Here is a 57,671-nt window from a genome sequence, read left to right on the forward strand (position 1 = left end):
ATGCCGCGCTGTGCGCGCACGCCACTCCCGCGCAACAGCTGCTGCAGCGCCTGCATCTGGCTGTACTCGCCTTTCACCGCACTGGAGCGGCGGCCCTCCACCAGGTCACTGCGGAACACCACCTGCACATCAGCCTGGCGGCCAAAGGCACGCACAGCGTCGGCCAGGGGCTGTTCCGGAATCGTGTACTGGCGCAACGGCGCGACGACCGCCGGTTGCGCCTGCACGCCCGGCGCCCAGGCCAGCGGCAGCAATGCAGTGGAGATGGCCAGGGCCAGGGCGGTGACGCGACGATGACAGGCGGATGCCGTGGACGTCATGGACAGGAACTCCTCAAGCGTGGCGGAACCACGGGCACATCCGGTGCCGGTGGCATGTCTGGCTTGAGGAGAAACGGTGTTTCGCTCTGGCTATACCTCTATAGACAGCGCGATGTGGCGATTGCCCACGGTTTTTTCATGTTTTTTTTATGCGACCGGTTCATCCGGGCATTGCGCGAGCCTCACCACACCACCAGCGCGCCGCCGGGCAAGCGCTGCACACGCAGTCCTGCCTGCGCGGCCACCGCATTGATGGCGGTCTCCGATTGCTGCAGGTGGAACAGGCCACTGACCCGTAAGTCCGCGCCCTGCCCGCCCAGTACCCAGACCGGTGCACGACGGTAGCGCGCCAGGTCGGCGATGGCCTGCGCGGCCGGCTGATCGTCGATCACTACCTCGCCACGCCGCCACGGCGCCATCGTCTCGAGATCTTCCAGCTGCACCGGCCGCAGCCAGCGACCGTCACGGAACACCCGTGCCTGCCCGGCATGCAGGCGCTGCACGCTGCCATCGCCTGGGCGAACATCGACCACGCCCTCGCTGACCTGGGTCACGACCGTGGTGTCCCGCATCGACAGGCTGAAGGCGGTGCCGATGTCACGGATCTGGCCACCGCCGGCCTCGACCTGGAACGGTCGCTGTTCATGCACCACCTGGAACCAGGCCTGGCCGCGCAGCAGGCGCAGGTGCCGCCGCTGACCATCGAACTCAACCGCCAATGCGGTGCCCGCATCGAGTGCGGCGGTGCTGCCGTCCTCCAGCTGCACCACGCGCGGTGCATCGCTGCTGCGCAGGTCACTGCGCGCCAGCAGCAACGCCTGCGGTGCGGCCGCGACCACCAGTACCACGGCGGCGGCACTGGCCAACAGCCACGGCAGGCGGCGGCGCGGTGCGATCGGGCGCAACCCTTCGCGATCAGCCGTCAGCACAGGCAGCGCGGCCAGCACCTCCGGCCCGGCGGCATCCAAGCCTTGCCAGAAGGCCTGCTGCTGGCGCCAGGCCAGCGCATGGCAAGGGTCGGCCTGCAGCCAGCGCTGCAGGGTTCGTTGCTGGCGTTCCGGCAGCGGGCCTGCACTGCACCGGATCACCCAGCGCAACGCCTGCCTGGCCTGACGCGGCGAGGGTTCGGACGTGTTCATGGTTGTGGCCTGCCGCACCACGAACGGGTGCGCCTTCCTGTTGTGACAACGGCGGGCGCGATCTGCCCACGGCAATCGCAGCTCATCACTGCACTCCCTGCTGATGCTGCTGGATCAACAGCGCCGCGCGCAGCACATTCTTGCCGACCAGGCTCTTGGAAATACCCAGCCTGGCGGCGATCTCGCGCTCGCTCAGGCCCAGGTAGCGGTTGAGCACGAAGCACTCACGCACCTGGGCCGGCAGCGCGAGGATGGTCTGGGTGATCTCGCGCAGCTGCGCCTGGTCCAGCGCCTGCGCCTCGCCATCGCGGCTGGCCTCGGCCATGTCGAGGGCGTACTCGGCCATCGCACGCCGCTCGCGGGCGTCGGACTGGCTGCGGTTGAGCGCGTGGTGGTAGGCCATCCGGTACAGATAGCCGCGCGGCTCGAGGATGGGCGGATCGCCGGGCACGCTGCTGGCCTTCAGGTACAGGTTCTGCAGGGTGTCCTCGGTACTGGCCGGGTCGAGATAGCGCGCGATGAAGCGAGACAACGCACGGCGCTCGCGGATCAGCAACTCGACCAGCGCCAGGGCATTGGGAGACATAGGTGCCAAGGCCGGACCGGGGAATGATGGGCGTGATGGCGACGGTCCGGACGTGGATTGTGGGCTGCGCGGCCGCAGGCGGCAAGCCGCCGCCGCCCACATCATCCATGCAGGGCAGATCCGAGCATGGCTCGACGCCACAGTGGGATTGGCCGAACATGACTCGGCCCTACAGACAACAGGAGATCCCGATGGCCTACGCACGCATTGTTTCGACCGCCGACAACTACCTGCACCACATCAGCAATGGCAGCTTCGATGTGGATGCGGACGAGCCCGCCTCGCTGGGCGGCCAGGGCAGGGGTTTCGCACCGTTCGACCTGTACCTGGCCTCGCTGGCGGCATGCACCGCCATCACCCTGCGCATGTACGCGCAGCGCAAGGGCTGGGAGCTGGGCGAATTCCATGCCGAGCTGCGCTCGGAACGTGACGCGGATGGACGCTTCCACGTGCACCGCGTGCTGCATGCCAGCGCCGAGCTGAGCGATGCGCAGTGGCAGCGGTTGCTGGAGGTGGTGGAAAAGACCCCGGTGACCCTGGTGATGCGCGAAGGTGCACGCATCTCCAGTGAGCGTGGGGCTGCAGCGTAACCCCATCCACGCATGGCGTGGATCTCCTGTAGAGCCGAGCCCATGCTCGGCTCCGCAGCATGCAGCCGAGCGTGGGCTCGGCTCTACATTCCGCTCAGCGCCGTGAATGCAGCACGGTGCGCTGGCGCATCGCGTTGAATTCCTGCTCCACCTGCTGGATATCCTCGGCCTGGAACCCGGCCGCGTCCAACAGCTGGTCGGCGGCGGCCGCCGCCAGCGGATCGTCGTCACGCTGGCGCCAGCAGCGCGCCGGCAGGAAGTAACCCACTTCGCTGCGCCCGCGCATGATCACCACCGGCCGGCCTGCATACAGCAGGAACTCCGCCAAGTGCTGGCGTAGCCCCTCCACCGAGACATAGGCCGGGCCGATGCCCAGCGATCGACTGGACGGTTCGGAACTTTCAAACAGCTTGCGACGGCTCATCCACTCCTCCTTATGTGCAACGCGTGGTCTCCTTTCCCTAGACGGGCGCATCACTGCGCCCCCGCCACGCACTACGTGATCCACATCACGCCGTCACTCAGAACCCGGAATTGAACTCCAGCTGGAACACGTCGATAGACAGTGGAGCACCGGACACTTCCTTGGCCGCCATCCACTTGCCGCTGATCCAGCTGCGCGCATCCAGCGCGTAGGCGCCGCCCACGTAGTAGCCACGGGCGTTGGTGCCGCCGAGGTGGAAGTTCGGGTCGTTGTACGCGTCCGGCAGCGCATCGGCCTCGATATGCTTGTAGCCCAGCAGCGCCTGCCACTGGCCCTTCTCCTTCAGGTCAGTGGCGCCGAAGGTGGCCTGCACCATCCAGGCGGTGTCGCCACTGCGGAAGGTATCGATGCTGGCGGCGCCACCGGCACCGTAGTTGTTGACGATGCCGTTGTTGGCGCGGCTGAACATGGCCTGCTTGTCGTAGGCCAGGTTGCGGATGTAGTCGCCATCCAGGCGCAGGCCGATGCCCTGGGCCAGCTGCGTATCCCAGCGCAGGTTGAGCGTGGCCAGGCGGAATGCCGAGGCCAGGCCGACATACTGCGGGGTCGGCGTGTTGGCCGGGTCCAGCGGATTGCGCGCGATGTCGCGGATCAGCATCAGGGTATTGCCCTTCTGCATGAACGCTGGGCGCGACCAGTCGGTATCGCAGCCCACCGCGCCCGCATATAGCGCGCACGGCGAGGACAGGCGGCCGCTGATGTTCTTGAAATCGTAGTAGCCCAGTGCGGCACGCAGCGCATTGTCGTCGTTGAAGCGCCAGTTCATGCCGACCTGTGCACCGGACAGCCACTTGTTCTCGTTCGGGGTCTTGACCCGGCTCTGGCTGGGCGAGCTGTCGGAGGTGTACTCCAGCGGTACCACCGCAAGGTTGCCGAACAGCTCGAGATCTCCCCCGTTGAAGTCGTGTTTCAGGTTGGCGGCCAGGCCGTCGAAGTTCAGGTCGTTGGAGAACAGCGTATCGCTGGTCCAGAACGGATTGCCGAAGCGGCCGCCGCGCACCGTCACCCAATCGGCCGGGCTGTAGGCCAGCCAGGCCTGGTCCAGCCACACGTCCTTCTTGCTCAGGCCACCACCCAGCTGTTCGGTGGTTGACACCGGGCCATTGCTGCTGCCGCTGGCCAGGCGCACGCCGGCCGTGGTGTGCTGGCCGATGGTCGCCTCGATGCCCAGGCGAGCGCGGATGCGCCACAGGTTGCGGCGGTCCTGGCGGGTGTTCAGCAGCGGCGGCAGCTGCAGGTTGGTGTTGGTGTTGGTGTCGAAGCCGTTGCCGGAATTGATCGACGACCAGTTGCTCACGATGTCGCTGTTGCGTTCGGAGAAGAAGCGCGACTCGCTGCGCACGCGCATGTCACCGGTGACCTTGATGCGCTTGGTCCACTCAGCCACTTCGTTCGGTGCCGCCCAGCCCTCGGACCTGGCCTGCGCCATCACGTCCTGGCGTACTTCGTCACGAATGCCGTCGCGCACGCTCTGCGGCACGTAGGGCACGCGCACGTCGCCGGCCTCCAGGGCCACGCCACCGCTGGCGGCCGAAGGTGCGGTGGTCGTAGTGCGCGACGCGGCCGCTGCTTCAGCCTCGGCCTGCACCAGCAATGCCTGGCCGTCTTCGGGCTTCAGCGCGCCACTGGCGATCAGGCCCTTGATCAGCTTGACCATGGTGGTTTCTGCGGCCATCGCACCGGCCGGGGCGGCCAGGCTGAGCAGCACCGCGCAGCACAGCAGCGCCCGTCTGGCCGGGCGCGAGCAGCGGGAGTCGGTTCGTGCGCGGACGTGGTCGTTCATCACGGTTCTCATCGAAAGAAGGGAAATCACGGAGGTCGGGAATCAGGCCCCGGGCCGGCGGCCCTGGATCAGCACGCGGGCGGGGAAATCGAGCGACGGCGGCGGTGCCTGGTCGACCTTGCCGATGCGTCGCAGCGCATCGAGCACGGCCGCGTCGGCCTCCTCGTTGCCACTGCCGCGCACCAGCTCGACCTTTTCCAGGCGGCCATCGTTGGACAGCCACACATTCACCTGCAGCTGGAACGCCAGGCGCTTGACCTTGTCGTCGCGCGAGATCGCCTGCTGCATCAGGTATCCGAGGTAGCGCCCGTAGGTGGCATTGCCGGCACCACCGCGGCCGACGCCGGACGAGCCGCCGCCACTGCCGGACTGGATACCGAAGTTGTCACCGCCGGCCTGCGCATCAGCATTCATCGTCACCGGGTCGGCGTTGTCCGGCGTTGGCGTTGGCTCTTCAGCCGGCGTTGGTGGATCCAGAGGTTCCGGCTCTGGCATCGCTTCTTCCGGCGGCGTCTCCGGCTCCGGTGGCTTTTCCGGCGGCGGTGGCGGCGGCGGAGGGGGGGGCGGCAATGCCAGCATCGGCGGCTGCACCACCGGCCGGCGGGTGCTGGCGGTGTCCTTGAACAGCATCCACCACACGGCGATGCCGAGCACCAGCAAGGCGGCCAGTACCAGTGCAATGGTCACCAGCAACTGGCGACCGCGCATGCCGGGCTCCGGCCGAGGGGATTGATGGGCCGTCATGCCTCAGCCCTGCGCCTTGCCGGTGACCAGCCCGACCTGGGCCAGCTCCAGCCGCCGCAGCAGGTCCAGCACCTCGACCACACGGGCGTACTGCACCTGCGCATCACCGCGCACGATCACCGGGAAATCCGGCGTGGTCGCGCGCTCGGTGCGCAGGCGGTCTTCCAGCTCGGCCATCGTCACCGGGTATGCATCCAGGAACACCTGGCCACTGGGGTCAATGGTGATCGCCTTGGTCTTCGCCTTTTCCAGCGCCACGCTGTTGCTGGCCTTCGGCAGGTTCACCTCGATGCCGGGGATGGAGGCGTTGCTGGTCAGGATGAAGATCACCAGCACCACCAGCAGCACGTCGACGAAGGGCGTTACGTTGATGCCCTTCTCGCGCTTCTTGATGCCGAACTTCGCCTTCTGGCCCATGGCGCGCCCCTCAGCCCTGGACCGCGGCCGGGCCGCGCCCGTCCTGCTCTTCGGCCAGGCGCGCGGCGAACTCGTCGATGAACACCGCCATGTCGGCGCCGATCGCCTCGGCACGTGCACCCAGGTAGTTGTAGCCGAACAGCGCCGGAATCGCGACGCCGAGGCCGGCTGCGGTACACAGCAGCGCCGCGGCCATGCCCGGTGCCACCGAATTGATGTCCACCGCGCCGGCCATCGCCGCCACCACGAACACCAGCATGATGCCGATCACGGTACCGAACAGGCCCACGTACGGCGCGCCTTCGATGGTGGTCGACAGCCAGTTCATGCGCCGTGCCATCGCTTCCTGCTCGCGCACCATCACCGCATCCATCGAGGCGCGGATCGCGGCGATGGTGGCGCCACTGAGGTAACCGCTGTTGCCATCGCGCTGGTGGCGCTGCTGCATTTCATCGATGGCCACCTGGTAGATGCGCCACAGCGAACCGTCGTGCATCGCGGTGGGTGCCTTGCCCTGGCGGTCCATGTCGGACAGGGTGCGCAGCGGCACACCGGACAGCTTGCCGAAGCTCTCGGTGAACACTGCATTGGCCTTGCTGGTACGGCCGAAGTGCCGCCCCTTGGCAATCATGATCGCCCACGACAGCAGCATCATCAGGCCGAGGATAGCGACCACCACCCAGGCGTCGAACGGCATCGCCTTGAGGATGAAGGCGAAGTGGCTCTGCCCGGCGGACTGCTCGTCGGCACCGTAGCTGATCAGGCGCGAGTCGGCGCCCTGTGCGGTGGCATCGGCCAGCAGCAGTGCCGCCGGTCGTGCCACGCGCGAGATACGCAGCTCATCCAGTGCGCCCTCGAAATTGGCAAGCGGCTGCACCGCGCCCGGCGCATCAGCGCCCACCACCGGCGCGGTGGTCAGCGCCGGCAGCTCGCCGCTCAGCTGGGCGACCACGCGACCATTGAGGTACAACTGCAGTGCGCCCTTCTCCGCAGTCAGCGCCACATGCGCCCACTGCCCTTCCGGAATCGGCTGCGCCGGCGTGCTGCGCTGGCCATTGAGCTGCACGAACGGCACCCGGTTTTCGATGCCCAGCACCAGTTCGGAAGCACCGTCGCGACGGGCGTAGATCGCCTGTGCAGCGTTGTTGCTGCCTGGCTTGATCCAGGCCGAAACAGTGAGCGGCGCGCCCGCCTCCTGCGCAAGCGATGCGCTGGCCGGCAGCGGCAGCGGGGCTGCACCCAACTGAACGCCGCGGCCGATCACCGAGCCTTCCGATGGCGGCACCACGGCACCGGCATTGTTGCCATAAGCGGTGGTGTCGCGTGCCGGCGCATTGGCCTCGGCGAAGTGGTAGACCAGCGTGTAGTCCGGGTCGAACACCTGCTGGCCATTGCCGCTGGCCGGGGCCTTCTCGTTGCCGTAGTACATCCAGATCGTCTGCGGTGCTGCGGCGCTGACCGCCGGTACGTCCACCCAGACCAGGGCCAGGCCCAGCTTGGGATCGAACTGTTCGATCTGGTGGGCCAGCACGGTGCGGCCATCACCCGAGACGAAGCGCAGGTCGTTGCCCGCGTCCTGGGTGCCGTCGAAACCGAAGTTGCCGGTATGCAGGCGCAGCAGCAGCGGCGTGCGACCCGGGTCACCGGCCAGGCCCGCGCCCTGCGGGCCGGCGTCGACGGTGATCGGCTTGCGGTATTTCCATTCGGCCTGCCACCAATTGGCATCGGCCGCAGCGACCGGCAGCGCAACCAGCGCGGCCAGCAGCAACAACACTCGGGAAAGCAAACGGTCCATGCGAAGGGTCTCCGGAGAACGCATGTTCAAGGGAAGGGTCAGTAACTGGTGCTGATGTTGAAATGCAGGCGCGGGTCGTCCTTGCGCGTGACCGGGCCATCGGCATAAGGCCAGGCGTAGTCCAGGCGCAGTTGCAGGTGTTCGCCGAGGCGCATCTGCGCGCCCAGGCCGACCGAGGCCAGGTTGTACTTGTCGCGCTGTTCGGGCAGCGGCTGGCGCAGGCGCAGGTAGGCCGCATCTGCAAAGCTGTAGACGCGCAGATCAGTGCCGCTCCACAGCGACCACGCCGGGGTGCGCCATTCCAGGCTGGCCAGGCCGCCGTAGTCGCCGATCGCCTCGGCCGACAGATAGCCGCGCACGGTGTACATGCCACCGGCGGCAAACTGCTCGGCCGACACCAGCGGCGCGTCGGTTACCTGCAGCGAGCCACGTGCGTACCATTGCCAGTCATTGCCGAAGGTGTGGGTGTTGGCCACGTCGGCCTTGAAGGCCACGAAGCTCGGGTCGGCCCAATAGCGCTTCTGGCCGAAGGCGGTGGCGTCGCTGCCGTAGCCGAACAGGCGGCGGGTGCCGGCAACCAGCTGTGTGTTGATGCTCAGCTGATCCTGCTCGCCCTGGCGCACGCCCACGAAGGCCAGCGTGATAGGCGCGTACTTCAGCGGCGTCTTCAGGCTGTCCTTGCCCATCTGGGTATCTTCCTCGGTGTCCTTGAAATCCACACCAAGGCTGAGCTGGCGCCACCACTGACTGCTGCCCGCCAGGCGGTAATTCAGCTTGACACCGATTGAATGGCCATTGCCGATCACATTGGTACCGCTGCCGGCGCCGCCCTGCCCACCTGCGTTCAGCACACGGCTGTCGGACTTGTAGCCAGACGCTTCCAGGCTCCATGGGGTACCTTCAAACGGCATCGTGTACGAGGCCGAGAACACCTTGGCCTGTTTGGTGTCTTCCGGTGCCAGATACACGCCGATGTTGGCGCTGTGCCCGCGCTTCCACAGGTTGTCGTAGGCCAGCGATGCACTCAGGCGCAGCTTCTCGGTGTCGGCGCTGTGGTCATTGTTGAGTGACGCGCTGGCACGCCACGGCGACTTTTCTTCGACCTGCAGGTCCACATCCATCGTGCCCGGCACCTGGCCTTCGCGCACCAGCGGCATCACCTGGCGACGCCCGCCCTCATTCAGCGCGGTCAGTTCTTTCTGGGCCTGGTCGAAGTCCGGCACCTTGCCTTCCGCCAGCGCTGGTACGCGTTCGCGGATGCGCTCGGGCGATTCGTGCTTCGTTCCCACGACCCGCAGCTGGCCGATCGGTGTCTGCTGTACCTTCAGCAGCACTACGCCACCACTGACCTGCTGCTCGGGAAGCTCCACGTAGACCGACTGGTAGCCCGCCTGCTGGTACAGCGCATTGACTGCATCGCGTGCCTTCTCGACATCGGCCAGGGTCTTTCCCGGGCCGAGGAAGGGCTCGACCGCGCGCTCGATCTGGCGCGGATCGAGCACGGTATTGCCGCGCACGATGTATTCATTGATGTTCACGCTGGGCGCAGGCGCTGCCTCCTGCGCGAACAACGGCAGCGGCATCGCGGCCAGGGCCAGCACCAGGGGATGCAGGCGCAAGGGAAGGCGGACGGCTCGGCACGGAACAGGAGTCATCGAAGGCATCGCGTCGTATCGAAGGTAATGGCCATGGAGCGGCGCGTGGGTCTACCAACAGGACGTGCACGTCGCGTCAAAACCGCCAACAGTTTTATGACAGCACTGTCATCTTTTGACAGCGCCGCAACGCACGCAGGCGGACCCTGCCTTCGCCACACGTCTTCATTGCAGAACGTCGATTGCTGCGGGAGATTCGAGATGCGTGAATCATTGATGGTGGAACTGCGTGCCGCCCTCACCCTTGCGTTGCTGCTGGTGTTGGCCCCGCTTCGCGCCGACGAGGCGAAGAAGCAGGAAGGCGCCGCGCCCTGTATCGAAGTACAGGTCAATGGCGAGCGTATTCCGGCCTGGGACTGCCTGCAGCGCAAACTTGCGCCGGCATCGAAAACGGCGAAATCACCGGCGCTGCCGGAGGCCGAACGCCTGATGCGGCAGCCCGGCAACCAACTGATGCAGTACAACCTGGAAGGCACACGACAGCGCATGGGCGATGCCTTTGGTCGTTCGGTGGTACCGCAGCGTCCGGCTCGCTGAGCCAGCGCCTTTGTAGAGCCGAGCCCATGCTCGGCTGTCTTTGCATTCATCGGCGATGCCGCGCAGGAGCTGCCGAGCGTAGGCTCGGCTCTACAGTGCGGCCGGCACGATGCCATCGGTCGGCACCGGCGGCAGCTCAGGCACCGGCAGGCTGCGCGATTGCCCGGCCTGGTTCAGTTCCACCGCGCTGGCACTGATGCTGGCCAGCACCGTGCAAGGTCCGAGCCGTTGGCCGGGCGCATACGCTTCCGCCGGGCGTCCATCCACCGAGAGCAGGGCCAATGGCGCATGGTCACCGGCCATCACGCCCAGCACCACCACCTCGGTCTGCACTGCACCGGGGGACAGCAGCCGCACCAGCGGCAGGCTAGCCACTGCATCGAACATCGGCCGTACCGGCGCCACGGCCTTCGCCTCGCTGGCCGCGGCCGCTGGCGCCACGGCAGACAGGGTGACACCCCAATAGGCCACCACGGCCAGCAGCAGCGTCGCCGCCAGCAGGGTCAGTATGCGATTGCGATCCCAGCGCCTGCCATCCATGTTCCGCACCACCGCCACGTTCGTGTCCGCCCACGCTAGCAGCTGTGGCTGACGCTTTTGTTTCATCATGCCGGCCTACGCTGGCAGGTATCGACCCGGACAGGAGGCAACGTCGATGCAGCGCGTGCCGCGTGGTTTCACCCTGCTGGAACTGATGGTGGTGCTGGTGATCATCGGCATCTGCACGGCCGGAATCGGGCTGGGCCTGGGCAGCCTGCTCGACCCGGGCCGGCAGCTGCGGCAGGAAGCCGAGCGGTTGGCGCAGCGCCTGCAGGTGGCGCGCGATGAGGCGCGCATCGATGGCCGCCCCCTGCGTTGGGAGGCCGACGCCAACGGCTATCGTTTCAGCCGCCGCGAAGGCAGCGGTTGGGTGACCGTTGAACACGATGATCTGCTGCGTCCGCAGAAGTGGCAGGCAACGGGCATTGCGGTGCAGCCCGCCAACCCCATTGAGCTGAGCCCGGAGTGGATCGGTATCGCCTGGGAGCTTGGATTGTCGCTGGAGGGTCGCAAACTGCGCCTTCGTGATGATGGCAGCGGACAGTTGCAGGTCGTGCAATGAAGCAGGCGGCGCGCGGATTCACCCTGATCGAAGTGCTGATCGCATTGGCGATCGTATCGATTGCACTGGCGGCGGTGATGCGCTCGGTGGCAGTGGCGACCGACGATCAGTCACGGCTGCGTGATCGTCGCCTGGCACTGTTGTGTGCGCAGGATCGCTGGCAGGAACTGCGCCTGAGCGGACAGGCACCGCAGGATGCCCGGCAACGCTGTGTGCAGGGGCGCAGCAGCTTCCTGGTGCTTCAGCATCTGGGCACGGGCAACGATGGCCAGCCGCAGCTGGAACTGAGTGTGGTTGCCGAGGACGCTCCTCGGCAGTCGCTGGCGCGGATGCAGTTGCCATGGACGGCGGCGCAATGAGGCGCGCCGTCCGCGGCTTCACCCTGATCGAGGTGATGATTGCGATCACCATCATGGGCGTACTGGCACTGATCTGCTGGCGGGCGCTCGACAGCGTGGCCAACAGCGACCAGCGCCTGCGCCAGGCCGATGCCGAGACCACGACGACGCTGCGCGTGCTGCAGCAGTTCCAGCGTGATATCGAAATGCGCGCAGACGATGCGTTGATGAATGGTGCCGTGCGGCCGGCCGATCAACCGCAGCGGCTGCTGCCGCCTTCGCTGGTGAGCGAGCGGCATCCGGATGGGAGCTTCGCGCTGGAGATCACCCGCAGTGTCGGCAGCGATGGGCTGCGCTGGCAGCGGGTGCGCTGGTGGCGGCAGGGAAGTACGCTTTGGCGGGCCAGCGGCGCAGCGACGGATCGGTATCCCCTGCCGGCGCCGGATCTGTCGAAGGGCATTGCCGTGGCGCGCGAGGTACAGCGGTTCGAGGTGCGGGCCTGGCAGCCAGGAACGGGATGGGCCGTGTTGCCGAGCGAAGGCGAGGTAATGCCGGCCACCGGACTTGAACTGCGGTTGGGCCTGCGCGATGGGCGTGGGCCGCTGAGTTACCGGCGGGTGCTGGAGCTTTAGGATTCTTCCCAGGCAAGGCATCCACGCACGGCGTGGATCTACGGTGGGTGCCGACCGTGCCTTGGTGGGTGCCGACCGTTGGTCGGCATTGTTGTTGGCTCCGGAATCCGCGCATTGCATGGATCCCCCCGCCTGCCGCCGGGCACTCTCCTGCACCCGGCGGCGTTGTGTCGGTGGTCCTCACCGCTGATGGCCGCTCCCTGCCCTCCGTGCCGTCCTGGCTGGGGCCGCCACCGCTCCGTGGCGGCTGGCCCGATGCTGTCCGTTCTTCCGGCCCGATCGCATCCACGCAAGGCGTGGATCTACCTTGGTGCCGACCGTTGGTCGGCACGCTTGCAAGAGGCCTACCGGCGCTGCGTTCCCTCGTCGCGACTTGCCTGCGGGAACTGGAAGGCACTGTTGGCGTCATAGCCAGCGTTGGCAGTATTGCCACGCGCCGGCGGGTTGATGCTGCTGGTGCCGCTGCCGAAGCCGAGGATCTGCACACTGATCACCGAAGGCTGGTTGCGCCGCGCATCATCCTGGCTCTTGCGCATCACATCCTGTGCCGCTTGGCTGGCGCTGTTGGCTGCTGCACTGGCCGAGGCCAGCGCGTTGACGTTCACCGTGGCCAGCACGGGCAGGCCCTTGCTTTCACCCTGTACCTGGATGTTGGCGGCATTGAGCACCTGCAGCGCGGCCAGGTTGATGTTGCCCGAGACGCGGATGCCAGCCTCGCCCGCATCGATGGTGCCCAGCGGCGCGATCAGGTCGACGTCGCCCGGTCGTACTTCGGCAATGGGGTTCAACGTTGCGATACCTGCACCACTGGCCGGGGCCTGCGGCGACAGGATCACGTTGCCCCAGCCGTCATAGACGCGACGCGGTGGCGTGTACAACAACGTGGTCTGCGAACCACGACCGGCGTTGATGTCACCCTGCTCCGACCAGGCCAGGATGTCTCCGCCGAACGTTGTCATCACCCGAGACAGCCCCAGCAGAACGCTGTCCTGGCTGAACAGACGGATGTCACCCTGCCCCTGGGTCACCAGCCCGGCACTGGCCGGCGGCACCACGCCCTGCACACCCACCACGATCTGTCCGCCCGGCGCCATCAGCTCGATGTTGCCGCCGGCTTCGGTACGCACGCCGGAGCCCCCGTACATCAGGATGTCGCCGGTGCGCTGGATAGTCGCCCCCGTCGCATCCTTGTCCGGCATCAGCGTGGCGATGGCCTCGCGGCCGCGCAGGTAAGAACCGAAACGCGGACCTTCGGCATCGGTGTACTCGCGGCCACCTTCACGCAGTTCGGCGTAGTAGACCTGGCGCAGGAAGATGCGCTGCTGTTCCTTCGGCAGCCGGTCGAATGCTGCCAGGGCCTCGGCGCCATCAACCGCCAGACCGAAGCGCTGCTGCAGCCACTCCCTCAACTCCTTGTCGTAGATCTTCACCGCCTTGCCCGGCTGCGCAGCCAACGACTGCGAGGAATCGGCGAGGTTGGCCGGATCCAGGTAGTGCGTGCGCAGTGCATCGAAATCAATGCCCTGGTTGCCGGCAGTCACTGCGATGCTGGCGCCGGGACGGGCATCGCCTTGCACGACGCCGCCCAGGCTCACGATGCTTCCGGCCTCTTCCTGGCGCAGCTGCCGGCCCGCACTCACTTCGACGTTGCCGGGGCCGGCAACCGTCAGGTTGCTGCGGATGATGTCCCGGCCCGCTTCGATCCCGCTGATATCGGTACCGCTGGTGTTGAGCGCGGTGACATCCGCGCCGATCACATCGCGACCGGCGCGCAGCTGTACCGCCGAGCCCGCTTCGTACCAGTCGAATACGGTACGCGCGCCGTTCTCGGCATTGCGCGACAGTTGCCGCCTGTCGCCGCTTCCCAGCCCGATGATATCGCCGGCCACTGCATAGAACCGGCTGGCCACGGTCGGTGTGGTTGGCAACAGCACGCCGAGCGCGGTATTGGGACCGAAGGCAAAGTACGGCAGCGTAGTGCCAGGACTGGCGCCGTTCCCGTCCGCGGGTACATTGCTGCGCACGGTTCCCGCGTTTCCGGGGCCTTGCGCGATGAAGCCGGGATTGAATGGCCCGGGGACACGGGCATCACTGCTTGAGCGCACAATCTGAGTGGCCCGGTCGGTAGCCAGGATCGATCCTCCCGCCAATACCTCCAGCCGACCCGACGCCGAGGGCGCCAGCACGATGACGTCCTGGGCATCGGGCACGCTGCCACTGCGCAGACTGGCGAGATTGATGTTCCCGGAGGCCGCGATGGCCGTGAACCGGGAGGGATACAACCAGTAGTTGAGATAGGCATCGCCATTGCTGGGGTTGATCCTGATCACCTCCCTACCCTGGTTGCTGCCGGTCGTGTGCTGCGTGCCAACCAGGCCCGGCGAGAGATTTCCGCCTGCGGAGAACAGGTCGAGCGCGGTGCGCGGCGTCCACAGCGAGAACCAGCTTGTGCCCGACGCGTGACCGCCCCCTTCCAGCAGGATATCGTTGAAATTGGCCACGGGAACCCGGCCGGGATCGGCGGCACTACCCAGTACCACATCGCCGCGCGCCTGCACCTGGGCGGTGGAATCGCCCAGCGCCAGCACCGGCCCGGCCATCGCAACGGGTGCGTCGGCCACGAACGGATTGTGCAGGCCCAACGTGCCGTAGCTGCTTTGTATCGCGCTGAGACCGCCGATGCGCGCCGCCTGCAGCAGCGTGCTGCCGCGTAGATTGGTCACGGTGCCGTTGAGATCCAGATCCTGCTGGAAACCTTCGGGCTGCTGCGCGCTTGCGCGCAGGCCGGGGTTGACCGCTCCGCCGCTTCGCAGCGTCAGGTCTCCGCCCCCCGTCAGATGCAATTCACCGTTGCTGACCCGTCCGGTCGACCCGACCGCCGCGACGATCGCGCTGGAATGGGGCGCCGTCAACAATCCCAGAGCATTGCCCATCGGCGCGATCACGCCCGAGTGGCGGCCTGCTTCCAAGGACAGATTACCGCCGCCCAGCGTGCCGAAACCGGTAAAGCCGACCAGGCGAGGCGTCGCATCCAGCTCAGGGCCCACCGTGCTGTAGGTACCGAAATTGATCCACCAGCTGGTTGCGCTCTGCACTACACCAGCAGTCGTGCCCGATCCCTGGCGCCACAACCAGTTGCCCACCGCGGCGCTGGAATGCCCGGCCTGGTCGCGCTGCGGCGTGCCCGCCTCTGCGCGCGCGCTCCAGGTATCACCGGTGATATCGCGGCCCGCTTGCACGTGCAGATTGCCACCCTGGTCGGGATACCACGCCTGGTAAGTGGCGATGGCGGCATCGTAGCGGCCGGACGCCTGGACCGGGCCCAGCAGCGCGGTGTTCCTGGGCACTGGGGCCCGCCCCGGGGTGAACTGCGTGTCACGGCCATCACCCAGCGCCGTCGGCGCACCTGCGGTGTACACACCGAAACCGGACTTCATGCGCACATCCTGCACGGCCAGCAGCGCCAGGTCACCCTTGCCGGTGCGCAGGACGCTCCAGGCCGGTGCACCCAGGCGCTTGCCATAGGTCGTGACTTCAGTCAACGTGCCGCCGCCATAGCAGTAGCCCATCGCCGCGCAGATTTCTTCCTCCGACATGCCCATCTCGGCCCCGAGCTCCGTAGCCGGGCGGCCGACCCACGATTCATCGCCCCACCATGCCAGCGAGCCTTCCTTGTCGACCAGGCGCGGGGCCGGACCGCAGTAGGGTCCGGAATCACAGACATCGCTCTCGGTCATGCCAAGCTCCCGAGCGAGATCCGCTACGGGTTTTCCGACCCACGACTCATCGCCCCATAGATCCAGCGAGCCATCCACGGTGATCACGCGGTCGCCCTTCCATTCCGTCGTCGTGGTCACCGTACCGATGGTGCTGTAGTGGCTGTCGGCCAGCACGATGCTGCCGTCACTCCCCCAGCGCCGGGTACGCGGATCGGCGGCGGTCGTATCAGCACCGGCCACCGCGGTCAGGTCCCACGAGGTGGTGCCTTCGGGCAGCATGGCCGCCAGCGCCCAGTTGCGGCCCTGGCGTCCGCTGGCATCGGCCGCCCGCAGCTTCACCGGTGCATCGCCTGGCAGCTCCACCTTGGTCATCGACGGGATGATCGCACCGGCATGCAGGTTCAGCGCGCCTGAAAGCTTCATCGCCATGGGCAGGGCGACGCCGGCCGGCCACACCTGTGCGGCCAACGGCGCCGGCGTGCGCAGGCGGAAACCGGCACCCAGTCGGGCACCGGACTGCAACGCCAGCGCCTGTGCCAGCACGGTGCCGGCCACCATCACCTGTCCGCTGTCTGTGGTCACTACCGCGCCCAGCACGGTACCGGCCGGCAGCAGCAGCGGCCCGGACAACACCATCTCCCCCGGTAGCACGGTTCCGGCCGGCAGGGTTACCGCCTCGAAGGGCAGCGCATAATTCAGCGTGGCACCGGCGCGGAACTCGGTGCCGCCCTGGAGCTGGACACCCTCGCCCGGCACGATCAGGTCACCGCCAAACGCGGTGTTCGGTGAACCCGTACTGCGTCCTTCCAGCAACACCCAGCCGTCTTCATCGGGATTGGCAGGCGGTGGCGCGAACCCATCGTTGATGCTGCCGTAGACATTGACGTCGCCCTCGGCACGCAGTACCAGCGCGGCCGACTCACCGAAGCCACGGCGCGCAGGATCGGCCCGGTTCGACTGCGGTCCGTAGCGGTAGCCGGACAGATCGATATCACCGGCCACGACCAGATCACCGCGCGGGTTGTCACTGCTGGTTCGCGCCATGATCTGCACACCGGGGCGCAGGCGATAGCTGCCCAGTGCGGAGATGCGCTGCTGCAATCCGGTATTGGCCAGCGCGGCGTTCATCCATTGGCTGTTGTCCGGATCCACCACCGTATCCAACCATTGCTGGTTGATCACCTGCGGACGATGGCCATGCACGTCCGGAGCGCTGGCCAAAGGCGCCGAATCATAGCTGCGGAAGGCGTTGACCTGCACATCGCCGGCACCGGCGATGCGGATGCCGCTGGCCACCTCGATCGCTGCATCGTTGCTGCCCACGCGGGGCACGTTGAGCTTGACGCTGCCGCGTGCGCGGCCGTCGTTCTGGCCCGGCCCGCTACCGGTGGCCACCGACGTGCCGGCGCGCAGGTCCATCGAGGCAGCCGCACCCAGCTGCAGGCTGCCGTTGGCCGAGGTCAGTTCGATCATGGCCCGGTTCGGGCTGTCGATGATCTTGCCGTAGCTGTCCACGCGCAAGGCGCTGCCATGCGCGTCCAACGTGCCATCGATACGCAGCACGTCGCGGGCGGACAGGCGGATGCTGCCGACCTGTTCGCCACTGGCATCAATGCGGCCATTGACCTGCAGGCTGCCGCCATCGACGCTGATATCAACGTTGCGGGCCTTCACCTCATCGCCGATCACCAGGTCGCCTTCGCTCAACTGGAAGGTCCGGCCACCGGTAATACCATCGGCGGTAAGCCGTGTATTGAGCCCGGAGAAGTCCTGCAACTGGCGTGCGCGCACCACCACTTCGCCACCGTCATAGGGCACTTCGGTGCCACCGGCGTCGTAGCGGCCGCTGGCACCGCCAAGCAACGAACCTGCCAGATCGACACGGCCGTCCTGCGGGCCCAGCGCAGCAACGGTCAAGCGGCCGCCGCGGTTGTTGCGGGCGGAAAGATCGATCCGCGACGCCGCGTCGGCAACGATGTCACCTTCGCGGCTCGACAGCGCCACGTCACCGCCCCAGCTGTACTTGTCCACGTCGAACAGGCTGACCTTGCGCCCTGCCATGTCCAGCACTGCATTGCTGCCAAGCACCACGCCCTGGCGTGCGTTGGCCTCGAACCTGCCGGACGCCAACGCCACCCTGCTGTCGATCACAACGCGTTCGGCCGTGATGGACAACTCGGCACCCAACGCATCGCTGCCCGCGGTCGCCGCGGCGCCGCGCAGCTGCACCGTACCGCCATTGCGGATTGCCAGCTGCGCACCGGCATCACCGGTCAGCAGCGGAGTGACGATGTCCAGCGCGCCGCCACTGAACTGCCAGCCGCTGCCTGGCAGATAGTCGCCCTGCTGCTGGAACACATCGAGGCTGCCCTTGCCCGAGAACAGCATGCGGTCCGACGCTGCCAGGGTAACGCCGGCAAAGCCGAGCACCTGGCGACCGGCCGCCACAGACGAGTTGGGGCGGGTGAACGGCGCACGCCCCAGTTCCAGCACCCGTGTATTGATCTCCAGCTGCCCTTGGCCGAGCCGGCCCACCATCGCCTCGCCGGGCGGTTGTGCCAGCTCGCCGCCGGGCAGGTCGGTGCCGGTCAGTGTCCCATCCCAGGCCAGCGTGTCGGCGAAGATGCGCGCGCGGTCGGTGGCGGCAGCATAGCCGTGGATGGCCGGCGCACCCAGCACCAGATTGCGCAGGCTGCTGCGACCGGTCGCGCCATCGCGCGTATCCAGGTCGACACTGCCGAACACGTTGATGGCATCACGCGCGGTCAGGCTGAGCGCCTCCAGTGCGGGAGCGCCGATGGCGGTGTTTCCGCGCAGCAACCGCTGCAGCACCTCCTGGTTCATGGTCATGCCCGTGGGCAGGCCGCCGGCCGCCGACGCCATCGCAATGGCCTCGGTGCTGCCCAGGTTGAGTGCGGACATGCCCAGGCCGAGCTGGCGCGTGCCATAGCTCAGCGAGTCACCCATGTTCAAGGCGCCGTCGGTGACCACGTTGATGCTGCCCGCCGACAGCAATCGGGTCTGCCCACTGCAGTCCGCCTCGCAACCGCCGATGTCGATCGCTACCGGCCCGCCGGCACTTCCGCCCTGTGCACTGAGCGCCGTCAGGCGCTGGTTGGACACGGCAAGCAGGCCGCCCGCGACCAGGTAGGGCGCCGTGGGCTGCGCCACGCTCGACGGGCCCGACTGGGACAGGGTGTCGATCGAAACGCCCTGCTCGACAAGGATACCCCTGCCTCCGAACGCGGCCGACAGCAGCACTTCCTGCGCCGTCAGGTTGACGCCGTTGCGCACCACGATGTGCTGTGCGCCGCCCTCCAGCGCATAGGTGGTTGCATCGCGCCGCAGCGTGCCGCCGATCAGCATCGTTACCGGACGGAATGCATTGAGCGTGGTATCGGAGACGGTAGCGCCGCGCCCGCTGGCGGCATCGGCGCCCTCGCTGGCGATCTCCAGCGTTGCACCATTGGAGACACGCAGATTGACCGAGAGCGTGCCGCCGAGCCCGTCACTGCTGCCGGCGCCAAAGCGGGACAGGCCGAGGAAGGTTGCCGCCGGGGTACCCGACCGTCCTGCGCCTTCACCGAACACCAGGTTGAGGCTCCCGGCATCCACCGTCCGCCAGCGCAGCGCTTCGCCACGCCGCTCGGCCACGCCGTGCACGAACGCGTTGTAGGATGTTTCGTTGTAGCCGGCGTGGCGGCGAACCGCCTCCGCTGGTGTCAGCACCAGGTCGGTGAGCAACGGCGACACCGCCCCGCCCAGGCCCTGCGCGCGGTGCCCGCTGATGCGCCAGGAGCCGGTGCCGGTCGCCACCGGCGAGACGTTGCCCAGCGCGCTCTCGGCACCGATCTCGACGCGGAATGCGCCCTTCTGCAATGCGTAGTTCGCCGGCAGCAACGTGTAGGTTCCCGCCGGGAGTCCAGGCACGCCGTCCGGAATGACGATCTCCTGGCCGACACGGGGATCGACGCTGCCGTCACCGGTCGCCAGCGGTGCCTGCACGTCCGCTCGGCCCGGCACGATTGCGTAGACCGCATTGCCCGCGCGACTGAAGCCATAGCGTGGATTGGCATCCGCCAACGAATGCCGCAGGACATCGACCGAGCCACCGCGCCCGGCGACGAACGCAGCGCCGGTCAACTCACCTCCGCCGGAGACATCCACGATGCTGCCTGCGGCACCGTTGAAGGCGTTGGCGACGATGTCCACACCGATCGGGGCATCGATCGATCCAGGAACCAGCACATCGAACTCGGCGCCGTTCCGGCGCCATGTCACACCGTCCACGGTACCGCCAAACGGAAGCGCCAGGCCGGCGCCACTGATCGAGGTCACGCTGCCACCCAGCAGGTCGACGCGGCTGGCGCGATTGGTGTTTCTTTCACCGCCACCCAGTTGGACGCGGCCCCACGGCGCCTGCACGTTGCCGCCCTGCACCACCGTCGCCGCGACCAGTTCCAGGCGGCCGAATGCCGAATCCGGTGCCGGTTGCGTGGCACTGCCAACGCCGTGGATGCGCAATACAGCTTCCGGGTTCTGCCAGGCAGGCTGTCCCGACGGACCGATGTCCGCAACGCCAGCGACGATGCGCCCGCGCGCCCGGGCCGCCGGGTACAGACGGGCTGCACTGATATCGATCGAACCCGGGGACGACAACGAAGTTTCCTGGGCGCTGCTGGCTCCCGGTGCCAGCAGGCGGATGTCGCCACGGCTGTCCAGGTTGACATGGTCGAAGCCCGCCAGCCAGCTAACGTCGCGCAGGTCGATCAGGTTCGCCTTCACATCGAAACGATGTTGCTTCCCTTCGTCGAACCGCGCCTCGACCGGCCGCAGCGTGCCCTCCCCCGCCGGCTGCCACCAGCGTCCCTGCGCAAGGCGCACGTAGGGCGCGCTCAGCAACAGGCGGCTGCCCTCGCTGTTGCCTTCCGCAAACCCCAGGGCGCGCTCATTCATGCCATGGATGCGCAGGGTCTGGTCCATGCGCAGATTGACATCTCCCTGGGCGCGGAAGTCGCCGAACAGGGCCAGATGATCGAAACCACCGGCCTCGATCTGCTCCACCGACAGTGCCGCATGGCCGTACTCAAGGCGTGCAGGCAGGTCCGCCGTCTGCGCGGCGTGCTGGGTCAGCGAGATCACCCGCGGCGCCAGCACGTCCTTGCCCACTGCCGTTCTGCCGTAGGTGCCGCCCCCAAAGGCAACACCGAGGGTGCCGCCGCGCGCGCCGTCGCCGCCCGCTGCTGCGTCCAGTTCGCCCTGCAGGTACAGCGCATTGCCCGCGCGCAGCACGATGCTGCCGCCATCGCTGTCCACCCGGGTGCGCCCGCTGCCATCAATGTCCAGCAGCGCCGAAGCACCGGACGCGTCCAGCCGCGCACCGCGCTCCACCACCACGAAGGTATCGGGCGGCAGGTGGCGTACGTTGTCCTGGTCTTCCCAGTCCAGCGCCCCCCCGATCTCGATCGTTCCACCCTTGCGCACCTGTCCGCGCAATGTCCGGCGCGCGTCGGGCAGGGAAACGCTATCGCCACTCACGTCAAGCAGTGCGCCTTCGGCGATTGTCCACTGGCGCTCGCGGCGTGCATCGCCGCGTACGCCCGACGGATCGAATGCCTCATCCAGGCGGATGCGGCCGCCGGCCGCCTTCAGGTTGCCGGCCACCTTCAAGTTGCCGGCGCTGAACAGTTCGATCGACTGGCCCGGGTCGACCTCGATCCTGGCGCCCTTGCCAACGCGCAGATCGGCCGTGGACAGCAGATGCCCGGCGCGCAGTGTCAGGCGCGCACCGCCGCGCTGCGACACACGCCCGCTGCTCGGATCGGCCTCATACAGCGACGGCGTCCAGGCCTGCACGCCCAGCTCGCGGGTCAGTGCCTGCTGTGCGCCTTCGGCCAGCCGCAGCGCCGGTCGTTCCACCTGCAGCTGGGTACCTTCTTCAACCGTCAATCCGTTGTGACCGGCGATGTCATAGCCGGCAAACCCACTCCTGAACAGTGCTGGCTGCAGTCGCAGCGACGCCGCCGATGCATCCGTGCCAGGCGCGCCGATGGACACCACACCGCCGGTTGCCAACGTGAAGTTGCCGCTGCCATTGCCGAGCGCGCTGAAGCGTGCGTCCTCGCCGATACGGATCCGTCCGCTGCCGTCAGTGCCAACCTCGGTGCTGGCCGCGAGCAGGCTGACACTGCCACCCTTGCCTACGCGCCCCTTGCCACTGGCATCGATCGCGCCGCCGCCATCGACCAGAATCGCGGCCCGCTCGCCCACATGGATATCGTGGCTGCTGTTGAAGCGCACCTGTCCGCCGTCGATCCACGCCTGTGCGGGACCGCCATCCGGCGCAGCAAGCGCGTTGCCCCAACCGCCGCCAAGATCGATCCGTGCGCCAGCCGCAACATCCACCGCACCACGTCCGGACGTCAGCAATGCCGTGGGCCCGCCAAGCGCCGCAAGCAGATTTCCGGCTTCCACCTGCCCGCCGGCAATCTGCACCGTTCCACCAAAGTTGACGCGGCTTGCGGTGAGTCCAAGCCGGCCGCCCTCCTGCAACCTGAGCGTGCCATCGAGGTCGATATGACCGGCCGATGCGAGGTCCACCTGCCCCCATCGCTGGGCGCTCAGCACCTCACTGTCCAACCACACGGTATTGCGCTGTGCTTCCCCGACTGGCGCCTGCAGCGTCCACGGCCGGGTGTCGGCCTGGAGCGCTCCAATGCGGACATTCGAGTCGAACACCGCGCTGCGCCCGCTGTTGTCGAAACGCCCGAGCCAGAGCTGGGCGTTGCGGGCCGCCGCCGTCTGTGCCTGCGCGTAGCCCTCCTGCTCCTGATCGGGCCGGCGCGTCTGCTGTGCGCCCTGGAAGGCCACCGTATCCACCTGGCCCTGCAGAACGGCCGTGGGCGCCGAGATCAACAGGCGGCCAGCATCGCGTCCCACGGTATAGCCATTGTCGAAACGCTGGGTGGGTGCCACCAGCGGATTGCGGAACGATTCGGTCACCCCCCACCGCTCCTGCTTCACTTCATAGCCCTGGTACAGACCGTCGTACAGCATCTCGGCCGGTGCATCATCAAGCCGGTACAACTGCCCGTCGCGGCCACGCAGCCAGCTCTGCTGCACCACGCCGGACTGCACATCCAGGCTGCCACCGGCCAGATTGATGCGCGAACCGGCGTGGCTGACCACTTCCTTGCCTGCCAGCTGGACGGTGCCGCCCTGCGCCGCCCATTCGCTGATCGAATGCCCCTGATTGTCCAGGTAGCCACCCACTTCCAGCAGGCCGCCGCCGGCATACCAGCGCGTGCCTTCATAACCGCCGGTACCGGCGGCAACTTCGGTCAACTGGCGGCGGTCGATCCACACCTCGCTGCTGATCAGCTTGCCGCTGTCACGGTTGTCCGGCGAATCGCGCAACTCATTGCCCTGCACCTTCACCTTGACGTTGTTGCTTTCCATCGCCACCTGCACACCCACCGCACCGGAGACGTCCACGCGCGCGCCATCATCCAGATAGCTGCGCCGGCTGGCGTCGGCGATCACCTGGCCGCCGGTGGCCACCGCCAGCGAACCGGCCTGGAAGTTCACATCGCCGCCGGAGACGACTTCGATGCGGGATTGCTCACGGCGGTCCTGCAGGCGCGAGAGATTGTCGAAGGTGCCACTGTTGCTGGAACCGCGCAGCTTGTCCTGCTCGGCCGATTCCTTGATGAGCACGTTGCGCTGGCTGTCCAGCGCCGTGCTCTTGCCATCGTCTTCCAGCAGTACTGCCGTGGTCGAGCCGGCGGCCAGGGTCACGCTGCCGGCCGCATCGGACGCCGAGTTCAACAGGTGCACCGTACCGCGCTGGTTCAACGTGGTGGTCGCAACCGCAACGCCGGCCTGCTCGACGGTGCGGCCGGCCAGCGTGACATCGCCTTCGCGCGCCTGGATCAGACCACTGTTGCGAACACTGCCCGCCGTGCTGTCAGCGACGAAGCGCGGGGCAATCTCATTGCCGCGGGTGGTGGACGCGGTGTTCTGGGCGGTTCCCACGCCGCGACGGATCACGAAACTGTCACCGGCGGCCAGCTGGGTCTGTCCCTTGCGGGTTTCAATCTGGCCCGCGTTTTCCACGCTGTGGCCAGCCAGCAGCACATAACCGCCGCCCCGTGTAGCCGTGGTCGGTTCGTACGTGGTGATGCGCGCACCGCGTTCGACCATGACCTTGCCCACGGCGTCGGTCAGCGCCGAGGTGTTCGCGTCGGCACTGTACAGGCCCTGCTCGCGGAACTGCGCATCGCTGATGCGTGCGGCCGCTGCCACCAGATTGCGGACATTGACCTGGCTGTTGTTGCCGAACACCACACCGTTGCGGTTGGCCACGAACACCGTGCCATTGGCCTTCAGCTGGCCAAGGATCTGGCTGGGCCTTGCGGCGGGATCATTGACCCGGTTCAACACGGCCCAGTCGGGGTTCTGCAGGAAATTCAGTGTGGTGTTGCCACCAATGTTGAAGGTTTCCCAGTTCAGGATCGCCTGGTCGGCGGTCTGCTCGATGTTGACCAGCACCCGCCCGTCGGCCGCCTGCGACTGGATCGCGTCGCGCGCATTGATCCAGCCACGCGTCAACGGATTCTCGTCAACCTTCAGGCCATCCTTGCCCAGGCCATCGGCCACTACGAATCCCGCCTCGCGGCGCGCCTGCCGTGCCTGTTCCTGCAGGCGCTGCTGCAGGGCGATGGCCTGCGCGGCCGTACCAAGGTTGTCGATCGACTGCTGCAGCTTCTGCCGTGCCGCATCCTGCTGCTGCGCGGGTAGCTGGAACTGGATCGGCACACCATTGGGCATGCGCCCGCTCTGTGCGGCCGCGCCCTGCGCCGCACCGCGCTCGGCGAACCAGCCGGGGCTGAACGCCTGTTGGGCCTGAGTGGCCGGAGCCACCACGCTGCCGAGGGCCACTGCGACGGCCCAGGCCATCGGGTGGCTGCGCCACAGGGCAGCAGGGAAACGGGCGGTGGGCGAATGCGGGTGCGACATCGGGGACCTCGTCAACCTGATGGGCCGCGCTGGCGGCGGCGTGTACGGATGGGCCTGCGCCAGGCACGCCCTGCACCTCATAGACGGTGGCGGCGGCGTGAAGGCGACAGGCGCATCACTGTCATGCAGCGGACATACGCAGAAGGCGCCGGCATTGCTGCCGGCGCCCTTGTACGTTTCCTGCAACTACCAAAGCAATCGCAGTTACAGCGGACGGCCGATGCCCGAGCAGGTGCTGGGGTTGTTCACGGCCCCGGCGTTGGTGGCGGTCGCAAAGCGGGTGCGGATCGCATCACGCCAGGCCTTGGTCAGCGGGATGAACTTGTGCGCGCGGATGGCGGCGTCGTTCGGGCCCTGCTCCACGCCGTTGATCACCGTGCTGCCGTAGTGGCGGGTCAGGAAGCCGCGGATGTTGGCGCCCACGGTGCCGTTCTTGTAGCACTGGCCGAACACGAAGTTGGTGTAGCCCGCGATCGGGTAGCCCGCGTTCGGGTTGCCGAACACCGGCACCCAGTTGGCCGGGTTCTCAGCGGCGGCATCGGTCGGCGGAGCGACGGTTTCCAAGGTCGCCTGCACGCTCACTTCGTCCGGCGAGAAACCCTTGACCTTGGCGACCTTGGTGGCGTCGGTCAGGCTCGGGATCACGTCCGGGCCGACGTAGCCGATGCGGCCATCGGCAGCGTACACGGCGTTGTACACCGAGGTGCCGCCGGTGGCCGGGGCAGCGACGAAGTTCGACGGAACCGTGGTGAACAGGTTGGCGAAGGTCGACTGCACCGAGAAAGCCGGCACGCCATTGGTCAGCTTCAGCGCGGTACCGGAGACGTCGGCCGGCTTGCAGGCGCTGGTCAGGAAGCGGGCCAGCAGCTCGGTGGTACCGCTGCTCTCGCCACGGTAGACCACCTGGATGGCACCGCTGCGGGCGCTGTCGATGCTCGACCAGCTGGTGATCTTGCCGGAGAAGATGCCGCAGATCTGGGTCACCGACAGGTCAACGGCCGAACCGGCCTTGTTGAACGGAATCGTGACCGAGGTGGCTACCGACGGGATCTGCACCAGGGCGCCGTAGCGGTTGGCATCGCCGGACACGTTGTAGGTGCTGTTGTAGGTGTTCAGCTCGGTGCTGCTCAGCACCGAATCGCTACCGGCGAAGTGCACGGTACCGGTGGTGGAGAACAGCGCCGAGTTGTTTTCCAGGAAGGCCTTCTTGCCGGTACCCGAGCCGGTCACGGCGTAGCTGAAGTTGGCCGGCAGGATGCTGTCAGCCGAACCCTTGTAGAGGTCGGCCGGCAGCGAGGCGCCGCCGCCGGTGACGGCGGTCTGGGCCGAAGCGGCACCGGCAGTGGCCAGCAGCGCGGTAGCAACCAGCGCGGCCAGGGTCTTGTACTTGTTCATGATCTTCTCCTGAAGGGTTTACTGCGAAGGGAAACACCAAGGGAGGAACGGTCACTACACGCCTGCTGCCGCCGAGGGCCTCCCAGCCCACTCTGCGGCGACGTGTCCATGCTGGTCCGCGCCGATGACAGGCCGCTTAAGAAACCTGTGGAAGATCGGAAAAAGGTGTGGAGGATTGTGTGGAGAATCGAAGGCACGCCGTGCTGCGCGCTCGCCGGGCATGGCCCGGCGCTACCCGTGTTGCGCTTTGCGCATCACTGCACCAGCTGGTTCATTTCCATGATCGGCATCAGCACCGCCAGCACGATCGTCAGCACCACGCCGCCCATCACCAGGATCATGGTCGGTTCCAGCAGGGCGGTCAGCGCCATCGCGCGACGCTCGATCTCGCGTGAGATGGTCTGCGCGGCGCGATCCAGCAGCGGCGCCAGCGAACCGGTCTTCTCGCCACTGGCCACCAGATGCACCAGGATCGGCGGATATACCTTCTGCACCTTCAGCGCAGAGCCAAGCGCGGCACCTTCGCGCACGCGCGCGGACACATCATCGGCACAGCGCGCCAGCAACGCGTTGCCGAGGGTCTGCCGCGCAGCTTCCAACGCGCGCAGCAGCGGCACACCGGCATCCAGCAGGATCGCCAGCGTCGAAGCAAAGCGCGCACTATTCACCCCCAGCACGAAGCGCCCGACCATCGGCACCCGCATGAGCATCGCGTCCCAGCGCAGGCGCAGCTCGGGCCGGCGCAGCGCCAGCCGCCACGCCACCACCAGCGCAGCGATGCCCAGCCCTACCCACACGCCCCAGCTGCGCACGAAGGCGCTGGCCGCCAGCATCACCTGGGTCAGCATCGGCAGCGTCTGCCGCGCCTGCACGAACGCGGTCACCACCTGCGGCACCACGTAGCTGAGCAGGAAAATCACGATCGCCACCGATACCAGGCTGATCGCCGCCGGGTAGATGAAGGCGGTCAGCACCTTGGCCTGCAGCGCGTTGCGCTCTTCGATGTAGTCGGCCAGGCGCTCCATCACTCGCGCCAGGTCGCCGGAGTCTTCGCCTGCCCCCACCAGTGCCCGATAAATCGGTGGGAAATCGCGCGGCCGCGCGGTCAATGCCACGGTCAGGCGCTGTCCGGCACGCACGTCGGCGCGTACCGCGGTGAGTGCCTGGGCCACGTGCGGGCGCTCGGCCTGCTCGATCACCGCACTCAATGCGCCTTCCAACGGCAGGCTGGCGGCCAGCAGACTGGCCAGCTGGCGCGTGGCCCAGGCCAGCTCGCTGGCGGACAGCCGCCGAGCGCCCCAGCCACTGCCGGCACTGCGCGCCGCGCTGACCTGCACAGGCGTCAGCCCACGCCCGCGCAACAGCTGGCGCGCACCGCGCGGGCTGTCGGCATCCAGCTGACCCTTCTCGATGCGGCCCTGCGCGTTGGCAGCCTGGTAGTCGAACAGTGCCATGCAGACCTCAGTCGTCGCCGGTGACGCGCAGGATTTCTTCCAGCGTGGTCACCCCGCTGTCGACCCAGCGCTGGCCGTCCTGTCGCAGGGTCCGCATGCCGGCACGCCGTGCCGCCTCTCGTAGCGCAGGCTCGCCCTGCCCTTCATGGATCAACGCGCGCGCGCGGTCGTCCACCACGAACAACTCATGGATGCCGGTGCGTCCGCGATAGCCGCTGTTGGCGCAGGCCGCGCAGCCCACCGCGCGCCATACGGTGCGACCCTCGCCGTCCACCTCGGCACGACGGCACTGCGTGCACAGCCGCCGCACCAGCCGCTGCGCCAGTACGCCGCGCAACGACGAAGCCAGCAGGAACGGCTCCACGCCCATGTCGGCCAGGCGGGTCACCGCCGAGATCGCATCGTTGGTGTGCAGCGAGGCCAGCACGCCATGCCCGGTCAGCGACGACTGCACCGCAATCTGTGCGGTTTCCAGGTCGCGGATCTCACCAATCATGATCGTGTCCGGATCCTGACGAAGAATCGCGCGCAGCGCGGTGCCAAAGCTCATGCCGATGCGCGCGTTGACCTGGATCTGGCCGATGCCGGCGAAGTCGTACTCCACCGGGTCTTCCACGGTGAGGATGTTGCTGGTGCTGCTGTCGAGCTGGCCCAGTGCGGCGTACAGCGACGTGGTCTTGCCGCTGCCGGTCGGCCCGGTGACCAGCACGATGCCGTGCGGCTGCCGGATCAACCCGGTAAACGTGGCCAGGGTGTCATCGGCCATGCCGAGTCGCTGCAGCTGCAGCCGGCCGGCATCCTTCTCCAGCAGGCGCAGCACAGCACGCTCACCATGCCCCGTCGGCACCGTGGAGACACGGATATCCAGTGGCCGGCCGCCCACACGGATCGCGATGCGCCCGTCCTGCGGCAGGCGCTTCTCGGCGATGTCCAGGTGGGCCATGATCTTGATGCGCGACACCAGCGCCGCATGCAGTGCGCGCCGGGGCTGCACCATGTCGCGCAGCGTGCCGTCCACGCGGTAGCGCACCACCGAATGGGTCTCGAACGGCTCGATGTGCAGATCGCTGGCGCCATCGCGTGCAGCCTGTGCCAGCAGCGCATTGATCATGCGGATCACCGGCGCATCGTCCTGCGCATCCAGCAGATCGGTGACCTCCGGCATGTCCTGCATCAGCCGGTCCAGGTCGACTTCGCTTTCGGCGGCACCGACCACGGCAGCGGCATCACCGCCGTCACGGTACTGCTCACCCAGCCGCTGCTGCCAGGTCGCGGCATCCAGTGTCTGGAACGGCAGCGGTCCATGCCGGCGGCGCAGCTCGGCCACGGCCCACGCCGCGGTGTCGGCGGTGCCAAGCAGCACCGGCTCGCCGCCGGCCTCGGACAGCATCACGCCATGGCTGCGCACCCAGGCGTACGGCAGCGGCGCGGCGGCGCTCACGGCCCAATCACCAGTTCCGGCGTGTAGCCCAGCCCACGCAGCTGCTGCAGTGCCGGGTCCAGCGTTGCCGGATCGCGCGGCAATCGCACGCGCAGGCGCTGCCCGCTCTCGCCCGGCGTCGCTTCGGCATAGGCCTGCAAGCCCAGTGCCCGCACCTGCGCCACGCCCTGGCTGGCACGCGCCGGGTCCAGCCCCTGTGCGAACTGCACCAGCTGAGCATCGCCGTCACCGGCCGGATACAGCGCTGCCAGGCTGGTGTTCTGCAACGGCTGGCCCTGGCCATCGCGCGCATTGCCCTGGCCGAGCACAGACAGGTCCTGCGGCGGCAACTGCGGTGCCGACAGCGCCGGCAACGCCCAGCTCTGCACGGGTTGCGCACCGGCCTGCGCATTGCGCATGTAGTCGTAGCGGTCGCGGGTCAAACGCTGGCCGGCGGCGGGGTCACGCACCACGTGCGGGCGCAGGAACACCATCAGGTTGGTCTTGGAGCGCTTGCGCGTATCACTGCGGAACAGCGCCCCCAGCACCGGGATCCTACCCAGGCCCGGCACCGCATCACGGCCATGGCTGACGTTGTCCTCCAGCAGGCCACCGAGCACCATGATCTGGCCATCATCCAGCAGCACACTGGTATCCAGCGCACGCTTGTTGGTGATGATGCCGGCGGCACTGTTGGCACTCTGCGCGTCGATGCTGCTGACTTCCTGGTAGATGTCCAGCTTCACCGTGCCGCCCTCGGAAATCTGCGGGCGCACCCGCAGCTTCAGGCCCACGTCCTCGCGCACGATGGTCTGGAACGGGTTGTTGCTGCCACCACCGCCGTCGGTGACGTAGCGGCCGCTGACGAACGGCACGGTCTGGCCGACCATGATGCTGGCTGCCTCGTTGTCCAGCGTCATCAGGTTCGGCGTGGACAGGATGTTGGCGCCGCCCTTGCTCTGCAGCGCGTTGGCCAGCGCTTTCATGTTGAGGATCTGGCCGACACCGGGCAGGTTGATGGTGCCGTCGATCACGCCGATCTTCAGGCCATCCTTGGGCAGCACGTCCAGCGTGGTACGCGCGCCGGTATTGAGCCCGCTGCCGCCGGTGGCACCACCGAAGTGGGTGCCACCAAAGGTGCGTCCATTGCCCAGCATCCACTGCACGCCCAGCTCAGCCGCGTCGGTCTGGTTGACCTCCACGATCAGGCTTTCCACCAGCACCTGTGCACGGCGCTGGTCGAGCTGGTCGATCACACGCCGCAGGTTGCGGTACACCGGCTCCGGTGCCGAGATCAGCAGGGTATTGGTGGCCACGTCCGCCTGCACCGAGATGCCGTTCTGGCTGAAGCCGGTGCTTCCCGCATCGATCGGGTCACGGCGGCTCGGGTCCAGGCGCTGCGATTCCAGCGCATTGCCTCCGGTCTTGGCCTGCTGCGGCTGCGACGGCTGCGTTGGCGGGGAACGATTGGCGTCACCCGGCAGTGGCGTGATGCCTTCATTGCTGCCCATCGCTGGTGCATCGCTCTGCCCGGCCACCACGCCACGCAGCACACCGGCCAGCTGGTTGGCCTGGGCATTGCGCAGGTAGACCACATGCAGGTTGCCGGACTCGTCCTGCGCGCGGTCCAGCTTCTCCACCAGCTGACGCGCCAGGCGGGTGCGCCCGGGGCTGCTGGAACGCAGCAGCACGCTGTTGCTGCGCGGGTCAGCCATCACCACCACCTTCTGGGTGGGCTCGGCGCCCTGCGCATCCAGCAGCGGCGCGACCATCGCCGCGACGTCAACGGCAATCCCCTGCTGCAGCTTCACCACATCGGTATCCATGCCGGCCGGTGTATCGACGCTTGCGATCACCCGTGCGATGCGCTCCAGGTTGTCGGCGTAGTCAGTGATCACCAGGGTGTTGTTGCCCGGATTGGCGGTGATCGGATTGTCCGGACTGATCATCGGCCGCAGCACCGCCACCAGCGCGGCTGCGTTCTCGTAGCGCAGCGCGAAGGTGCGGGTGGTCACCTCACCGCCGGCACCACCAGTGCCGACGCGTCCTCCCAACAGCTTGGCATCGGCCTGCGGCACCACCCGGCTGACGCCGCCGTTCTCTACCACGGCGAAGCCACGCATGCGCAGTGCGCCCAGCAGCAACTGGTAGGCCTGGGTACGGCTGACCGGGCCATCGGAAACCACTGTCATCTTGCCGGTCACCCGTGGGTCGACCAGGAACTGGCGGCCGGTGAAGCGTGCGGCCATGCGCAACACGCCACCGATATCGGTGTCGACCAGGTTCAACTGCACCGGCTCATCGCGGGCGTCCTGCGCCAGCACCGACGCCGGTGCGTGGGCCATGCACACGATCAAGGCCAGTGCGGTACTGCAGGCAAGGCTGCGCATCGCCCTCATGGATGGGCACCCACGTTGAGCGCCATCACGATGTTTCCGGAAATCCGTGCCGCCGGCATGTTCGCATCCCCTGTGCGTGTCAGTTGCAGCTGCTGCAGTTCGATGGCCGGATCGGCCAGCACGGGCAGCAGCCAGTTCCACAGCGCGTCAGCGGGCACCGCGTGCACCTGCAGGTGCCAACGCCCGTCGCGCGCTTCGATATGCAGTCCGTCGGCGAGGCCGGCTGACTTGATTCCATCACGCAACCCGGCCATCGTCGGGCGCTGCCCCTGCGTCTGCTGCTGGCGCTCGCGTGCCTGCAGCAGTGGTGCCAGTACACGCGCCTGTGCCTGCAGCCGCGGCAGCTCGGCCTGCCAGTGCGTGCGCTGCTTCAGCAGCGGCTCCAGCCACAACATCCACAGACCCGCCGCGAGCAGCGCCACCACCATCACCCACAGCATCAGCCGGTCGCGCGGTGGCAGGCGTTGCCAGCGCTGCTGCAGGCCTGCCAGTCCCTCGCCCAGTCGCAAGGTTCGGGTGGTCACTGTCCAGCCCCGTTCACCCGCAGGCGTCCACCGGCTTCGCGCGCCAGCTGCAGGCCCTGCGCCTGCACCGCCTGCTGCCAGCGTTCAAGTCGCTGTGGATCATCGGCCAATGCCTGGGCATCGGCATCCAGCTCCATGTCCAGCTGGCCCGGTTGGTAATGCAGGCTGCGCACCTGCCCCGCCAGCTCCGGGACCGCCTGCAGCGTGCTGGCAACCTGGCGCTGCAGCGGCGGCAATGGCGGCGCCGGCGGTGGCACCGCAAGTGCTCGCCTCGCCTGCAACACCGGGTCCACCACATCGGTGACCTCCGGGAAGCGTGCGCTGAACTGGCGTGCCATGTCCTGTTGCAGGGCCTCGCCCTCACTTCGCCACCGCGAGACCTGCAGCTGCAGACCGAGCGCGGCCAGCAACATCGCCGCCAATGCCAGCCCGATCGCAAGCCGCGGCGCTTTCTGGCTCGCCCCGGGCAGCGGCAATGACCAGCCTGGCAAGGGGCCAGAGGCCTGCCGTTCATGGGGGATGGCGGTGGCCGGCAGGCTGTCCGGCCACGTGGGCGGCACACCATCGATCCACTGCACGGCCTGCATGCCGGCCTGTTGCAGGCGCACTGCCAACGCCTGCATCACCGCACAGGCATCACGTCCGCCATACCATTGAACGAAACCCCGGTCGCGCCCGCTGCGTACCAGCAGGTGCTCGCCGCTGACCTGCAGCGTGGCATGACCGTCCTGCCAGGGCAGCAGCAGCGGCGTCGGATACAGCGCCTGCAACCGCAGTGCACACGAAGCCAGCAGCTGCTGCGCCTGCAGGAGCGCCTGCTGGCCCAGCCAGGCCACAGGAACCGTGCCGTCCGTCGCCTGCACACCGTGGGCCAGCGCTACCTCCTGCAGGTCATCCAGCAGCATCGCCTCCACCTCACCCTGCAGCGCCGACTGCAGACGGCGCCCGGACAACGGTGGCAACTGCAGTTCCAGCAGGATCAGGTCGTTCGGATCGAGGCAGGCATGCACCGCAGCCTGCGGATGGCGCAGGCCCAGCGCCGCCAGCGTGTCGCGGCCGTGAGCCAGCACCTCGCCCTTGTGCAGCTGCGCCCAGTCCACCGCGCTGTCGGCGCGCAGACGCTCAAGCGCCGGCAAGCGCACCCGAAGCTGCACGGTCATGCGCCGATCCTCGTCCACACGCGTTGCACACGCACGCCATCGTCGCGGTACTCGCGCCAGAGCAGCGCGCGAAAATCAACCGCGCTGCCGTCAGCCTGCACCTGGCCGACTGCCAGGAACCACTCGCTATGGATACCCAGGGGAAGCACGGCCATCTGTTCGTTGCTCAGTTGAAGTCGATTGGCGATGTCGCCGCGGTTGAGCAGCCAATGACCGCCGTCGCGCTCACCGAGCAGCGCCTGCAGCCGTGCGGGCTCGACCGCAGGCGTCACCGCCTGCAGAACGCTCAGGTCGCTGGTATTGGCGTTGACCAGGGTCTGCGCCGGCAGCACCACGGTGCGTCGCGCCAGCGCCTGCAGTGCCACCGGATCGGCACCGGCCAGTGCCTGCGCGATCAGTGATTCGCGCGGCAGTGGGGCCTGTGCCTGGATGTCACCGTCGCGCAGGCGCGCCTGGATGTGGTCCGCCGCGGATGCGCAGGCACCCTGGCCCAGCCCCTGTGCAGCACACAACGCGATGAACGCGCGCCGCGCCTCGGGGTCCGGCCTGCCATGTGCCAGCAGGTTGCGCAGGTTGAACATCGACTGCGCATCGACCAGTTGCAGCTGCACCGGCAACGGCGCCTGCAGTTCCAACGGGCGCGCCCAGCGCCCGCTGCGCACCGTGGTCAGCTGTTCCTTTACATCCTCACGCAGCTGCTGCGCCGCACGCTCCAGCGTTGCGTCCACCGCCATGCGCACCTGCGCGCGTAGCTGGTCACCACGCAGCGCACGCAACTGGGCCGACTGCCGGGTCAGCAGTGCCGTGGCAATCACCGCCACCAGTGCCACCACAAGCAGGGCGACGATCACCGCCATGCCACGCTGGCGGGTGCACGAGACCGAACGCGTCCGGGCTGTCATCAGCACGCCTCACAGCTGCCAGGAGCCGATATCCGCGTTTCCGGCGTCGCCACCGGGCTTGCTGTCCGCCCCCAGCGAGAACACATCGACGTCGCCATGGGTTCCGGGAATCTGGTACTGGTACGGATGGCCCCACGGGTCATTGGGCAGGCGATCCAGGTACGGCGTCACCGGCAACCCACCGCTGCCCTGCGGCGGCTTCACCAGCGCCTGCAGGCCCTGCTCGGCACTGGGATAGCGACCGTTGTCCAGCTTGAACAGCTTCAAGGCCTGCATCAATGCGGCGATGTCCTGGCGCGCCGCCACCACGCGTGCCTGGTCGGGACGGTCCATCAACCGCGGCACGATCAGCGCGGCGAGGATGCCGATGATCACCACCACCACCATGATCTCGATCAGGCTGAAACCCTTCTGCCGAGCTTTGCGACCACGAACCTGCCTTGCCATTGTTCCGCCCTCGTCATCCTGGAAGAGACCGCTGCGCCATGGTCAGCGGTGCATGTGTCAGTACGATAAACATCCGCCGGCAATTCGCTGCGCGTGTGCCCGTGCGGGCGAACCACGCGCAGCCGGTGCACATGCAGACTCGAACAGATGCCGGGGTACGCTGGCCAGCGCATCGTCGATGCAGCCGCGCAGCAACGGATGCGCGCAGGCCTGCAGCAGCCGCACGCACTGCATCGGAGACCACGCTGTTCCATGATCGAGGCCGATGAACATCCGATAGGCCTGGTGATAGCGCAGGTCGTCGTACACGCGCTGGGCACTATTCAGATCGCGCATGACCACCAGCAGGGCCGCGCGTTGCAGCAGCCGCGCATCGCCTGCATCAAGCGGCAGCGGGCTCATGGCCGCTTCGGGCCAGGGCCGCAGCTGCAGATCGATGGCTTTTCGCAGCGCCACCAGTGGGTGCGCACTACCATCCAGTGCCGCCCAGCGCGCCGCATCTGCCCAGGCATCACTGGACAGCACCCAGACCCAGGAGTGCCCATAGCGCTGCACGTTCAATGGCGTATGCCGCGCCTGCTCCAGTGACTGGCTCAGGTGACGATCCAGCTCCAGCATGCTGATCCTGCGACTGTCTGCCATCGGCGCCGCCCGTGCTCCGCGACGCGTGGTGCGCCGTACTCTGGAGAAGACGTCAGCAAGGCAGGTGAAGCGACAGCGCACATGCAGCTCTGTGCGCTGCGTGGCGCTTCATCGCCAACGTCATCGCAGCGTCATCTGCCTGCAGGCTTCGCGCTCCAGTCGCGGTGCGTCGCCCCCGCAACGGCGCGCCAGTATCGCCACATCGCTGCGCGCGGCGAACGCGGCCAGCGCATCGGTCATCTCCGCGTCATCGCACCATGACCCCATCGCAACGCGCAGCGCCGGCAATTGCCAGCTGTCCATCACACCGTGGGTACCGGCCACGAACCAGTGCCACAGCCGATGGTGCAGCACCTGCTCATGCAGCTGCGCCAGATCCCCGATGCCATGCATGTCCATCAGCAACAGCGCACGAGCAAGCGCTGCAGGCGGCAACGCACCGGTTTCAGCCAGTGGCAACACCTGCTGCTGCAGGCGCAACAGCATCGCCAGCGGGTGCGACTGCGGATCGAAGTCCAGCAGCACCGCCTGTCGCTGCCACTGCGCATCGGACACCACGCACACCCATGGCGAGCCATAGCGATGCACCATCAACGGCCGTCGCTGCGTGGTTTCCAGCAACGCCGACAGATTGCGACGCAGATCTAGCACGCCGATGGTCTCGTTGCGCATCCTTGGCTTCTCCTTGCTTGCAACAGCCCTGCGCGGTGCGCACGGCCAGCGTCTTCATCTATCCAAGGACGGCAATGCCACCCGGAAAGCGACGCAGATCCAGCGACATCGTCAGTCGCAGCTGCTCCAGCGCCGCATCCGGATCATCGATGCGGAAGCGGCCGCTGACCGGGGCACGCGCCAATGCCGATTCGCCCAGCAGTACCTTGCCGCGGCGGTAACGGTTGATCTCCTCCACCACCTCACGCAGCGGTGCGCGGCGGAACACCAGCATGCCCTCCGTCCAGGCACTCACTTCCGACGCCACGGCCTCGGCCACCACACCACCGAGGCGCTCGTCGTACCGGGTCTGCTGGCCCGCCTGCAGCCGCAGCCGGCCCTGCGGATGCTCGATGCGGGCACTGCCCTGCAGGCAGGTCACCCGCACCTGGCCCTGGGTGTTGCGTACGTCCAGGCGCACCGCGCCCTCATCGGCAATCACGCAGCCCGGGCCCGCGAACAACGCCAGGCGCAGACCGGCCTGGGTCTCGATCGCGGCCTGGCCCTGCACCAGCTCGAAGCCTTCGCCCTGCGTGTGCGCGCGGCGGCGCAGGCTGCTCTGCGTATCCAGTTCGATCTTCAGTTGCGGCGAGGGCGCGATCTGCAGTCGCTCACCGGTGCCGGTATGGAAATCGGCTGCCATGGCTGTCACCGAGGGCCACAGGCCCATCGGCGGGCGGATGGCCGCCACCACCACCAGACTGGCCGGGGCGGCAATCGCGGCGCCCAAGAAGGCGCGTCGGCTCCAGCGCTGGGCCGGCGTCGGCGCGACCGGTTGACGCGCGGCGGCGGGCAGCTGCTCGCCGGCCAGCCGCACCTGCTCCCACTGCCGGCGCGCACGTCCGAACGCTTCACGATGACGCGGGTCGGACTCGCACCACGCGCGGAACCGGCGCCCGTCGGCGGCGGTCGCCTCGCCCGAGGTCAGCCGCACCACCCACGCGTGCGCCTGACGCTCGACGGCATCCAGCGGGCGTTGCGGGCGATCGTCAGGATCCATGGGGGCTCATGCCGGACCCGCACGCTGCGGGGTTCTGCTCGGCGTCAAAGTGTAGACGGATGCCGCCGTTCAGAACCGCACCTGGCGCCCCGTTCCGCTGCGCTCGGCCAGATAGTCCTGGGCGGCCTTCAGCTCACGCTGCACCAGCCGCAGCGACACACCGAGGTGATCGGCGACATCGCGCTGCTGCAGGCCGTCGACACGGATCGCCAGCAGGATGCGGCGACGGCGCTCGGGCATGCGCTGCAGCAGGCCGACCATGTCTTCCAGCGCGAAGTCCAGTTCAGCCGCCTGCGCCGGGCCGGGTGCAGGGTCGGCCATGTCCATCAGCGTATCCACCTCCTCCAGGCTCAGCAGGCGGTGGTCAGCACGTTGGCGGTCGATCACGGTATTCATTGCCATGCGCAGCAGATAGGCCGCAGGGTTCTGCACGGCATCCAGGCGGTCACGCCGCGCGCTCAGGCGCATCCACGTGTCCTGCAGCGCGTCGCCGGCCAGCTCCTCCGAGCCCAGCTTGCGCACCAGCCGGCGCTTAAGCTCATCGTAGGCACCCAGAAGGTGGTCCATCAGGTCAACTGCCCCAGCCGTACCGTTGCTCATGTTCGAATCCTTGAAGTCATGGAAGGGGCGCGCGCCCGCCACAGTCGTGGTCGGTGCCGGAAGGTCGGATCTGCAGCGTTACCGGCTGCGGCAGCGCAGCGGCATCGGGTGCCAGCACCAAGTGCTGCAGCGCCTGCAGCAGGCGCGCATCGCGGCGCTCGCTGCCACTGCCTGACAGCAGCTCGGGCGCATGCACCTGGCCCTCGCTGTCGACACGGAAACGCAGCGTCGCGGCATAGCGGCCGGGAGCGATCTCCGGGTCGTCACAGAACACCGCACGCAGCCGCTGCTGCAGCCCACCATAGCGACGTCGACGTTCCGCATCGGCGAGTTCCGCGCCGACACCGGGTTCGGCAGCCAAGGGCGTGTTCCGGCGCAGCACCACACGCTGTTTGCCGATCACCTCGGCCTCGACGCCGGAGTCCTGCAGCAGCGCCTGCAGGGCGGGCAGCGGCGGCAGGCTGGCGCGCAGCGCACGGCTGCTGCGGCCCGCGGCCAGATCGCCCGGGTACATCACGGACCACCCACTGATGACGCTGAAGCGCTCGACCGCCTGTTCCAGTGGCTGCGCAGGGATGTCGTAGGCATGAACACCGTCCTGCCCGGCAGCGGCAAAGGACAGCAGCAGCCATGCCGCGATGGCCACCTTCCAAGTTCTGACCGCATGGTGTCCATTCAGCCCCCTGACGTAGAACACATGACCCTCGGCAGCGACAGCAGCTGCAGTGGACGCGCGCCAAGACCGGAACCCCGGCCCGCGCGCGACCCGCAAGCGGGCTCAAACCGTACCGGGGTCACATGTCATTGCGATGACCGCCGCCTACAGCCGACCTGAAGCCGGTCACCCATCAGGAATCAATAAATCGAACAGACCACCTCATCCACGCCTGGGGTCAGAGCCCGTTGCGCAGCAACGGGATCCGACCCCGTGCCGACCCAGACGTGTCGACCAAGGTCGACACCCACCAAGAGCAGCTCATGCCGCTCCGGCAGATCGTGGAAATCTGTCGAAGGCGGGGTGGGTCCGGTTGCGGGGGCGTGAGCCGCATGTATGCGGCGACCGAGCTTACATGGACGTACTTGCAGCGTCCCCCGCAACCGGACCAACCCCGCCATCCCTCAGCAGGCCCGCTGTTGCTGTTGCTGTTGAGGTTGCCGGCCAGCGGCCGGCACTACCCGCGGGTGCCGGGTGCAACCCGGCCGCAAACCCCATCCCTCAAAGCGGCAGCTGGGTCGTCTGCTTGATCCGCTGCATCGGAATCTCCGTCTTGGTGTTCTGCACCCCGGCGATCCGGTTCAGATGCTGCATCTGGAACTGCCGGTAGGCATCAAGGTCCGCCACCGCCACCCGCAGCAGGAAATCGCAGTCACCGGCCATCAGATGGCATTCCAGCACTTCCGGGAACGACTTGATGCTGTTGATGAAGTGATTGGTGGTGTCCTCGTCCTGCCCCCGCAGCCACACCCGCACGAACACCGTGAAGCCACGGCCCACCTTGGCCTCGTTCAACAAGGCCACATAGCGGTCGATGTAGCCGCCCTCCTCCAGCAACCGCACCCGGCGCAGACAGGCCGACGGCGACAGCCCGACCAGGCGAGCCAGCTCCAGGTTCTGCAGGCGACCGTCGCGCTGCAGGGCGTCGAGGATGCGCCGATCGAGGTTGTCGAGCTGGTACTGCATGGAATTTCACCCGTTTCGCTTCTGGCCGCATGACATATCAATCATCCAGAATCAAGTGGCATCAACGCAACCCGATTTCGTGATTGGACCGCTAGCATGGGCCACCCCCACCTTGTTGTGCCGTTCCATGGACGCCCGTACCACCCTCCCCCCGCCCGCCACCTGCGATACCGCCCCGCGTGCCGAATTCCTGCGCGGCCTGCGCGCCGCCGTGCCGGTGATGATCGGCTTCATTCCGTTTGCCCTGGTGCTCGGTGCGCAGGCGGCCCAGAAGGGCCTGAGCGCACTGGAAGTACCGCTGATGACCGGTCTCAACTTCGCTGGCGGCTCGGAGTTCGCCGCCGTCGAACTGTGGACCTCGCCACCGCACATCGCGCTGATCGTGGCCATCACCGCCCTGGTCAACAGCCGCCACCTGCTGATGGGCGCCAGCCTGGCCCCGCTGCTCCAGCACCTGCCGCGCCGACGCGTGCTGCCGGCCCTGTTCTTCATGTGCGACGAAAGCTGGGCGATGGGCGTGGCCGATGCGCGCCGGCGCGCGCTTGGCTTCAGCCTGGCCTACTACCTGGGCGTGTCGGCAGGCCTGTACACGGTCTGGGTGGCCTGCACCGCACTCGGCGCGATCATCGGGCCGCTGTTGGGCGACATCCACGCCTATGGTTTCGACATGGCCTTCCCCGCCGTGTTCCTGGTGCTGCTGCGCGGCATGTGGCAGGGCATGAAGGCGGCGCGGCCGTGGCTGGTCAGCCTGGTCGTGGCCGCCGCCACTTATCTGCTGGTCCCGGGCGCGTGGTACGTGGCCAGCGGCGCACTGGCCGGCCTGGCCGCAGCTTGGCTGCTGGCGGAGGACGCAGCATGATCTTCAATGGCCTGATCCACTGGACCTCGGTACTGACCATCGTGCTGATGGCCGCTGCCACCTACCTGACCCGCATCGTCGGCTTCCTGGCGTTGCGCAACCGCACCCTGAGCAAACGTGCGGTAACGGTGATGGAAGCCGCGCCGGGCTGCGTGCTGATCTCGGTGATCGCCCCGGACTTCGTTGCCGACAAACCCGCCGACCTGGCCGCGCTGGCCATTACCCTGCTGGCCGCCACGCGGCTGTCGATGCTCCCGACCGTGCTGATCGGCGTGGTCTGGGCGGGTGTGTTGCGCTATCTGATGGGGTAGCTACCGGTACGCCGGGCAACGCCCGGCGCACCGTAGTGGCGCAGCAGTGCAATCACGCGCTGCTGCTTGCCGCCAGCAGGCACAGGCTGCGCGCCGGCAGCGTCCAGGCGCCTTCCTCATCCGGCTCCAACGGCGTTTCGTCGGTCTGCAGGAGTACGCGCCGGAACGACAGGGCGTCATCTGACACGCAGAACCGCTGCGGCTGCTCCCCGGCGTTCAACAGCAGGGCCAGGCTGACATGCCGTCCGGGCTCGCGCAGGCCGCTGTCGGGGCTGCGGCCGTCCAGCACGATCAGCAGCGCACGCAGCCCTGCGTCATGCCAGTCCGCTTCCTCCATGCTGCGACCGTCAGGATGCCGCCAGTCGATATCGCGCAGGCCCAGCGCCTCATCGTACTCGCCGCGCAGGAACCGGTTCCGGCGCAGCAGGCCGTAGCGCCGGCGCAGTGACAGCGCCCGCCGCACGAACGCCACCTGCGCCTGTGCAGCCGGCAATGCTGCGCGCTCCCAGTCGATCCAGCTCAGTGGATTGTCCTGGCAGTAGGCGTTGTTGTTGCCCTGCTGCGAATGGCCGAACTCATCGCCTGCCAGCAGCATCGGCGTCCCCTGCGCCAGCAGCAGCGTGGCCAGCAGGTTGCGCATCTGCCGCGCACGCAACGAAAGGATCGCCGCATCATCGGTGTCTCCCTCCACGCCGTGGTTGCTGGAAAGGTTGTGCGAGTGGCCGTCACGGTTGTCCTCGCCGTTGGCCTCGTTGTGGCGATCGTTGTAGCTGACCAGATCGTGCAGGGTGAATCCATCATGCGCGGTCACCAGATTGATGCTGGCCGACGGTCGCCTGCCGTGGTGTTCGAACAGGTCGGCCGAGCCGGTGAAGCGCGTGGCAAACTCCGCCAGCTGCCCGCCATCGCCACGCCACAGCGCGCGCACCGTGTCGCGAAAGCGGTCGTTCCATTCGGCCCAGCCCGGCGGAAACTGGCCCAGCTGGTAGCCGCCCGGGCCGATGTCCCATGGCTCGGCAATCAGCTTCACCTGGCTCAGGATCGGGTCCTGGCGTACCGCATCGAGGAAGCTGCCCGAGGCGTCGAAGCCATGCCGTTCGCGGCCGAGGATGGTTGCCAGGTCGAAGCGGAACCCATCCACCCGCATCTCGGTCACCCAGTAGCGCAGAGAGTCCATGACCATGCGCAGCGCACCGGCATTGGTCAGGTCGAACGTATTTCCGGTGCCGGTATCGTTGATGTAGTAGCGGCGATCATCGGCCAGGCGGTAGTAGCTGGCGTTGTCGATGCCCTTGAAGGACAGCGTAGGGCCCAGCTCATTGCCTTCGGCGGTGTGGTTGTAGACCACGTCCAGGATCACTTCGATGCCGGCATTGTGCAGCCGCGCGACCATCTGCTTGAACTCGGCCACGATGCCCAGCGACAGGTAGCGAGGCTGCGGCGCGAAGAAGCCGATGGTGTTGTACCCCCAGTAATTGCGCAGCCCGCGCTCGAGCAGCTGCTGGTCATCGACGTATGCGTGCACGGGTAGCAGTTCGATGGCGGTCACGCCCAGATGGCTGAGGTGGTCGACCACTGCGTCATGGCGCAGGGCAGAGAAGGTGCCACGCTCGGCCTGCGGGACATCGGGATGCTGCATGGTCAGCCCGCGCACATGCGCTTCGTAGATCACGGTCCGGTCCCAGGGCGTGGCAGGTGCACGCTCGACACCCCAGCTGAAGGCCGGGTCGATCACGGCGCAGCGCGGCATGTAGGCGGCGCTGTCGCGACGGTCGAAGCTGAGGTCGCCATCGCGGTGGCCCAGGGTGTAGCCGAACAGGTGGGGGGCCCACTTCAGTTCGCCGACAATCTGCTTGGCGTAAGGGTCCAGCAGCAGCTTGTTGGGATTGAAGCGATGGCCTTCCTCCGGAGCATAGGGACCATGCACCCGGTAGCCATAGCGCTGGCCGGGCCGCACGTCCGGCAGGTAACCATGCCAGATCTCGTTGGTGTACTCGGGCAGCGCGATGCGTTCCACTTCGCGGTTGCGTCCATCGAACAGGCAGAGTTCCACCCGTGTGGCATGCCGCGAGTACAGTGCGAAGTTCACACCCAACCCGTCCCAGGTCGCCCCCAGCGGGAAGGGCCGGCCTTCGCGCACGCGCGAGGTCTGCGTCCACTTACGGCCGGCCATCGGCTCCCTCCTCGTCGCGCGGGGCGGCAATCTCGGCTTCCACCAGCCGCTCGGCCATGTGCCAGTGCCGTTGCTGCTGGTCGTCCGGGCGCCCTTCTGCCTCCCATATCTGGTGGGCAAGTGCCTCAATCCGCTGCCGTCGTTCCCTGCTGTCCATCCCTACCTGTCTCCTCGTTGATCCATATCGCCAACGGGCTGCCAGCCAGAAGCCCGGCCACGTCCGCGGTTGCGTTGAAATGTTCGATGCGCCCGTCCAGGACATTGCGCATGGGGCCTGCCGGCAGCCCACGCAGCGTCACGCCGCTGCCGACGTCGCGCGGAATGTGCAGGCTGGGCCCCGGCATGGTGGTGGGCGAACTTCGCCGTACGACCACCACCAGCACCTGCGCCTGATGCCTGCGCGTGAACGCCAGCCACGGCGAGCGCGCAGGCGCCGACAGCGGCTGCAGCGCGCCGTGCAGGAAAAGATGCGGGTGCCTGCGGCGGCAATCGAGCAACTGCCGGAGCAGGAATGCCTTGATCCCACCGTCCCGCCAGTCATCCAGCAGCGCGGGCCACCCGCGCGCATCACGCAGCCACGCGTGCCGCGCCGGATAGTCCACCGCGCGCCGGTTGTCCGGGTCCACCAGGCTCAGGTCCCAGCCTTCGCCGCCCTGGTAGAGGTCGGGCACGCCGGGCAGGCAGTGCTGCAGGCACAGCTGTGCCAGGCCGTTGCAGGCGCCCGCCGGCGCAATGCGCGCCACGAACGTCGCCAGCGCCTCCCGCACCGGCTGCAATGGCGCTCCATCCAGCAGCGCGTGCAGCCACTGCGCGGCGGCCTCCTCCACGGCCACGTTGGGATCGGACCAGCTGCTGACCCGTTTACCCTCGCGCAATGCCTTGGTCAGCCATTGCACCATCCTCGATGCGAAGTCGGCGCCGGGGGTACCGTGCATCGGCCACGCGGCGACGAGCGCCTGCCATAGCGCATAGGTCTCGGCACCCGGCAACGGCATCGGCGCGCCGGCGTGGGTCGCCATCCGGCTCCAGCGCCGCACCGCGTCCCGCCACTCGACCGTGCAGGTACTGAGAACCGCCAGCCGTGCCCGGCTGTCGGCCCCGCGCTTGTGATCGTGGGTCGCCAGCGCAAGCAGCGCCCTGGGATGGCGCCGCAGGCGCCCGGCTGCATGTTCCAGCAGCTCGCGCCCCTCCATGCCCAGCCGCTGTGGATCACTGCCGACTTCGTTGCGCGACAGCAGCCTGAAATAGCGATAGAACCCGGTATCTTCCACCGACTTGGCATTCAGCGGCGCGGCCAGCTGCCCGAACCGTACGCGCAGCTCGGTTTCAGCCGGCGCCTGGCCGGGAAGTGCCTGCAACAGCAGATCCAGCGCGGCGCGTGCGGCACCGTCCAGCGCCTCGCGCGCAGCACCGGCAGCGTCCACCAGCGCCTTTCGTTCACCCGCCCACTGCAGCGAATAGGGCCGGTAGGTGCGGTAATGCCGCAGCAATGAAGCCAATGCGCGCGCCAGCGCAGCCAGTCCGATATCGGCCTCGGCCAGCCGGGGCTGCAGGACCTGCTGCGCACTGCGCAGCAGCCGCTGGAAGTCTGCGTGAAGGCCTTGGCGCAAGATCATGCCGCGAGCGTCCTGCTGAATCCGGTCAAAGCTGCGCGGGTCACCGCCCAGTGCCTGCCACGTGCGCGAGAGCGCGGGCGCAGCCGCCGGATCGTGCAGCCACGCCCCGGTCTGGTCCATGAAGTCATAGCCGGTGGTGCCCTCGCAGGCCCAGCCGTCGGGCAGCTGCTCGCCCTCGGCCAGTATCTTCTCCACATGCAGGCTCACCGCCTGCGGATCACGGTCGCCGGCCGCGCACGCCGTCCTGATCGATTCACGCAGGCGCTGCAGGTAGGCGCCCGGACGCGACAGGCCATCCACATGGTCGACGCGCAGGCCGTCCACCCATCCCTCGCGTACCAACCGCAGCGGCAGCGCATGCACCGCCTCGAACACGTCGTCGCGCTCCACCCGCAGCGCGGCCAGTTCGTTGATATCGAAAAAGCGCCGGTAATTCACCTGATCGCCCGCCGTGCGCCACCAGGCCAGCCGGTAGTGCTGCCGCTGCAGCAGGGTATGCAGCCGTTCAACGCTGCGGTTGCAGCGCTCGGCCCACGCCGGCCACTGCGCGGGGTCCAGTGGATGGCTGCGCGGCGACAACGGCAACGCCAGCCCATGGTGGCGCAGCACGGGCCGCGCCTTGTCCACCACCACGCGCACGACGCCATCGCGCACCGCGTCGTGCAACGGCCGGTCCAGCACAGGCAGCCACAGCCGGCCCTCGCAGCCCGGCGCCTCCCAGTCGATGTCAAACCAGTCTGCGTGCGGGCTCCGACGCCCGTGCATCAGCACATCGCTCCACCAATGGCTGTGCGGGGAAGCCGCCAGATGGTTGGGTACGATGTCCAGGATCAGGCCCATGCCGTGCGCCCGCGTCGCCGTGGCCAGTTGCCGGAAGGCTTCTTCGCCGCCCAGTTCCGGATTGATGCGGGCCGGGTCGATGCCATCGTAGCCATGCGTAGACCCGGGCAGCGCGGCGGCGACAGGCGACAGGTAAAGGTGGCTGACGCCCAGCGCGGCGTAATACGGCACCTGCGCCGCGGCGGCCCCGAGGTCGAAGCCTGCATGCAATTGCAGGCGCACGGTGGCACGCAACGGAGTCATCGCTGCTCCTTCCTCCGCGTGGCGCTGAACCGGGCAATACGCGCGTCGGCCGCGTCCTGGTCCCACGCAAGCGGCAGCCGTCGGCGCCAATTGGGATGGCCGTCGACGGTGCCCGGCAGGTTAACCTGCGCGCGACTGCCCAGGGCGTCTTCCAGCGGGAGCAGCGCCAGCCGTGACGATGCGTGCGCGACCAGCGACAGCGCACGCGCTTCAAGCGTGGCCCCCTCGCCCCGGGCGACTGCGGACAGCGCCTGGACCTCTCTGGAGCGCGCGTGCAGCGCCGACGGAAGCCTGCTCAGCTCACCCAGGCGGGCACGCCAGCGCAGGTCGCGCCCGTGCAGCCAGCCGGACAGCGGTGGCAGATCATGGGTGGAGGGCATAGCCACCGCATCGCGGCGCCACCGTGGCGCCGGCAGGAAGCGCTCACCGTTGCGGGCGAACGGCAGCACCTCGATGCCCAGGACGCCGCGGGCTGCCAGCCGCTGGCGAACGCCCGGCGGCACCACGCCCAGGTCTTCACCAATCAGCACGCAGCGATGCCGCCACGATTCCAGCACCAGCAGGTTGATCAGATCATCGAACGGATAGCGCAGGTAAACGCCCTGCCCGGCGCCCGCCCCGCGGGGAAGCACCCACAGGCGCTGCAGGCCAAGGATATGGTCGATGCGCAGCCCGCCACGGCCGGCCATCACAGCGCGCAGCACGCGGATGAACGGCTCAAAGCCCTCGCGCTGCAGGGCGAAGGGTGACCAGCTGGTGATACCCCAGGCCTGGCCCAGCGGATTGAACGCATCCGGCGGCGCGCCCAGTTCAAGGCCCTGCAGCAGTTGGTCGCCGCCGGTCCGCGCCTCGACGCCCTGCGGTGCGCAACCCACCGCCAGATCCGCGATCAGCCCGATCGACGCGCCGTCGTTGCGCAATCCCGCCTGCACCTGCGCCCAGCCCTGCCGCGCCAACCATTGCGCAAACGCATGGTCGTCGGCGCTTCCAGTGAACCGGTCGGCGGCGCGCTGGCAATAGCGCAGCAGGGGTTCGCCTTGCGCATCGCGCCACGTCTGCATCTGTTCGCACTGTGCCGGCGCCTGCTGCCGCAGCCACTGGTGCACCTGGCGCAGCCAGCGCCACTTCAACGCCGCCGAGTGCGGCCAGTCGATGCGGCGCGCTGCGGTGGCGGCTGCAACTGCCGTCGCCAGTGCTTGGTCTTCAGCCAGCACGGCGTCGGCTGCCTCCGGCAGTACCTGCGGCAGGGACACCTGCAGTGGATCGAGCCAGTGCCGGTCGCTGGGCGAATAGGGGCTGTAGCCTGGCCCAGGTGGCAAGCCGGCATGCAGCGGGCTCAACGCCACTGCATCGCCGCCGTGACGGTGCAGCAGTTCGCTCCATCGTGCACAGCCGGCGCTGTCACCGATGCCAGCGTCGCAAGAGGCGCGAAGGCTGTAGACCTGCGCCGACAGGCCCCAGCCGCGCAGCGTGCCCTGCGGCCACCAGGCACGTTGTGGCGCCACCGCAACCGCCTGTTGCCGGTCGCCCCGGCGCCACTGCCAGTAACCCGGCTGGTCCGGCACGCGCCAGCGCCCTTGCGCATCGGCGCGTGCCGGCAGCACTGCGCCATGCTCATCCACCCAGCACGCTGCGCCGGCTGCGTCCGGCATCGCCAGCAGCTGTCCACAGCAGGCCGTGCGCAGGCCACCGTGCTCGGGCGCTGCATCGCCCTGCAGCCCCTCCAGCACCGCGCGCAGCACGTCCGGTGCGACCTCGCGCTCGACACCGGCCACGTCGGTCCAGCGAACCAGCAGGCCCGCGCGCCGTGCCGCCTCCAGAACCGCCGCATCGGTACTCATGCGGCAACCCAACAGGCAAGCACGCCGCCGCCTGCGGGCAGCAACGTGGCAGCGTCCGGCCCTACAACGTGCTCCCCGGCCGGCATCGCATGCACCACCGGCGACGGGCCGACATTGACCGCGATCCACCACTGGCCCGACGGCAGCTGCCAGCCCGCCTGCACCGCGCCTTCGCCCAGCACGCGCGCACCCAACGACCGCGCCTGCAGCAACCCGGGCTGCAGATAGCGCCTGCGCAGTGCCAGAAACCCGCTCGTGCAGCGCAGCCAGTCCTGCGACCAGTGATCATCGCCGGGCGGCGACGTGTAGGACGCCTGCAGGGTGGCCGGGTCGTTCGGGTCGGGAATACGCGCGCGCGCGGCGGCGTCGGCAAAGGCGCTGAAACCAGCGAACTCGCGGCGACGCCCTTCGCGCACCGCCTCGTCCAGCGGCGGCGCGTAGTCGGTGAAGAACAGGAACGGCGATTGCGCCTGCCACGGTTCGCCCATGAACAGCAGCGGGATCATCGGCGTCAGCAGGGTCAACGCCAGCGCCGCACGCAGCCGCGCAGGATCGGTCAGCATCGACAGGCGCTCGCCGAGAGCGCGGTTGCCTACCTGATCGTGGTTCTGCGCGAATACCACAAAACGCGCGGGCGACAGGTCGGCGCTGGGTTCGCCGCGGGGATCGCCGCGCAGGTCCGGTTCACCCTGCCAGGCGAATCCTTCGGCCAGGCAGCGCGCCAGCAGTGCTTCGGCGCGACCGGCATAGGCCGCGTAATAGCCCTCCTGCTCGCCGGTCAGCATCACGTGCAGCGCATTGTGGAAGTCATCGTTCCACTGCCCCTGGTAGGCGCCGCGCAGCCACCGCGCCTGGTTGCGCTCGTTCTCCAGCACCAGGTGCGCGTGCGGGGCCACCGCACGTACCTCATCGGCCAGCTGCTGGAGGAAACGGTTATCGTCAATGGCGTGCACCGCGTCCAGGCGCAGGCCATCGAAGCCGTAGTCGCGCAACCACATCAGCGCGTTGTCGATGAAAAAGCGCCGCACCCAGGGCTGGCGGAAGTCGATGGCCTCGCCCCACGGCGTGCTGCGGTCGTCACGGAAGAACCCGCGCGCGTAGTCGCGCAAGTGGTTGCCCTGTGGTCCGAAGTGGTTGTAGACCACATCCAGCAGCACCGACAGCCCTGCATCGTGCGCCGCTTCGATGAAGGCCCTCAGCGCTGCCGGCCCGCCATAGGCATGGGCCGGCGCATACGGGAACACGCCGTCGTAGCCCCAGTTGCGCTGGCCGGGAAACTGCGCGACCGGCATCAGTTCAATGGCGGTGATGCCCAGCGCGGCCAGCATCGGCAGCTGCGCGGTCAACGCCGCGAAGCCGCCGCCGGCCTCGATGTGTGCTTCATAGATCACCAGATCCTGCCAGGCATGCCCGCGCCAAGCGGGTTGCGTCATGGCCGTGTCCAGCACCACCGCGCTGTCTCCGTCGATGCCGTCCGGCTGCCAGCGCGAGGCCGGGTCGGGCACGTCCTGACCGGAAGGAAGGCGAAAACGGTAGCGGTCGCCATGCGATGCCGGTGTCCGCAGCCAGTGGCAGCCGTCCGGGTCACATTGCATCGGCTGTTGCGTGCCGCGCAGGCACAGCGCCATCGTCCTTGCGTCCGGTGCCCACACGCGGAACTCCACCCCGTCACCGGCCACCGGCCAAGCGCCCAGGCGCGGGGCCATTGTGGTCATGCATCAACCTGCAGGTACAGCGTGGAAAGCGGCGGCAGCGTGAGCCGCAGCGACTGCGCGTGGCCGTGCATCGGCCTCGGCTCGGTATGCACTGCACCGAGGTTTCCCGCATTGCCGCCACCGTAATACGCGCTGTCGGTGTTGAGCCGTTCGCTCCAACGCCCCGGGTGCGGCACGCCGACCCGGTAGCCGTCGCGACGTACCGGAGTGAAGTTGCTCACCACCAGCAGGGTGCGGCCGCTACCGGCCGGATCCCGGCGGATGAACGCGTAAACGCTGTTGCGGCTGTCGTCGGCCACGCTCCAATCGAAACCGCGTTCGTCGCGCTCGTCGCGATGCAACGCGGGTTCGGCGCGGAGCACGCTGTTGAGGTCTCGCACCAGGCGCGACAGGCCCTGGCCCTCACTGCTGGCCGCCTGTGCCCAGTCCAGTACCGCATCGTGCGACCACTCGTGGCCCTGGCCGAACTCGCCGCCCATGAACAGCAGTTTGCTGCCCGGGTGCGCCCACATGAAACCGTAGTACGCGCGGAGCTGGGCCAGCCGCTGCGCCGGCTCGCCCGTCATCTTGGCCAGCAGCGCTCCCTTGCCATGCACCACCTCGTCATGCGACAGCGGCAACACGAACCGTTCGGAGAAGGCGTAGACCAGGCCGAAGCTGATCTCGCTGTGGTGATGCTGGCGATGGACCGGATCGCGCCCCAGGTACTGCAGGGTGTCGTGCATCCAGCCCATGTTCCATTTGTGGGTGAAGCCAAGCCCGCCCTCCTCCACCGGCGCGGTCACCCCCGGCCACGCGGTGGATTCCTCGGCGATCACCAGCACATCCGGGAAACGCTCACGCAGCGCCTGGTTCATCCGCCGCAGGAACGCGACCGCCTGCAGGTTCTCGCGCCCGCCCTGCTCGTTGGGTATCCACTCCCCCTCGGCACGGCTGTAATCCCGGTACAGCATCGACGCCACAGCATCCACGCGCAGACCGTCGATATGGAACCGCTCCACCCACTCCAAGGCACTGCCGATCAGGTAGGCAGCCACTTCGTTGCGGCCGTAGTTGTAGATCAGCGTGTCCCAGTCGGCGTGCACCCCTTCGCGCGGGTCGGCATGCTCGTACAGCGCGGTGCCATCGAACCCGGCCAGGCCATGCGCATCGTTCGGGAAGTGCGCGCTCACCCAGTCCACGATCACCCCTACGCCGGCCTGGTGGCAGCGGTCCACGAAGCGCACGAAGGCCTGCGGCGTGCCATGGCGCGCCGTCGGCGCGTAGATGCCCAGCGGCTGATAGCCCCAGGAACCGCCAAAGGGATGCTCGCTGACCGGCAGCAGCTCGATGTGGGTAAAGCCGAGTCCGGCCACGTACGGAATCAACCGGTCGGCCAGGGCGTCCCAGTCCAGCGGCGCACCCTCGTCGCTGCGCTGCCAGGAGCCAGCATGTACTTCGTAGATGGACAGCGGTGCGCAGGTTCCGGCCTGGCGTCGGGCCGCCAACCATGCGTCATCGTGCCACTGCGTCGGCGCCGCCGAAGGCACCCGCGAAGCGGTGGCCGGTGGCAGCTCGGCCCAGCGCGCCATCGGATCGAACTTGTCGGGCATCACCCGGCCGTCGGCGCCGACGATGCGGAATTTGTAGCGGGCACCGGCCTGCACGCCCGGCAGGAACAGTTCCCACACGCCGGCGGTGTGACGCAGCCGCATCGGATGGCGTCGGCCATCCCATCCATTGAAATCGCCAACCACCGCGACCCGCTGGGCATTGGGTGCCCACACCGCGAAGCGCACGCCCGCGATGCCCTGCACCTGCATCGGCACCGCCCCCAGCTGCCGCGCCGCATCGGCATCACCGGCATGGAACCGCTGCAGCAGTGCTTCGTCCAACAGTGGACCGAACGCATAGGCATCATGCACCTGCTCCACGCCCTGTTCGAAATGCAGGGCAAGCAGCGGTATCGCCGCGTCACCGGCCGCGCCCTCGAACAGGCCGGGCAACGGGCCAGGAGACAGGTCCCAGCGTTGCCCATCGTCTGCAATCACCTCGACGCGCTGCGCGTGCGGCACCAGCACGCGCAGCTGGCGTCCGCCTTCTGGCTGGCGATGCGGGCCCAGCCAGGCAAATGCATCGGCCGGGCGCGCGTGGACGAGGTCCTGCAGCGCCGGGGCGATACGCTGATCCAATCCCGTCTCCGTGATCGCTTCATCCTCCAGGGCGGCCAGATGCAGGCTGTCGTGGCTCATGCGGCCACCTGGCAGGTCTGCTGGTACAGGGCCAGATACGCGCGACCGGCCGCATCCCAGCCACCCGGCCGCAGCATGGCGGCGCGGCGCATGGCCTGCAGCAGGCCGGGCAGGCGGAAGGTGCGCATCGCCCGTTCCACGCAGCGGCGCAGGCCATCGGCATTGGCACCATGGAACAGGAAACCGGTCACGCCGTCCTCCACCGTATCCACCAGCCCGCCGGTCGCGTGTGCGATGGGCAGGCAGCCGAAGCGCTGCGCGTACATCTGGCTCAGCCCGCAGGGTTCGAAGCGTGAAGGCATCAGCAGGAAATCGGCGCCGGCAAACATCTGGCGGGCCAGCGCTTCCTCGAACCCGATGAAGGCGCCCACCCGCCCCGGGTAGCGGCGGGCCAGCGCCTGCACCTGGGCTTCCACCTGCGGCTCGCCACCGCCGATGATGACCAGCTGGCCGCCGGCCGCCACGATCTGGGGTGCCACGTCGCAGGTAATGTCCAGGCCCTTCTGGTGCACCAGCCGCGAGACCACCGCGAACAGCGGGCCGGTCGACGGCGCCAGGCCGAACGCCTTGCGCACCGCATGCGCGTTGGTTGCGCGCCCGGTCCACTCACCAATGCCGAAGTGGGCCTTGAGATGGATATCGCGGCGCGGGTCCCAGCTGGCGTCGATGCCGTTGACGATTCCACTCAGGTGCCCGCCGGCCGCGCGACGCGCCAACAGATCATGCAGCCCGCAGCCGTCATCCGGGGCGGTGATCTGCTGCGCGTAGCGCAGGCTGACCGTGTTCAGGCGCGTGGCGTTGGTGATCCCGCCCTGCAGGAACGACATCTGCCCGTGGAAGTGCAGTTCATCCAGGTGTTCGGCCGGCACGCCCAGCACGGGTGCAAGCGCGTACGGAAACAGCCCCTGGTAAGCCAGGTTGTGGATCGTCAGCAGGGTCGGCACGGCCGTCCGGTCCCAACGCACGTAGGCGGCCGCCATGGCCACCGGCCAATCATTCAGGTGCAGCAGTTGCGGCGACCAGTCCAGCCCGGCACGCCCGGCCGCAATCTCCGCAGCCGCATGCGAAAGCGTGGCGAATCGAACCGCGTTGTCCTTCCACTCCTGTCCCTGCCCGTCCACGTAGGGCGAGCCCTCACGCTCGTACAGCTCCGCCGACAGCAAGACGTAGATCGGAAGGCCGTCGGCCTGCACCGCCATGCCGATCGTGCACGCTGGCAAGCCGGCCCGCGCGCTGACGTGCCCCACCCGCTGCAGCTGTGGCAGGCGCTGCAGTACCTCCGGGTAGCCGGGCAGCAGCACGCGCGAATCACACGCACCGCGCACCGCACGCGGCAGGGCCGCAGCTACGTCGCCCAGGCCACCGGCCTTGACGAAGTCCGCCATCTCGGTGGCAACGAACAACACCCGCTGCACCAGTTCCGGCAGCTCCAGCGGTTGCGAATGGCCGCGGCGGGTGCCGATCGGCACGGGCGTGACCGGAGCGATCGCAACGGGTGAAGCGGACTGGGTGGCGCGGGCCATGGGGATGATCTCGGATGCTTCAGGCAGACAGACGCCAGCGGCGCCCGGACGGGCGCTGATGCTGGGAAGGAAGTCGACGCAGGACGTGGGGGACGCCAGCGAGAGGCTCAGGACGACAATAGCCCTCCATGCGATCAATCAACCGTGAAGCCATGGCGATTTCTTTGTGACAAGGCGTCATGAGCTCAGTACGCATGAGGTACGCCCGCCAGCCGCCCGTGCCTCTCCTGTAGAGCCGAGCCCACGCTCGGCTGCGGGCAGTCCCGTTGGCGCTCGAGCCGAAAATGGGCTCGGCTTTACAGAGATTCTCCCTGCGACACCCGGTCGCAGGCCTTCGCGCCACGCGCTTGACCAATGTCAAATCGCCCGCCGCCACGCGGGCGTATTCCTATGCAGGACCCGAACACACCGGCGCTGCCGGCCTCTACAAGGACCCCCGCGATGAACTACTCCCCCGACAACGACCAGCTCGTGAATGCCCTGCAGAACGTCATGGTGATCTCCACCACCGACCTGCAGGGCAACATCACCTACGCCAATGACCTGTTCTGCACGCTCACCGGCTTCGCCCGCGAAGAGCTGATCGGCCAGCCGCACAGCATCGTGCGCCATCCGGATGTGCCCAAGGCCGTCTACAAGGACATGTGGGACACCATCAAGGCCGGCAAGACCTGGACCGGGATCGTGCCCAACCTCGGCAAGGGCGGCGTGCTCTACGTGGTCGACACCACCGTGCAGCCGCTGTTCGACGCCGACGGCAACATAACCTCCTACATCAGCATCCGCCGCGTGGTGAACGACCTGATGCAGAACTACGACCTGGTCGAGTTCAGCAAGGAAAAGTTCGACGACTTCTACGAGGCCGCGTGAACGCTCTCCCGACCAGTACGCCCTTCAGCCGCCTGCTGGTGGGTTTCGCGTCCGAGTCGGGCAACGCCCGCGCCCTGGCCCAGCGTCTGGGCGCGGACCTGCAGCCGCATGCGCCGCAGGTGCTTCCGTTCAACGACATCGACGTGGCCAGTCTCGGCCAAGGCGACGTGCTGCTGGCGATTTCCAGCTCGTTCGGCGATGGCGAACCGCCGGCCAATGGCGAGCGGTTCTTCGAAACCCTGAGCCAGACCCCGACGCTGAGCGGCCTGCGCTATGCCGTGTTTGGGCTCGGTGACACCGGCTACCCGAGCTTCTGCGGCTTCACCAAGGCGCTGGATGCCGCGCTGAGCGAGCGCCAGGCGCAGCCGCTGCTGCACCGGGTGGATGCCGACCTGGGCTACGAGCAGTTCTTCCAGCAATGGCAGCCGGTGCTAAGCCAGGTGCTGGGTGGCGACCTCAGCGCTGGCCAAGACCTGCACCTGCAGGTCACCGCCTATGGTGAAGACAACGCCTTTGCCGCGCGCATCCTCGAACGCCGCCGCTTGAACAGCAGCGACCCGGCCGCGTGGCACCTGCAGCTGGACATTGCTGGCAGTGGCATGGTCTATCGCGCGGGTGACACCCTGCACGTGGTGCCGGAGAACGACCCAACCCTGCTGCACGCATTGGCCCGCTGGTACGGCGACACCACGGCCGTGGCCGCCCTGCGCGACCGCGAGCTGCGCCTGCTGAGCAAGAGCGTGCTGCGCGAGCTGGCCCGGCTCGGTGGCAGCGAAACGCTGAAGGGCCTGCTGAAGGTCAGCCAGAAGCGCGAACTGGACGCCTACCTGCACGGCCTGGACCTGCTGGATGTGCTGCAGGACCACGCCACGCCGGACAGCGTGCCGCTGGCCCGGTTGCGCGAACTGCTTTCACCGCGGCTGCCGCGCGCCTATTCCATCGCCTCGCACCCGTGCGACGACCAGCTGAGCCTATGCGTGCGCGAAGTGCGCTACACCCTGCGCGGCCGCGAACGCGTCGGCACTGCCACCGGCAGCCTGCTGCATGGCGGCGACCATGCCCGTGTGTACTGCCGCTCCAACCCCGGCTTCCACCTGCCCGATACCGGCGAGGCACCGCTGCTGCTGGTCGGCACCGGCACCGGCATCGCGCCCTTGATGGGCCTGATGCAGGAACTGCAGGCCAACGCCTGCGAACGTGAAGTGCACCTGGTGTTCGGCGAGAAGCATCGCCAGCACGACTACCTGTACCGCGACCAGCTGCAGGACTGGCACACGCGTGGCGTGCTGGCCGGCCTGCATACTGCGTTCTCGCGCGATGGCACCGAAAAGGTCTATGTGCAGCATGTGCTGCAGCAGCGCGCCAGCGAAGTGCGCGACGTCCTGGCCCGCGGTGGGCATCTGTACCTGTGCGGCAGCAAGCGCCACCTGGAAGGCGCGGTGCGCGAGGCCATCGATGCCGTCGCGGGTGCAGGGCAATGGGACGCGCTGCGGAATGAAGGCCGCACGCACTGTGAACTGTATTGATCCGTTGATCCTGTAGAGCCGAGCCCACGCTCGGCTGCTGTTGGCGGTGTCGCGCAGAGCAGCCGAGCATGGGCTCGGCTCTACAGGTGCAGGTCAATCGCCGACGATGCGGCCGTCGACCACGCGCGCCACCTGCTGGCCGAACATGGCCACGTCCTGCGGGTCGTGGCTGATCAGCAACAACGGGATGCCGGTCCGGTCCAACACGGTTTCCAGCTCCTGGCGCAGGTGCTGGCGCAGGTCGTGGTCCAGTGCGGAGAACGGCTCATCCAGCAGCAGCGCCTGCGGCTGCGTCACCAGGGCGCGCGCCAATGCAGTGCGCTGGCGCTGGCCACCGGAGACCTGCGAGGGCAGCAGATCGCCCACCGTGTCGATGCGGAATGCGTGCAGCCACTGCTCCACCGCATCGAAGCGCTGGCGCGCGCGCGGATTCAACCACCCGCGCTCCAGCCCGAACGCCACGTTCTGGCGCACGCTCAGGTGCGGGAACAACGCGTAATCCTGGAACACGTAGCCCAGCCGGCGGCGCTGCGGCGGCAGATCCACGCCGTTGGCCGCATCGAACAAGGTCTGCCCCTGCACGCGCACATGTCCCTGCCCGGGCCGCAGCAGCCCGGCCACCGCCTTCAGCGTCAGGCTCTTGCCGGCACCCGAGGGTCCGAACAGCACCACCTGGCGCTGCGTGCACTGCAGCGATACGTCCAACACGAAATCCTGGCCGGCCGCCCGCAGGCGGCGCTGCACCTGCAGGTCAAGCCACATCACGCAGCTCCCGGCGACGTCCGCCCACCAGCCGCGCAGCCAGCAACAGGATCACGATGCAGACCACCGAGGTCAGGATCACCAGCGCATTGGCCTTGCCATCCTGACCGGCCTGCACCGCCTCGTAGATGGCAATCGACAGCGTCTGCGTCCGGCCGGGAATGCTGCCCGCCACCATCAGCGTCGCGCCGAACTCGCCCATCGCGCGTGCAAACGCCAGCAACAGACCGGCAAGAATGCCACGCCAAGCCAGCGGCAGCGTGATGCGGAAGAACACCGCGGCTTCGGACACACCGAGCGTGCGTGCGGCTTGTTCCAACTGCCCGTCCACTTCCTCGAACGCCGCGCGCGCCGGCTTGAACACCAGCGGCAACGAGGCCACCGCCGCCGCGATCACCGCGGCCTGCCAGGTGAACACCAGGTTGATGCCGAACCACGATTGCAGCCATGCGCCGACTGGGCCGTTGCGACCGATCAGTACCAGCAGGTAGTACCCCAGCACCGTCGGCGGCAGCACCATCGGCAAGGTCAGCAACGAATCCAGCAGCTCACGGCCTGGAAAACGCCGACGCGCCAGCAGCGCGCCCAGTGCTACGCCCAGCACCAGGTTGATCGCGGTGGCCCAGCCAGCCACCTTCAGCGACAACCCCAATGCGCTCCAGTCCAGATCCATGCCTCAGGGCTTGCCGAACCCGTGTTTGGCCAGGATCGCCTGGCCCTGTGCCGAACGCAAGAAGGCGGTGAAGCGCCTGGCTTCCGCCTGCTGTGGGCTGGCCTTGATCACGGCCAGCGGATAGGCAATGCGCCCTGCCACCGGCACCGCGAAGGCACGGCGCACGCGGTTGGGCATCGCCTGCGCATCGGTGGCATAGACGAAGCCGGCATCCACTTCACCGCGTGCCACGTAGTCCAACGACTGGCGCACGTTCTGCGTGGTGATGGCCTTGCCCTGCACCGACGGCCACAGGCCCGCCACTTCCAGTGCACCCTTGGCATAGCGGCCGACCGGCACGCTGTCCGGGTTGCCCAGTGCGATGCGCTGCACACCGGCACCGGCCAGGTCCTTCAAGGTATGCGGCGCAGCCTTGGCCTGCGGCGGCACCACCACCCACAGCGCATTGACCGCGAACACCTCGCGGGTGCCGGCCGCCAGCAGATCCTGCTGTTCGGCCTGGCCCATCGTGGTTTCATCGGCCGACGCGAACACATCCACCGGTGCGCCGCGGCTGATCTGCTGCAGCAGCACGCCGGAGGCAGCGAAGTTGAAATCCACCTTGGTTCCCGGGTGCGCCTTTTCGTAGGCCGCGCCCAGTTCACGGAAGCTCTCGGTCAGGCTCGACGCCGCCGACACCGTCAGCTCAGCCGTCCAGGCCGGTACCGTGGCCAGCAGGCCCAGCAACAACAGTCCAGCTCGCTTCATCGTCGGCTCCCGGCCAGGTTCAGTTCGGATCGGATTCGTCGGCCACCGCCAGCGCTGCCAGGCGCTCGGGCTGCAGCAACAGGATCTCGCGCTGCTTCACCGCGATGATCCCATCATCGCTCAGGCGGCGCAGCACGCGGCTGGCGGTTTCCGGCGCCATCCGCAGGTAATTGGCGATCTCGGTACGCGCCATCGTCAGGTTGAAGCGCGTGGCGGAAAAGCCGCGCCGCGCGTAGCGCTCGGACATGTCCAGCAGGAACGCAGCCATGCGTTCTTCGGTACGGTGGTTGGCGGCCAGGGTCGCGACCTTGCCGATCTCCGCGCTGAGCAGGCTGAACAGCTTGGCCTGTAGCCCCGGCATGCGGGTGGCCAACAGGCTGAGCTTGGGGAACGAGATGCGGCACAGGTGCACGGTGTCCAGCGCCACCGCATTGCAGGGAAAGCGTGAACCGTGGATCGCGTTGAGGCCGATCACTTCACCCGGCAGGCTGAAGCCCAGCACCTGCTCGTTGCCCTGGCTGTCATCGACGAAGGTCTTGACCATGCC

General features: G+C 67.9%; 45 protein-coding genes (2 of these 45 running past the window's edge). 9 read left to right on the plus strand and 36 right to left on the minus strand.

What is annotated here, in order from left to right; all coding sequences use genetic code 11:
* From G370_RS0106390 to G370_RS0106400, 3 genes are all read right to left on the minus strand, one after another.
* Positions 1-320, minus strand: the 5' end (the start) of a protein-coding gene (locus G370_RS0106390) for a TonB-dependent receptor (RefSeq protein ID WP_019659848.1). It extends 2,800 nt beyond the left edge of the window; 320 of the gene's 3,120 nt are visible here — the first part of the coding sequence; the start codon lies at positions 318-320; its stop codon lies off the left edge, out of view.
* A 182-nt stretch (positions 321-502) separates the two neighbouring features.
* Positions 503-1,459, minus strand: a complete 957-nt coding sequence (locus G370_RS0106395) for a FecR family protein (RefSeq protein WP_019659849.1) — start codon at positions 1,457-1,459, stop codon at positions 503-505.
* Between the two features lie 85 nt (positions 1,460-1,544).
* Entirely contained in the window at positions 1,545-2,045 is a 501-nt protein-coding gene (locus tag G370_RS0106400) for an RNA polymerase sigma factor (protein ID WP_019659850.1), read from the minus strand.
* A 191-nt stretch (positions 2,046-2,236) separates the two neighbouring features.
* On the opposite strand from G370_RS0106400, the gene G370_RS0106405 reads away from it, so the two are divergent.
* Positions 2,237-2,635, plus strand: a complete 399-nt coding sequence (locus G370_RS0106405) for an OsmC family protein (protein WP_019659851.1) — start codon at positions 2,237-2,239, stop codon at positions 2,633-2,635.
* 94 nt (positions 2,636-2,729) lie between these two features.
* Here G370_RS0106405 and G370_RS0106410 read toward each other — a convergent pair whose 3' ends face one another.
* The 6 genes from G370_RS0106410 to G370_RS0106435 form a co-directional block, all read right to left on the minus strand.
* Positions 2,730-3,059, minus strand: a complete 330-nt coding sequence (locus G370_RS0106410) for a hypothetical protein (protein ID WP_005416760.1) — start codon at positions 3,057-3,059, stop codon at positions 2,730-2,732.
* Between the two features lie 97 nt (positions 3,060-3,156).
* Entirely contained in the window at positions 3,157-4,902 is a 1,746-nt protein-coding gene (locus G370_RS0106415; protein WP_019659852.1) for a putative porin, read from the minus strand.
* A gap of 42 nt (positions 4,903-4,944) precedes the next feature.
* The gene (gene tolA / locus G370_RS0106420; protein ID WP_019659853.1) at positions 4,945-5,610 is read right to left on the minus strand and encodes a cell envelope integrity protein TolA; all 666 of its coding nucleotides are present in this window, start codon (positions 5,608-5,610) and stop codon (positions 4,945-4,947) included.
* 39 nt (positions 5,611-5,649) lie between these two features.
* The gene (locus tag G370_RS0106425) at positions 5,650-6,063 is read right to left on the minus strand and encodes an ExbD/TolR family protein (protein WP_019659854.1); all 414 of its coding nucleotides are present in this window, start codon (positions 6,061-6,063) and stop codon (positions 5,650-5,652) included.
* Positions 6,064-6,073: 10 nt separating this feature from the next.
* Positions 6,074-7,858, minus strand: coding sequence for a DUF2341 domain-containing protein (locus G370_RS0106430; protein ID WP_019659855.1), 1,785 nt, complete (start codon positions 7,856-7,858; stop codon positions 6,074-6,076).
* A 38-nt stretch (positions 7,859-7,896) separates the two neighbouring features.
* Positions 7,897-9,513, minus strand: a complete 1,617-nt coding sequence (locus tag G370_RS0106435; protein ID WP_019659856.1) for a ShlB/FhaC/HecB family hemolysin secretion/activation protein — start codon at positions 9,511-9,513, stop codon at positions 7,897-7,899.
* 201 nt (positions 9,514-9,714) lie between these two features.
* Between G370_RS0106435 and G370_RS0106440 the strand changes: the two genes are divergently transcribed.
* Entirely contained in the window at positions 9,715-10,050 is a 336-nt protein-coding gene (locus tag G370_RS0106440; protein ID WP_010485349.1) for a hypothetical protein, read from the plus strand.
* A gap of 90 nt (positions 10,051-10,140) precedes the next feature.
* On the opposite strand, the gene G370_RS0106445 is transcribed toward G370_RS0106440, so the two are convergent.
* On the minus strand, positions 10,141-10,590 hold the full coding sequence (locus G370_RS0106445; protein WP_019659857.1) for a general secretion pathway protein: 450 nt from the start codon (positions 10,588-10,590) through the stop codon (positions 10,141-10,143).
* A gap of 115 nt (positions 10,591-10,705) precedes the next feature.
* On the opposite strand from G370_RS0106445, the gene gspH reads away from it, so the two are divergent.
* Genes gspH through G370_RS0106460 form a run of 3 tightly spaced genes read left to right on the plus strand, consistent with a single transcriptional unit; the run spans position 10,706 to position 12,122 of the window.
* A complete protein-coding gene (gspH, locus tag G370_RS0106450; protein ID WP_019659858.1) occupies positions 10,706-11,152 on the plus strand; it encodes a type II secretion system minor pseudopilin GspH in 447 nt (148 codons plus the stop codon).
* Positions 11,149-11,511, plus strand: coding sequence for a type II secretion system minor pseudopilin GspI (gspI, locus tag G370_RS0106455; RefSeq protein WP_019659859.1), 363 nt, complete (start codon positions 11,149-11,151; stop codon positions 11,509-11,511). Before gspH ends, gspI begins: the two co-directional genes overlap by 4 nt.
* Positions 11,508-12,122, plus strand: a complete 615-nt coding sequence (locus G370_RS0106460) for a prepilin-type N-terminal cleavage/methylation domain-containing protein (protein ID WP_019659860.1) — start codon at positions 11,508-11,510, stop codon at positions 12,120-12,122. The genes gspI and G370_RS0106460 overlap by 4 nt, the downstream gene beginning before the upstream one ends.
* A gap of 344 nt (positions 12,123-12,466) precedes the next feature.
* On the opposite strand, the gene G370_RS0106465 is transcribed toward G370_RS0106460, so the two are convergent.
* The 15 genes from G370_RS0106465 to G370_RS0106535 all read right to left on the minus strand — a co-directional run bounded on the left by G370_RS0106465 (position 12,467) and on the right by G370_RS0106535 (position 39,194).
* Positions 12,467-24,859, minus strand: coding sequence for a filamentous haemagglutinin family protein (locus G370_RS0106465; protein WP_019659861.1), 12,393 nt, complete (start codon positions 24,857-24,859; stop codon positions 12,467-12,469).
* 204 nt (positions 24,860-25,063) lie between these two features.
* Positions 25,064-26,254 (minus strand): substrate-binding domain-containing protein, encoded by a 1,191-nt coding sequence (locus G370_RS0106470; RefSeq protein WP_010485337.1) that lies wholly within the window; start codon positions 26,252-26,254, stop codon positions 25,064-25,066.
* A 254-nt stretch (positions 26,255-26,508) separates the two neighbouring features.
* On the minus strand, positions 26,509-27,708 hold the full coding sequence (gspF, locus tag G370_RS0106475; protein WP_019659862.1) for a type II secretion system inner membrane protein GspF: 1,200 nt from the start codon (positions 27,706-27,708) through the stop codon (positions 26,509-26,511).
* A 7-nt stretch (positions 27,709-27,715) separates the two neighbouring features.
* Entirely contained in the window at positions 27,716-29,149 is a 1,434-nt protein-coding gene (gene gspE / locus G370_RS0106480) for a type II secretion system ATPase GspE (RefSeq protein WP_019659863.1), read from the minus strand.
* Positions 29,146-31,527, minus strand: coding sequence for a type II secretion system secretin GspD (gene gspD / locus G370_RS0106485; RefSeq protein ID WP_019659864.1), 2,382 nt, complete (start codon positions 31,525-31,527; stop codon positions 29,146-29,148). The genes gspE and gspD overlap by 4 nt, the downstream gene beginning before the upstream one ends.
* The gene (gene gspM / locus G370_RS0106490) at positions 31,524-32,051 is read right to left on the minus strand and encodes a type II secretion system protein GspM (protein WP_019659865.1); all 528 of its coding nucleotides are present in this window, start codon (positions 32,049-32,051) and stop codon (positions 31,524-31,526) included. The genes gspD and gspM overlap by 4 nt, the downstream gene beginning before the upstream one ends.
* Positions 32,048-33,211, minus strand: a complete 1,164-nt coding sequence (gene gspL, locus G370_RS0106495) for a type II secretion system protein GspL (RefSeq protein WP_019659866.1) — start codon at positions 33,209-33,211, stop codon at positions 32,048-32,050. Before gspL ends, gspM begins: the two co-directional genes overlap by 4 nt.
* Positions 33,208-34,113: a type II secretion system minor pseudopilin GspK gene (gspK, locus tag G370_RS0106500; protein ID WP_032955269.1), complete on the minus strand. Its 906-nt coding sequence runs from the start codon at positions 34,111-34,113 to the stop codon at positions 33,208-33,210. Before gspK ends, gspL begins: the two co-directional genes overlap by 4 nt.
* Positions 34,114-34,122: 9 nt before the next feature.
* Complete coding sequence (gspG, locus tag G370_RS0106505; protein ID WP_019337773.1) at positions 34,123-34,560, minus strand: type II secretion system major pseudopilin GspG; 438 nt, start codon at positions 34,558-34,560, stop codon at positions 34,123-34,125.
* A gap of 57 nt (positions 34,561-34,617) precedes the next feature.
* A complete protein-coding gene (locus tag G370_RS0106510) occupies positions 34,618-35,202 on the minus strand; it encodes a hypothetical protein (RefSeq protein WP_019659868.1) in 585 nt (194 codons plus the stop codon).
* A 120-nt stretch (positions 35,203-35,322) separates the two neighbouring features.
* The gene (locus G370_RS0106515) at positions 35,323-35,874 is read right to left on the minus strand and encodes a hypothetical protein (RefSeq protein ID WP_019659869.1); all 552 of its coding nucleotides are present in this window, start codon (positions 35,872-35,874) and stop codon (positions 35,323-35,325) included.
* Between the two features lie 58 nt (positions 35,875-35,932).
* Positions 35,933-36,913: a FecR family protein gene (locus tag G370_RS0106520; protein WP_019659870.1), complete on the minus strand. Its 981-nt coding sequence runs from the start codon at positions 36,911-36,913 to the stop codon at positions 35,933-35,935.
* A gap of 69 nt (positions 36,914-36,982) precedes the next feature.
* Complete coding sequence (locus G370_RS0106525) at positions 36,983-37,513, minus strand: RNA polymerase sigma factor (protein WP_026347004.1); 531 nt, start codon at positions 37,511-37,513, stop codon at positions 36,983-36,985.
* A 16-nt stretch (positions 37,514-37,529) separates the two neighbouring features.
* The gene (locus G370_RS0106530; protein WP_019659872.1) at positions 37,530-38,210 is read right to left on the minus strand and encodes an STN domain-containing protein; all 681 of its coding nucleotides are present in this window, start codon (positions 38,208-38,210) and stop codon (positions 37,530-37,532) included.
* A 519-nt stretch (positions 38,211-38,729) separates the two neighbouring features.
* Entirely contained in the window at positions 38,730-39,194 is a 465-nt protein-coding gene (locus tag G370_RS0106535) for an Lrp/AsnC family transcriptional regulator (RefSeq protein ID WP_005413654.1), read from the minus strand.
* Between the two features lie 127 nt (positions 39,195-39,321).
* Between G370_RS0106535 and G370_RS0106540 the strand changes: the two genes are divergently transcribed.
* Both G370_RS0106540 and G370_RS0106545 read left to right on the plus strand, forming a co-directional pair.
* Positions 39,322-40,053, plus strand: coding sequence for an AzlC family ABC transporter permease (locus G370_RS0106540; protein WP_019659873.1), 732 nt, complete (start codon positions 39,322-39,324; stop codon positions 40,051-40,053).
* Positions 40,050-40,364: an AzlD family protein gene (locus tag G370_RS0106545; protein ID WP_019659874.1), complete on the plus strand. Its 315-nt coding sequence runs from the start codon at positions 40,050-40,052 to the stop codon at positions 40,362-40,364. The genes G370_RS0106540 and G370_RS0106545 overlap by 4 nt, the downstream gene beginning before the upstream one ends.
* A gap of 52 nt (positions 40,365-40,416) precedes the next feature.
* Here G370_RS0106545 and glgX read toward each other — a convergent pair whose 3' ends face one another.
* The 7 genes from glgX to glgA are packed head-to-tail and all read right to left on the minus strand — an operon-like array spanning position 40,417 to position 52,546.
* Entirely contained in the window at positions 40,417-42,537 is a 2,121-nt protein-coding gene (gene glgX / locus G370_RS0106550; protein ID WP_019659875.1) for a glycogen debranching protein GlgX, read from the minus strand.
* Positions 42,524-42,694 carry a DUF2934 domain-containing protein gene (locus G370_RS1000000121265; RefSeq protein WP_019659876.1) on the minus strand — a complete coding sequence of 57 codons (171 nt, stop codon included), beginning with the start codon at positions 42,692-42,694 and terminating at the stop codon, positions 42,524-42,526. The genes glgX and G370_RS1000000121265 overlap by 14 nt, the downstream gene beginning before the upstream one ends.
* Positions 42,663-45,236, minus strand: a complete 2,574-nt coding sequence (gene treY / locus G370_RS0106560) for a malto-oligosyltrehalose synthase (RefSeq protein WP_019659877.1) — start codon at positions 45,234-45,236, stop codon at positions 42,663-42,665. Before treY ends, G370_RS1000000121265 begins: the two co-directional genes overlap by 32 nt.
* Entirely contained in the window at positions 45,233-47,077 is a 1,845-nt protein-coding gene (locus G370_RS0106565) for a 4-alpha-glucanotransferase (RefSeq protein ID WP_019659878.1), read from the minus strand. Before G370_RS0106565 ends, treY begins: the two co-directional genes overlap by 4 nt.
* Positions 47,074-48,792 carry a malto-oligosyltrehalose trehalohydrolase gene (gene treZ, locus G370_RS0106570; protein ID WP_026347006.1) on the minus strand — a complete coding sequence of 573 codons (1,719 nt, stop codon included), beginning with the start codon at positions 48,790-48,792 and terminating at the stop codon, positions 47,074-47,076. The genes G370_RS0106565 and treZ overlap by 4 nt, the downstream gene beginning before the upstream one ends.
* Positions 48,789-51,023, minus strand: coding sequence for a 1,4-alpha-glucan branching enzyme (locus G370_RS0106575; protein WP_019659880.1), 2,235 nt, complete (start codon positions 51,021-51,023; stop codon positions 48,789-48,791). The genes treZ and G370_RS0106575 overlap by 4 nt, the downstream gene beginning before the upstream one ends.
* The gene (gene glgA / locus G370_RS0106580; protein ID WP_019659881.1) at positions 51,020-52,546 is read right to left on the minus strand and encodes a glycogen synthase GlgA; all 1,527 of its coding nucleotides are present in this window, start codon (positions 52,544-52,546) and stop codon (positions 51,020-51,022) included. The genes G370_RS0106575 and glgA overlap by 4 nt, the downstream gene beginning before the upstream one ends.
* A 441-nt stretch (positions 52,547-52,987) precedes the next feature.
* Here glgA and G370_RS0106590 point away from each other — a divergent pair, with 441 nt between their 5' ends.
* Positions 52,988-53,416, plus strand: coding sequence for a PAS domain-containing protein (locus G370_RS0106590; protein WP_026347009.1), 429 nt, complete (start codon positions 52,988-52,990; stop codon positions 53,414-53,416).
* Complete coding sequence (locus G370_RS0106595) at positions 53,413-54,942, plus strand: diflavin oxidoreductase (RefSeq protein ID WP_019659883.1); 1,530 nt, start codon at positions 53,413-53,415, stop codon at positions 54,940-54,942. Before G370_RS0106590 ends, G370_RS0106595 begins: the two co-directional genes overlap by 4 nt.
* Positions 54,943-55,035: 93 nt before the next feature.
* On the opposite strand, the gene G370_RS0106600 is transcribed toward G370_RS0106595, so the two are convergent.
* The 4 genes in view from G370_RS0106600 to G370_RS0106615 are tightly spaced (at most 19 nt apart) and all read right to left on the minus strand, a layout consistent with a single transcriptional unit that may run on beyond the window.
* Positions 55,036-55,704, minus strand: coding sequence for an ATP-binding cassette domain-containing protein (locus G370_RS0106600; protein WP_019659884.1), 669 nt, complete (start codon positions 55,702-55,704; stop codon positions 55,036-55,038).
* Positions 55,694-56,377: a molybdate ABC transporter permease subunit gene (gene modB, locus G370_RS0106605; protein WP_019659885.1), complete on the minus strand. Its 684-nt coding sequence runs from the start codon at positions 56,375-56,377 to the stop codon at positions 55,694-55,696. The genes G370_RS0106600 and modB overlap by 11 nt, the downstream gene beginning before the upstream one ends.
* A 3-nt stretch (positions 56,378-56,380) precedes the next feature.
* Entirely contained in the window at positions 56,381-57,124 is a 744-nt protein-coding gene (gene modA / locus G370_RS0106610) for a molybdate ABC transporter substrate-binding protein (RefSeq protein ID WP_019659886.1), read from the minus strand.
* Positions 57,125-57,143: 19 nt separating this feature from the next.
* Positions 57,144-57,671 carry the 3' portion of a helix-turn-helix domain-containing protein gene (locus G370_RS0106615; protein WP_010485317.1) on the minus strand. Its footprint extends 249 nt past the window's final position, so the window shows 528 of its 777 coding nt (coding positions 250-777); the start codon falls outside the window, past its right edge — the gene reads right to left on this strand; its stop codon occupies positions 57,144-57,146.

The sequence above is a fragment of the Stenotrophomonas hibiscicola ATCC 19867 genome (assembly GCF_000382065.1).
Taxonomy (GTDB): domain Bacteria; phylum Pseudomonadota; class Gammaproteobacteria; order Xanthomonadales; family Xanthomonadaceae; genus Stenotrophomonas; species Stenotrophomonas hibiscicola.

Coding starts and splice junctions, on each gene's coding strand:
- G370_RS0106395 (WP_019659849.1), bottom strand. CDS start 1,459: ATGAACACGTCCGAACCCTCGCCGCGTCAGGCCAGGCAGGCGTTGCGC.
- G370_RS0106400 (WP_019659850.1), bottom strand. CDS start 2,045: ATGTCTCCCAATGCCCTGGCGCTGGTCGAGTTGCTGATCCGCGAGCGC.
- G370_RS0106405 (WP_019659851.1), top strand. CDS start 2,237: ATGGCCTACGCACGCATTGTTTCGACCGCCGACAACTACCTGCACCAC.
- G370_RS0106410 (WP_005416760.1), bottom strand. CDS start 3,059: ATGAGCCGTCGCAAGCTGTTTGAAAGTTCCGAACCGTCCAGTCGATCG.
- G370_RS0106415 (WP_019659852.1), bottom strand. CDS start 4,902: ATGAACGACCACGTCCGCGCACGAACCGACTCCCGCTGCTCGCGCCCG.
- tolA (WP_019659853.1), bottom strand. CDS start 5,610: ATGCGCGGTCGCCAGTTGCTGGTGACCATTGCACTGGTACTGGCCGCC.
- G370_RS0106425 (WP_019659854.1), bottom strand. CDS start 6,063: ATGGGCCAGAAGGCGAAGTTCGGCATCAAGAAGCGCGAGAAGGGCATC.
- G370_RS0106430 (WP_019659855.1), bottom strand. CDS start 7,858: ATGGACCGTTTGCTTTCCCGAGTGTTGTTGCTGCTGGCCGCGCTGGTT.
- G370_RS0106435 (WP_019659856.1), bottom strand. CDS start 9,513: ATGACTCCTGTTCCGTGCCGAGCCGTCCGCCTTCCCTTGCGCCTGCAT.
- G370_RS0106440 (WP_010485349.1), top strand. CDS start 9,715: ATGCGTGAATCATTGATGGTGGAACTGCGTGCCGCCCTCACCCTTGCG.
- G370_RS0106445 (WP_019659857.1), bottom strand. CDS start 10,590: ATGGATGGCAGGCGCTGGGATCGCAATCGCATACTGACCCTGCTGGCG.
- gspH (WP_019659858.1), top strand. CDS start 10,706: ATGCAGCGCGTGCCGCGTGGTTTCACCCTGCTGGAACTGATGGTGGTG.
- gspI (WP_019659859.1), top strand. CDS start 11,149: ATGAAGCAGGCGGCGCGCGGATTCACCCTGATCGAAGTGCTGATCGCA.
- G370_RS0106460 (WP_019659860.1), top strand. CDS start 11,508: ATGAGGCGCGCCGTCCGCGGCTTCACCCTGATCGAGGTGATGATTGCG.
- G370_RS0106465 (WP_019659861.1), bottom strand. CDS start 24,859: ATGTCGCACCCGCATTCGCCCACCGCCCGTTTCCCTGCTGCCCTGTGG.
- G370_RS0106470 (WP_010485337.1), bottom strand. CDS start 26,254: ATGAACAAGTACAAGACCCTGGCCGCGCTGGTTGCTACCGCGCTGCTG.
- gspF (WP_019659862.1), bottom strand. CDS start 27,708: ATGGCACTGTTCGACTACCAGGCTGCCAACGCGCAGGGCCGCATCGAG.
- gspD (WP_019659864.1), bottom strand. CDS start 31,527: ATGAGGGCGATGCGCAGCCTTGCCTGCAGTACCGCACTGGCCTTGATC.
- gspL (WP_019659866.1), bottom strand. CDS start 33,211: ATGACCGTGCAGCTTCGGGTGCGCTTGCCGGCGCTTGAGCGTCTGCGC.
- gspK (WP_032955269.1), bottom strand. CDS start 34,113: ATGACAGCCCGGACGCGTTCGGTCTCGTGCACCCGCCAGCGTGGCATG.
- gspG (WP_019337773.1), bottom strand. CDS start 34,560: ATGGCAAGGCAGGTTCGTGGTCGCAAAGCTCGGCAGAAGGGTTTCAGC.
- G370_RS0106510 (WP_019659868.1), bottom strand. CDS start 35,202: ATGGCAGACAGTCGCAGGATCAGCATGCTGGAGCTGGATCGTCACCTG.
- G370_RS0106515 (WP_019659869.1), bottom strand. CDS start 35,874: ATGCGCAACGAGACCATCGGCGTGCTAGATCTGCGTCGCAATCTGTCG.
- G370_RS0106520 (WP_019659870.1), bottom strand. CDS start 36,913: ATGGATCCTGACGATCGCCCGCAACGCCCGCTGGATGCCGTCGAGCGT.
- G370_RS0106525 (WP_026347004.1), bottom strand. CDS start 37,513: ATGAGCAACGGTACGGCTGGGGCAGTTGACCTGATGGACCACCTTCTG.
- G370_RS0106535 (WP_005413654.1), bottom strand. CDS start 39,194: ATGCAGTACCAGCTCGACAACCTCGATCGGCGCATCCTCGACGCCCTG.
- G370_RS0106540 (WP_019659873.1), top strand. CDS start 39,322: ATGGACGCCCGTACCACCCTCCCCCCGCCCGCCACCTGCGATACCGCC.
- G370_RS0106545 (WP_019659874.1), top strand. CDS start 40,050: ATGATCTTCAATGGCCTGATCCACTGGACCTCGGTACTGACCATCGTG.
- glgX (WP_019659875.1), bottom strand. CDS start 42,537: ATGGCCGGCCGTAAGTGGACGCAGACCTCGCGCGTGCGCGAAGGCCGG.
- G370_RS1000000121265 (WP_019659876.1), bottom strand. CDS start 42,694: ATGGACAGCAGGGAACGACGGCAGCGGATTGAGGCACTTGCCCACCAG.
- treY (WP_019659877.1), bottom strand. CDS start 45,236: ATGACTCCGTTGCGTGCCACCGTGCGCCTGCAATTGCATGCAGGCTTC.
- G370_RS0106565 (WP_019659878.1), bottom strand. CDS start 47,077: ATGAGTACCGATGCGGCGGTTCTGGAGGCGGCACGGCGCGCGGGCCTG.
- treZ (WP_026347006.1), bottom strand. CDS start 48,792: ATGACCACAATGGCCCCGCGCCTGGGCGCTTGGCCGGTGGCCGGTGAC.
- G370_RS0106575 (WP_019659880.1), bottom strand. CDS start 51,023: ATGAGCCACGACAGCCTGCATCTGGCCGCCCTGGAGGATGAAGCGATC.
- glgA (WP_019659881.1), bottom strand. CDS start 52,546: ATGGCCCGCGCCACCCAGTCCGCTTCACCCGTTGCGATCGCTCCGGTC.
- G370_RS0106590 (WP_026347009.1), top strand. CDS start 52,988: ATGAACTACTCCCCCGACAACGACCAGCTCGTGAATGCCCTGCAGAAC.
- G370_RS0106600 (WP_019659884.1), bottom strand. CDS start 55,704: ATGTGGCTTGACCTGCAGGTGCAGCGCCGCCTGCGGGCGGCCGGCCAG.
- modB (WP_019659885.1), bottom strand. CDS start 56,377: ATGGATCTGGACTGGAGCGCATTGGGGTTGTCGCTGAAGGTGGCTGGC.
- modA (WP_019659886.1), bottom strand. CDS start 57,124: ATGAAGCGAGCTGGACTGTTGTTGCTGGGCCTGCTGGCCACGGTACCG.